Raw genomic sequence first — 57,671 nt, forward strand, 5'->3', positions numbered from 1 at the left:
TGGAAACGGATTTTGAATTCCTCTTAACTACTTGTAATCACTTAGATTTAAGAGGATTACTTTGGATATCAAGCCTCATTAAGTAGGATTTCATTATAGATATTTTACATTTATTGATCACTGAATCAGCGTAGGAAACCCATTTTAATTCCTTCCAATGACCTTTTAACTATTTGTATTTACTACCATCACTTGAAAATTCAAAGACCATGGCGTTGACTCTCATTATATTTAAATGGCGTCTATCAAACACAAAGTAACCTCACTTCTTTCAATGCTTATACGAAAGCAACATCACAACTCAAAAAAAAAATAGACATTGATTTAATCGAGTTACATCATGTTCTAGCCACAATTTAAAAAAGGAAAGGACAAGAACAATGGCTAGGCGTGAATCATATACTAAGGTCGAAAAATATAACCGAATAACTGGACTAGGAAATAGGAAAGGAGATAAACAGTATAAAGCTATCAACTGTCCTAGACCAAGCTGTGATAACTTTGTTTATTTTCCAGCTGAAACTATCAAGGATGGATTTGTTATAGAGTGTACCCGTTGTGGGTATAGTATTGAAGATGGTAAGCATACCCACATATACGATTACGACTTGATCAATACCAAAGAACACGAGTTGATAGAGTCTGGTGATTTCCTCATTTCACATCGAGATTTGGTTGAAAGAGCAAGACTCTACAAATACTGCGTTATTTGCCAGGCCCTGAAACCAAATGAGGATTTTGATAATCATGGAAGTCGAAGAACAGGGCGACAAGGAGAATGTAATCATTGCAAACAAGTTTACAACTCTATAAAGAACCAAACCCGCATTCCCGAACAGCATCGTGAAGCCTCAAGAAATAGAGAGTTCTTTAAAGTCTTAGCTGATGAAGACTCTACGAAGCTTAACAAGAAATCCTTGCTGGAAAGATATGACAATGAATGCATTGGTTGCGGCACCAAGTTTTTTGACAATAAAAACAATCAGTTAGTTGATATCCACTGGGATCACTTATTACCTTCCAAATACCTTTGGCCATTAGTTGACTGGAATACAACTCCGCTCTGTAAGAATTGTAACTTGGAGAAATCAGCAAAATGGCCGGATCAATTTTACAAGACGGACTCTCAACTACGTAAAATAGCCGCAATTTCAGGCGTAAGTTTCGATAAACTTAAATCTCCAGAGCCAATATACTACCAAGCAGCGGTAAATAAGTTAAAAAATCCAGATGAAATTTTTAATCTCTTGAATGCTTTTGGACATAGATACCAACAAGAAATCAAACGAATGGATAAAAGGATTCTCTCAGACTTAGGGTTTAGCTTTCTGAGAATAGCTGTAGATGCTGGGAAAATTTCTTCGGCTTGGTTGAAGTAGACCTAGTAACCACCGAATTAATAACCACAAGTTTTATTCAAGATCAAGGGTACATTATGAATTACACAGAAATCCAAAACAGGTTGCACAGGCGCCTTGGTGAAAACCGTGGCGATCGTGGATGGTTCGTAATCACTCGCGTCCACACTGATGCAGAATGGATTTATCAAATGACCTCTTACCTTCGCCACTTGGAGGATAATGATGGTCTGATCACTATGACAGATGGCGCTTATCAGCAACTTGGCGAAATTGGCGACTTACATTCAGATGATCCTGGTGTGCAGCTACGGCGCCATCACCTTTTAGTCATGAACAAACCTTTGCAGTTGATTGAGAAGGTTAATGGCCGATTTTGGAACAAATTAAGGTTAACTGAACTCGGCAGAGAGCTAGCAGTAACCTCAGATCCCAAATCAGTCCTTGAGCAATGCCTTAAAAATATCCAATTCGCTGTCCCACCTTCTTGCCCAGATGATCGAGCAGAAAATTACTCTGAGTTTAATGTCGCGGTCTATGATGCAATCAATCAAATCATGAGAAGTTGTGACGGACACATCGACAGAGATGAGTACGACCTATTTGTATCCCGAATCCGGTCGGAAGATGAAATTGCTGAGTGTATTGAGCTGGTTAACTTCTACCGTCAACTTAGCGCCCAAGAGCAAGCTGAGCTGATCAGCGTAATCAGAAATACGTTTACATCAGATGAAACAAAAGCATATCAAAACTGGCGTGATATGGCCCTTCACACCTTCTCGCTTTTCAGTCTAGGTAAGACCATGGTAAGAGATGATCAGACTCTACGCTTAGTCGATAACTGGCGACATGTGAGTGAAAATATATCTGTCATTGATGAAGGCGAGCAAGAAGAATCTAGTACTGAAGCTGACTTGAAGTTACCAAAGCCAGACACATCAGACTTCAGGGAGCCCCCAACTAGCCCAGAAGAAAATAATGGTGCCGCTGCAGAATCGTTCGTTGCATCCGTTTATCGTTCGGAAGGTTGGGATGTTCATTTCTACACTAATAAGAGAGGGTATGGTTTCGATCTTTGGGCATCGAAAGATGACTCTGCCGTCTATATCGAAGTAAAGAGCAGCGTTGATATAGTGAACTCTGTGACACTAACTGAAACTGAGTATAAAGCTGCTCAAAAATATCGATCTCAATACATGCTTGTGCTCGTAAACAACTCTGGAAAGCCCAATCAAAAACTCAGAATTTTAGAGGATCCTTTCGGGAAATTGGAATTTGCTGAGAGAGCCACGATGTCATACAGTGCAGTGATTCCTAGTTAGAAAACTGGCGGTTGCCTACGAAGTTAGGCAACCGCCAGTTTCATTACTTACGTAACACTAAGTACTGGTGTCCTTTGACCCCGCCCTTGTCAGCAATTCCGTGCTTCTCACAGTGTTCCACAGACTCAGTAAAGATATCTACGATGTCAAAGTACTTATCAGCATATGGCTTGAGTGACTTCGCCATGTCACATTTTTCAGAGTGACCTAGGTGAAGAACTACATAACCACCAGTCTTCAATCTCTGATGACACTGATTGAAGATGAAATCGTAAGCATCGAATGACTTCTTCTGAATGACTTCAACAAAGCTTTTGGGTTGAGTATCAAAATCTTCTCTAGTCCATCCACAAAACCAGTAGCGCATCCAGTTTGTCATGTAGAACTTGGTGCTATCGAAGAACGGAGGTGACGTAATAATAGCATCCAGTTCTTGAATTTCTTCGGGCCATTCCTCGAGAATGTCCGCTTGGAAACAGTGACCATCGATAAAGTGGTCATTAACTTCGGTGCAGAGCGACTTGTTGACTTTAGCCCACAGTTTTTCAATAACATTCTTGTAGACGAAATCGCCCTTAGGCGCATATGGCGTAATCGGGTGGCTATTCCGACTCAATGCATAAGGACGGTTACCATGCAGAATGTGCATCATACAAGACATAACGAGAGCCCAATCAGCAGACTCTGAGTCATGATTATCAATGAAGAAATCACGCGCACAAAGAATCTCCCTGAACGTATCTCCATGGAAATACTCAGGAATCGTCTTGTTAAACTTAACCTCATTAGCATCCTTGATCGATACTTCACTCGGCTGTGAGTTCGCGATGTATTGCTCTAATGCCTCAATAATCGCAGTCACGTTTTCCCGATTAGGTCGTTTTATCTTAGCATTGCTTAAGCTTGTAGCAAGCAATCCAATATCGAGACCATATGACGTGCGGCCATTTAAGGCAGCTTCAAATGGAATAGTACCTGAACCACTAAATGGGTCCAGCACTCTATCGCCAGGCTTTGAGAATGTCTCAATCAGCTTGAAGGCCAATGCTGGCTTCATCTTACCTTGGTAAGAGCAAACCGAATGCAGGGGGTTACCCCAATTACGCTTTGAGTAAGGGTGTTGCAAGTGAGGCAATGCCTCTTTGAACATATCCCATTTATGCGGAATGTCACATGCTTGTGGCTGAATGGTATCCACCATAACTCTATCAACGTTAGCCTTCTCAAGCACGATTAATGACTGAGTTAGCGGTGCTCCAGATTTAGATTTACGCTCACGCAGTTTAACGATCTCCAGCGTTCCAAAGCCTGAATCCTTAGCGATTTCGCTAAGGATGTCATGGGTTGGAACATGAATGCCGCCATATAGAGAATCACCAATATCGATAGCAGCAATACCACCAGCATTCATATGCTTAGACAAACCTTTGAACACTAACCCCATCTCCTCGAAGTAACCAGCGGCCATTTTAGAAATTCGACCGTCGTACGCGTTTGCTTCGAGCTCAGCCACTACTTCGCGAGCAGCAGGATGAATGATATTGCCTTTGTTCTTGGTTACGTCATTAATGCCGGATGTGACTACTTGATCTCGGAATCCTCGCAGGCAGGTCGCAGTAGTAATAAATCCCATATACCAAAGTTCAAGCTTGGTATTGCGGAAATAGTTAGTACCGTTCAAGTACGGTGGAGATGTAATAACGCCATCAACACTAAGAGGCTTAAGTTCATGCAACTGTTTAGCATTGTGAGCCACAAGTTGCGCTTGTGCCTCAGATGTTGGACAGCGCAGACAGTCCTCCGCTAGAAGTATTAACTGTTCCTGAACTGAAGAAATAAACTCAGGTAAACCCTTAGCAAGTTCCTTCTCAGTTTTAAAACGAACATCACCAGCACGCTTCAAACGAGAACAGATAATTAGTTTCGAAATCACTGCCACTTCAAGGGCTAAACCAAGAGCTGGATTCTTGGAAATTAATTCATCGTTAAGAGAACGAACTTTCAAAACCTTTGAAAACATATCAGCGTCAAAATAGATACTGTTCTTAAATGCCACTTCATAATGACTCTTTAATTCACCCTTCTCTAAATGCTGTATGTACAATACAGGAAGTTGACGAGACAATTTCCTGATCTCATTGGCAAGTTGTAACTTCTTCTCCTTAGGCAACGCAGCAATAGTCAACTTTGCGTTAATAACTCTCCGCATTGCAGGGTTAATTTCACTGTAAAACGTCTTTACACCTTGAAAGCCAAGAGTCAGCGGCGTTGTACCTACACCAGCAAAAGGTTCGAGAATGCTGCTAGCTTTAGGCATATAGGTATTCAGCACCGATCGGACAAACTCAGACGAGTAGCCTTCTAGATATGCATACCAGTCATGAAGAAATTCACCTTTACCACCAACATGTGTGACATCTTTCGGAGCTACTTTAAAATCTACAGTTGATGTATTTGTATTAAACAACTTGAACCTTCTCTTAGTTGATGGCAAGGAGTGGATGATAATACCTAAACATATTAAATCAAGTACAACCACTCACCAACCACTGTGTAAAAAAACAGTATCACAAACCTAATGTCTTATTGCTAAAGATTTTTACATAATTTTTATCACCTTAACGAAAGTAAAAAGTAGATTCAGTTAAGAGTAAATTAACTCGTGAGCACTTACACTTCAGTACATTACTCAGCAGATACAGTAAAAAATAGCTCGGTCAAAACAGCTTCACCAACCTGCTTAACTAACTGAGCAACCAAACCATCAAACTCATCAGTAAACCCAATTTTCGCCAAACCATACTCAGCAGAAACTTGATCCAACGACAGATTCAAAACCTCACCCTTATTCTTAGCTCGACGAGCCTTGTCATTCAGCGAGGTAACGGCTTTACCCAAATCACCACCAGAAACGAGACAAAAAAGCGCAGAATTCAATCAAGCAGTAACAAAGACCTGATCCCACTAAAGGATCAGGCTCTCTATACCGCACATACAGTCAGACCAAATCGTTCACCACCAACTATTAGGGTAAATCATATTTAAATCGGACCTCCTAGCGGAGTTATTTATATGTTTAGTTGCATACGATGAAAAACAGCACCGTTTTGAGAGTTCCCATACCCGGTATGGGTTTCTACTTTCATCAATTGCCCCACTCTCCATACCACACATCAAAATCTCAAAAATCATCGTTCTGTCCCTCCCGCTTTCTACACAACCTTTTAACTCACACACCAAACCAAGACGAAGCCACACTCATCAGAGGATGAGCTCTGTGGTATAAAGAAGGTCGCATCACCCGCCAACAATGCACTTGGTTATAAGAGAACAACGATGAACAATGAAAACAAACCTAACCATGTTGAAGCCATAGATAAAGAACTCGACGAATACTTCCAAGCAGAAACCACCGACCAAACCACAGAATCAACCAGCATCGAACTCGACCAATTCCTCACTCAAGAGCAAACCGATGAATACTCAAGTAAAGCTGTCGATGATGAGCTCGACATCTACTTCGAGAATGAACAGCAGTCACCATGGCAAGCTCTCAAAGGTGATGATGAAGCGGTTCACATTGGTATAGACAGTGAGTACGTCTACAACGCCGAGGAAAACCGAAACGACATTCTGTCCTATCAGTATTATCTAATCACAGGTGAACACCACATGAGTGATGTGGTACTTACCCCCGTTGCTGATGTTATCAAGAAATCCAGAGCTGCGAACAAAAGCCGTGAAGATGAACTTAAAGCGATTAATCGAATCAAGAAACCACGTAAGAAATTTGAAGAGTTCTTGGTTGAAGTACTCCAAACTGCAATGGGGCGCGGATTCATCACAGGATGGCCAAAGAAAATCTACATCTATGCTCACTACCTCAGAGCTGACATGGTGTCATTCGAAGCGTTCTGGGATACCAGTCAGAAAGCAAAACTGGAAGTCGTTAGAAGTACATTAACCTCCACGCGTGGCGCATACGGTATCGACCTAGACGCAGTGGGTAGAACCAAGCAAGCTTCAGAGCCCGTTCACTTTACAGACAAGAATGGAAAGAAACGTGAGAGTCGTGTCCGCTTTGTAGATACTTTACTACTCAGTCCAGGACAAAGCGGACTTGATAACGTCGGTGAACTCATCAAAATTCCTAAAGAAGTGATACCAGAGCCATATAGTAAAAGCCGTATGGATGAGCTTTTGGTCGCAGACGAGCCACTCTTCCTTCGCTATGCCCTACGAGATGCCGAAATAACAGTGAGGTATGGATTCGAGATGCAACAATTTGCCCTCGAAGACATTAAAAAATCACTCAAAGATAAAGTTCCAGAAGAACGGTTAGACAAACTTCAATTTGAACATCTACCATCAACACTGGGTAACTTCTCAGTATCAATCTTCAAAGCACTCACGGGTGATAAAGATGCATTAAACCAAGCACTCGGCATGGAGACCAAAACGATTCAATACTGGAATCAAACAAAAGGTCGTGTCATGCAGAAGAAAGAAACTGTCATCACTGCTGGTCGTCGTATCTTCGAACAATTGGCAATAGACTGCTTCCATGGAGGTAGAAACGAGTGTTACGTGTTTGGTGGTGCAAACTTAGGTGATTACAACGATTTCGATCTTGCTACAGCGTACGTCAATGCCTTAATGGACATTAAACCCGTAGACTTCGAGAAAAGCTTCACTTCAACCAATATCAATGACTATCTCGGTCATAAAATGGGGTTTGCTTACGTTAAGTTCAGCTTCAATAAAGACACTACGAAATTTCCATGCCTACCCGTTAGAACTGACCTCTATGGATTATATTATCCGCTAGAAGGTTACTCTTACTGCACCGCTCCTGAAATAGAAGTCGCATATAACATGGGATGTGATATTGAAATTCAGTTCGGAGTGATAGTTCCATGGATTGAAGATAAAGAGCCACTTTTCAAAGGCTTTACGGAACTCATCAGAGAGCAAAGACAAAAATACACGGATGAAGGCGATAAATTCAGAGAGAAGCTCTGGAAAGAAATAGGCAACACGCTATACGGTAAATTAGGGCAGGGACTTAAAGGAAAACGAGGCTTCAACTCGTTAGATGGGTTAAGCAAAAATATCCCACACTCTCCTGTTACCAATCCATATTTCGCAGCTCATGCGACAGGGTTCGTTAGAGCGGTTCTCTCAGAGCAATTAGCAGGGTTATCGATACAGGATGATAAAGGTAATCACGACGGCGTTACCGTTGTAAGTGCCACAACAGATGGGTATCTCGTAGACTGTACTGAAGAACAACTCCATGTTTCAGGAACCATTAGCCAACGGTTCAGTAAGATATGCGAGCAAACGGGTGACGGTAAGATGATTAAGCATAAGCACCATGCTAAACAAATCATCGCAATGAAAACCCGTGGACAAATCACTGGTGAATATGGCGATACCGAACCCGTCATAGCAAAAGCAGGCGTTAAGCCACCAGAATCAGCCTTATCATCGGCAAAGGATGAAAATGCTTATATGGTCGAACTGTTCTTAGACCGCTACCCCGGACAGAAGATCCCAAACAACTCATTGATTTCACCTCGTGACATGTACCTTAAAGACATGGACTTGATAGAAATCCAACGAGAAAAGACGCTCAACTTAGAGTTCGACTTTAAGCGTAAACCCGTTAATCCTCGCATGACTAAAATCCGCCACCCTAAAGGTCACATCGTCGAGCATATCTACTTCGATACCGTACCTTGGAAGAACGAGCAAGAAGGACAACAGACTCGCGCATTGTTTGATGGATGGCGACGCGATAACTGTCTTAAAAAAATGGAAGATTGGGAGAACTGGATCGACTACAGCAAAACCAAACCACTACTGAAGGGATCATACATCAAGTATGAGGAAGGCGGTTCACAGGGTGCCCTGCTAAAACTCGCGTTAAGAGCTCTATCTAAAGAAAGCTACGGACTCACCAAAACCATTAATGGTAAGAAACTTACTCTCAAACAACTTACTGAACTGTTTAACAATGCAGGATTTAGGATTGCAGATAATGCCATTAGTAATTCACGAGACACAGCCTTCCGTCCTAACGTACTCGCTGCAACCCCAAGACTAATCCCACTATTACGTTGGTTAATTGCAACGTTCCCTGACATGGAGATAGAACACTTTTTCCATAAAGACGAACTGGATGAAGTAAAAATGATGCTGAAGAACTCACGATAGTTGGTAACGATAGCGGAAAACGTGAAGAGAACCGCTTACACACAAACACATAACTGGTTGATTTTAATAAATTATATCAACATAAATGGATGTTATATCTTGATAGGGGATTAGGTTAAAGATTTCGTGATGGGATTACTGACGTAATCAGAGGGGAATTGCGTGACCTAATTACACTATCAAGATACAACATCCATCTTTTAACTTAATATTATGATTTATATACCATTATTCAGTCAGAACTAAGTTTACCTATCCTAATTTTTTGCCTCTATTCAAACTAAAAAAGGAATGGACGGTATCTACCCTCCATTCAAATGCATACAACGTGATCAGGTTCACAAAAATAACGCTAAAAATCTTGATCCAATTTGCTCTTGAAAAATCCGATACATGTCTAGCAGGCTCTTAAACCAATTCTCCCGAGTGGATTAATATCCCTTTTTAGTAACAAGCAATTCGGTAATACCCTCCTTACACGCCTTTTAAACAACGATACGCCCCCTTGTAATCCACTTTTCGTTTTTTCACTATAAAACACTCAAATCCATAAATAAGTGATTGTTTTGAAAGAATTTTTACTATTGACCAAAAACTTAAAAGGGGATTAAATGGAGCTCTTTTTTAAATATGGAACCTAGAAAAATGACTGATGTAAACAAAGCATTAGAGCACATTGAAAACCTTTTAAGCGAGTTAGCCAATACAGCAGTAAACGCGTTGTCGAACGCGGGTGCTGGTCGTGTTGTTGATAAGGAACTGTGTGAGCAAGCCCAGTACGATATTGGTGCTGCAATGCTTGAAGCTAAGCAGCTCTTTCAAGGGAACAAGAATAAGTTCGGTAAATGGCGTGATGAAAATATTATCGGTAACGGTAAACGCACAGTAGATAAGCGCACGCTTACACGTTGGACTAACTTATGTGAATTCGGAACGCTAGATGAATGCCGTAAAGTTGGATTTACCAAAGTTTACAAGTTATCGAGTAAACGCTATGCCCCTTTGCGTGAGCAAATTAAACAACACCTAGAACAAGACCCGGATGTTGAATCTGACACTATCAATGAAATGTTCAACGATTTTGCAACTCAGTTAAAAACAGAGAAGAAACAAACCAACTCCGTTGTGAATGATGACTTGGTTGACAAAGTATCGGAGCTGGAAGCTCGCCTCAAAGAGCTAGAGCAGGAGAATGCCAACCTACGTCAACAATTAGAAGGTCAACCCACTCTTGAAGCTGCGTAACTTGTTACCGAAACGACATTATGACGTTTCGGTTTTGCTATCGACTATTAAGGAACACCCATGGCAACCGAAGTAAAAAAGAACACGGTGAACTTATTCAGTGTCAAGTTACAGGTGTCAACGAGTATCTTGGCATCAATCAATATCACTGATGGAAATGTCAGTGTCAGAGCAGCGAGCGGTAAACAGCTAGCTCATTTGACTCTTAAAGATGAAGAAAGTGAGCAAAATCTCGATACGCTATTTGCTGACCTTGAGAAGCTTTGTATCCGAGACGCGAATTACTGGATAACCCTCCCAACAGGTAGTTGGGTGCGGAAAAACGCCATTCTAGGATATGAATGTCACCTTAGTGAAAAATATCAAGGACTTATCCTGAGAACTCAAGGTAACCGGATTCTTTCATTTATTCCCTGTGATGATCTAGATACACAGTTAATGATCAAACAGGAAATTCAGAAGGCTACAGCAGCATCATCACCGTCCCGTCGTTACAAACCTAACTGGGGCTTCCATCAAAGCGCAGTTTAACTGCATCTTTTACTTAACTATTGGAATATAAATTATGAACATGTCTATCTATGATTTAATCGTTAATGCTTTCACCGCTGAAGCAAATCGCACTAACCAGAACCGCCGAACTCGCCTTCGTGAGGTTCGTAAAGTTGGTCAGAATATCGAATCGAAAGGTGGCAAGATCCAACACTGGGATCAAATCCTTGATGAGCTTGAAACCGCTCTGGTGCACGACTATGACACTAAACGTGATTCTTTCGGTTACAAGGAGACAGCGAAGCGCTTGAAGCAGGTGATTAGCGAAGTCACTGGTCACTAACGTGTTACAAGTTACTCTCACTACTTAATAGTTTTTTAATAGTACGTTTTTTATCAAATAAATTGCCCAGACCTTAGCGATCATTTCATGCAAGAATTTCCATGCCCTATCTGAAAGGTGTTTGTTGACGGACGTTAGCAAGCACCTTTCGACCTTCTGCTTTCCATTCTTGAAACGACATAATTTCAGCTCGAACCCACCAATAAAAAAGAAGCAGAGTCCCAGTCCCCCCTACCTCTTCCTATGCTCGAATTAGTCTTAGACATTGACTTCAGTTCGGTTTCTACCTTTCCTTTTCGCTTGATACAGCGCTGTATCTGCTTTTTGGATAGCCATATGAAGTGTCTCTCCACTTCCAGTCCAATGTGACACGCCAATTGAAACAGTTAAATTACCTATGCTTGCAAACTGGTGCTGTTCAACATGCTTTCTTAATCTTTCAGCCTTCTCAAATGCATTTCCTACACTCATTTCAGCAAGAAAAGTTATGAACTCTTCCCCACCAGTTCGACATAAAACATCTGTCTTACGCGATTGAGATTTAATCAGATTAGAAAGCTCTTTTAGAACCTCATCTCCAACACTGTGTCCATAGGTATCATTCACTTTTTTAAAGAAATCAATATCAATAGCCATAATAGAAAGAGGTTTCTTACTTTCTTTAAACCTCTCAAGTGCTTCTTCAAAACCTCTACGATTAGTGAGTCCCGTCATGACATCAGTCAAACTATTGCAATGAAGTTTTTCTATCGTGTTAGAAACATCCGTTAGTGTCTTAAGTACTGCTGACTTCAATAAAAACGCTTCAAAAAACCAAGGTTTTATCTTTTTGAAATCAATAGGCTCAGAGTCTTCCACATTTGTTCTATTCATAGAACGAGCAAGCTGCCATAAAGGTTTAGAGATAGTGCCAGACGTTACCCAAATAAGGATAAAAGTAAAAAGGCTCAAAGGTATCGTACGTGCAAAAACAGAATGGATTTGAGACTCTAATAAGTCAAAGCTAAGAGACTTTGATTTCTCGACGACAACACCCCATCCTGTTGTTTGTACAGGTGCATACCCGGCAAGCACTTTTTCACCAAAATAGTCAACCACTTCAAGACCACCGTCTTTACCTTCAAGAGCCGAGTTAACTCCTTGATTGTCTTCAACAACCTTGCCTATCAAGGTACTGTCTGGGTGGTAGATTATCGTTTTGCTATTATCAACTACGTACAAATACGAACCATCTCTATGGCTATGATCATCAAGGAGAGATTTTAAGACATTGTTATCTTTAAGGTAGATCGTCCCCCCTAAGTACCCAAGATATTCTTTATTAGGAGAGAAAATAGGATAGGAAATGCATAACAAGTAGTTTCCTTTAGGTGAAAGGAATGGTTTGGTAATAAAAGGTTGCACTTTGTTAATGGAGTGTAAGATAGCTTCATCTTTAATTTGTATCCCCTCTGCTTTTGTTATGTTTTTTGAGGTTGAAACGATGAATCCTTCATTATCTACAAGCACTGTAGAGTTAAATAAGTTCGCCTGTTGTTGTAAGCGATTCAGTTCACGCTCTATATAGTCTTTGCTCGTGAAATGTCTTCCCAAAAGCTCAGCAGAGAACTCAACTTGTCGCATAGCAGACTCCGAAAAAACATCCGTAACTTCTGCCATCTTCTTGGCATAAGTATGGTTTGTCTCTAAAGTGTCACGGATAATATGATCGCGTTGAACCTGATAAATTGAGAAAAAAGCATTAATTAATGTTATGGAAACACTAAAAATACAGATGACAAGAATGAGCTTTCTGAGGTTCAGTGTTTCTTTATTGATTCCAAGCATGAATTTGGAGATCTCCTATGTGAGAATCCATTGTTATAGTTTATAAATTATTGCTACTTATAATCCTGACAATGGAAGCAAAATCAAGAAAAAGAAGTAGGTCTCCCTACTTCTTTTTTAATTACAGTTCAAGTTCGTCTAGAACACCTCCCATAAGGGCACCTGCGACAAACCCGATCGCTCCACCGAGAACGACGCCCTGTGGACCATAGCGGGTACCGAGTGTGGCACCGTACTTCGCGAATCGAACACCTGTTGACGCGCTAGGCTTAAACCAGCGCTGTTGATGGTTAGAGTGAAAATGTGTCTTCGCCATAATGTTTTTTCCTTTCCTATAGATACAGAAAAGGGCGATACCTTTCGATACCGCCCTTGTTGATAAGCCTAATTTAGTGATGGGACTTAATCATCGTCATCATCAGCCATGAAGTCGCCGCCGAGCCAACCATCGTCGCCCGGCTCCATATCGAAGTCCTGACTGAAGCCAGAATCTTCTGTGCCATCATCATAGTCACCTTGGTCTTCTGTCCAACCGCCCATAACGAATACTCCTTCTTAGCTGTAATCCATTGCGCCACATGTATCGCATGACCCACCCTTAGTGACCCAACCGGGACAACCTAAAGAGCGGCATGAATAGCCAGATGTCATAAGTGGCTTAATGAATGTCACTTTCATTTTTGTTTTTCCTTCAATTGACGTTGTAGTGAAACTACGTTGTGTAGTATCCCATTGCCACTGGACAGGATGTGTCCAGTACGGCAGAAATATTTTAAAACTCTGTGTAGTCATTGCCCTGCCTTATCCGATGAAAGCTATGCCAAATCTAAGTGCGTGACGGTTAGAAACATTTAAAAATGTTTTGCCCTCAACCTGTCCAAGGGAAACCGTACGCTAGTAGCATGAGCGATAAGAGTGAAAAGCTAGCTTTAAGGCTAGGTGACATATTGACGAGATTGTTTATGGGAGAAGTGCTCTCCCCTGAGCAGTTGGTCGCGGATTATCAGGTAAGCGAGAAAACCCTGAGACGCGATTTCAATGAAAGGCTAGTCAACGCTCCGATTATCCGCACCAATGAGGGTTATCGGTTAGATCCGGTAACTCGAAATAATGGTAATGCGAATATCAACAAGGTACTTCACGATACGGGGTTGTCCGCGCTACTACCGAATAACTACAAGTTCAACGGTCACACCCCCGTTCTGTTTAAGAGCCCACGCTCAGAACCCATCGAGAAGTTCGATTCACTGTTTAGACAGTTGACCGAAGTTATCACCACTCACTCTGTTATTGACCTTATCTACAATGGCAAAACGTTTGAATCTGTCCATCCCTATCGTTTGGTGAATGACCGTGGTATCTGGTTCCTCGCCGCGACGTACAGTGACCAGTTACATTCGTACCGATTACCGAATATTTCACGGATTCACCGCCGGGAAGATAAATACAAACCGAGTCAAAAGGTCCACGAGGAGATACATAAACAAGGGATGGAGTGGCTAACTCCGGATGATGCTGAAGTGCTTGTACAGGTTGATAGGGAAGTAGCTCCGCACTTTCTTGAAGGTATGATTCTTCCCCACCAGCAGCTATTGAAAGAACTGAGCGACGGTAGTTTGTTGGTTAGCAGTCGAGTATCAAGATTGAGCGATATCTTGCCTTTGTTGAAGTCTTGGATACCTCAAGTCGAGGTGCTTTCCCCTGTCAGCCTTAAGCTTGAACTGATACGCGATCTCCACGCCACATTGGATCGTTACAAGTAGTCAACACGTTTTAGACTACTGAAACCGATCAGCTTACTGAGCAATTAGATCATGATGATCCAAATGCTTTATTTGCTGTACATGAGTATCGTTTCATCACGATGCCACGTTAATAAATAACGCCCTAGTGTTCTCTCTAGAAGCACAGCTCCAAGACACCAAAGAACCACGACATAATGTCGTTTCACTGCGCCGCTAAAGCCCCTCCTAACCATCAACTTGCCACTATGTACAGATTTTGAGCTTACCTATGTGGAATAAGCGAAAGGGGTGATTTAGCGAAACCTCAAACCGATACCGCGCAAGGGAAAACTCAAAATGATGCCATTTTTCGTCGTTAATTAGCAAACACTAAAATAACTCCGGTAGGAGAAGTAATTTAATAGGGGTATAACCATGATGTCTGATGCACGAACTCTGCTCCAAATCACTCAGTCCAGTCCGTATTTTTACCTAGTTGATATCGCTAACTTGTTAAGCTTCACCGTCGTTGGCTATCTACTAGGTATGATGACTGGATAAACAGAGCCATGAATTGAACTTGTCACTATAGATCCCGGTGACAAGTTCCTTTTGTTACACCTAGCCTGTTTTAACTAGCTTCTGAAAATAGGCGAAAAATTTGAGTAAAAGTTCATTTGTGTCAATCCATTCACGAATATCGTTATAAATCTATCAGTTAGACTAGTGTTTTATAAGTGAAGCATGTTTAATCCGCGTATCGAAACCAAAACAAAATAGGTACAAAAACATGTCTATTTCATTCAATAAAACAGAGCATCTACTTAACGACTGTCAAAGTGAGAAAATTGCCAAGTGTGCGGCAGCAGCTTGGGGACATGAAGCAACAATGGGAACTCAAATGTTTTTCGCAGAGTCGGATCACTACTCGATTCAGATGGCAGAAGAGCATTTGGAAAACCCAGAAAGCCAAGAAGTTATCTTCATTGACTTTCTAGCTTACAGCGACCATGAAAAGTCACGCACATCTGCGGTTGTTTACGAGAAAGAAGACCTCGTAATGCTTTGTCATTGGTTTTCATTTGGGGATGATGAGGAAGAGTATTTTGAGCCTGGATACCCTATGACCACTTCCGGATTCTTCAGCTACCTGAACTCTCTACCAAATATAAAGAGACATGTTCACCCATCTGCACTAGATGACAAGTATCAGCTAGGGTTGTCTCTACTGGACGAACTAAGTCAGTAAGTTATACCTAATTCTGTTTGTACTGGGGGGTAAATTGGATAAGTTGTCATTTCGTATGGCAACGTTGAAAATACCCTAGTTTTCGCGCCAAACTACGAACATAAGATTAAGGTGCGCTCTTGGCGCTGATATTAAGGGAAGCCTTTACCCCTAGTTGCAGAGATAGCATCAGACAAATCATTCTCTCGGTATTTTCTATAGGCTTCCCGCCCCTTACTGCTCCCATTGCTTCGACATAGTAATGGGAGCTTTTAATAACAAAACACCAGTGTAAACCAACCAAACTCGTTAAAATTCAGACTCCCTTCCTTGGTGTTTCCACCGTCCATTGCAATCCAGCAACTTCACCCCCTCTGAATTCCGAAGGCAACGGATTGGGTAAACGTTGCTAAAACTTGCCCCAATGAAAAAGGCTTCCCATCACGCCATGATTAACATGGAACAATGGGAAGCCTTAGTTTCACTAGGAAGTGCGTCAACTATTTTATGGTACATACATGGTGCTTTCTACTTGGTTTGTTGCCGATGGACTAATCCACAGTGACTTTTATCTCATCGAACACGCCCATTTCCACGTAGCTGAGAAAGTTGGATTCCCACATCGAGTAGAACTCCATTACCTCATTACTTGTTATCGGAAGTTCCGGAACATAGGAAAAACTCGCTGTTCCAGATGAGAAGTTAAAATCCACCTCTTTAACCAGTTCGGGATAAGGACCACCGCAATACGCAAAGTCAGTGATGTAATCAAAGATCCACTGGTCGTAGAGGCGAACAAGCCTGATTTCAACAGGGTGAAATCCAGATCTACTCTCTGCATTGTAGGATGAATCTCGAAAGTTGATCACTACCGATTGGATCATGGGTGTCCATTTGCCCGATTCGCTGATCACTCGGTTTAAAGCATCTTGAAGATCGACACTGACAGGCAGTAGTAATCGCTCAACGTCAAAAGTTAAGTTCATAATAAAATCTCTTTTAGTTTGTTAGGGATGCACTCTTGGGCAGTGCTCAGTATGAAAGCCAGAATTGGCTTAGTGGGTAAGGATTGATGTGAGTTTCGAGGTTATTCAGCTTTGGGTTCAGAGTCCACTAGAGACAGGATTTCCTCTCGAATCGTCACGTAGTCTGGCGCTAGAACGTGGAGAAACACTGACTTCTCCGACTGGATGATAAGACCAAGCCCCCTGCAACAAGCAGCCATAAAACCAGCGTTGTTCGCTGACTGTCCAGAAAACACACACTTCAGCACAGAACTCTTGAACGGCTTATCACCCTGTACATCTAGTACAGCGGTGATATCTTTAAGCGGGATCCATTCCTTGCTGTGCAGACCACCACCTTCATTATCCGACATGCGGATATGAAGCTCGGCTTCCGCGTCATTTAATGCTATTTGATAGAACACGTGGTTCTCCGTTTTCGGTGATAGTTTTTTCGCTTTTCCCTCGCGCACAATATTAGCGAAATGGTCTACTGGTTGATCGTCAGTGACCGTGACTTGTTCATTGCCCTCTACGATTTCAGGTTGAACTGTTTCTTGTTGTTGGTTTGATTTACGTGCCATAGGACACCTCCTTTGAGATGGAATTGTTCAGGTTTAGTTTGATTTTAAGATTCAGCTTGGTCAGCGAGCTTGGCGACAGGGAACGTTGGACTGTTCATTGGAGCGCAGCAGTACACACCACCACCTTCCATGGTCACTATGGCGACCGCTATAAGCCAAGGACACTCATCGTCGTTTAACAACAGAACCCATTCAGGGTAGTTAGTAACAAAGCGAAGGAAGTGCAGATCTTCCTCAGATTGTTCACTCAAGGCTTCGTCGGTATCCCCTTCCTCAATCAAGTACAAGATCGTACCGACTTCACCCCAGAATGCTTTAGTGCTTTCTTCATCACCGAATGGCTCTGTCAAATGTTCGAGTAGTTTTGCTTTCACACCATCAGGCATTGGCAGTGATTGAATGTCTTCAAACTTGTTTACTGTTTTCATCGTGAATTTCCTTCTAATAATGAAAAAGCCCCTGTTTAGCTCATCGCTAAACAGGGGCTTTTCTAATGTATTTCTAAATTAACTGGTTAAACCTAACTTCTTCATTCCCAGCGTATCTCTGGCTTCGCAGTCACCATATCCGATAAACGAGAGCCAATCTCCCTCCGACGCCCTACAGTCAATTTTGAGTAGCGTCTTGTTGATGACAGGTCAGCGTGATTCAACTGCTTGGCTATGTCGTGTAACGAGACTCCTTGTGACGCCAAAAGCGACCCAACGGTATGGCGAGCACTGTGCAGGGTTAGGTTCGCTTTATCACCGGGTATGTCGGGCAGTCCCATCTTGGCTTTAATAGCCTTGAAAGCATGCCTAGGTTGCCCTACTGGTTTACCCTTTTTGCGTCCAGGAAAGAGATACGGATTATTCGCCACATGAGGCACCGACCTCAAAATATCAAGCATGTAATCACTTAGATAAATAACGTGACTACTACCGTTTTTCGTATGCGGAATAGTGAGTGTTTTTTCCTCCCAACTCACATCAGTTTTTAAACGAAGTCGAAGTTCCTTATCGCGTAATCCGGTCAAAAACAGAATAATTAGGTACGCACTAATGCTCTTATCCTCATGGTTCAGGGCGTGACCTATGAACTCCTTTAGCTGTGATTCGGACAAGTAACCAGTGCGCACGTTATCTTCTTTCAACAAGCTCACCTTGTCAGCAATGAGCGGAGCGTCCATCAACTTGTATGCTTGACGATTGATCGTTTTCAATAGAGCCAAAACGCGATTAATCGAAGCAGAAGCATACGGTTTACCCTTAATCGTAACGGCGTTTTGCATCTCCATTTGGACTTTGATGATATCGGCGGCGGTTAGGTCATGAATCGAGATATGATGTATCGATTTTGCTAAACGAAATCGTGCAACATCATCCTTCCAACTGCGTTTCTGTTTAGCCAGCGGTAGGTACACTTCATCAAAGAACCGTTCTAGAGTCATCGTCTTCTCGGTAGCCTGATTGTCACGCTCGAGCTTGGGATCAATGCCTTCAAGGATCTTCTGGCGGTACTCCTTAGCGATCTTTCTCAAGGTTACAAGATCTGTCTCAGGGTGACGGCCAAGACCAATCGCAGATTTTTTACCCGGAACCTGAGGACTAATATACCTCAGCAAAAAGCGTTTCCCTCCAGATTTACCCACTAAGCAACGCACTCCAGTAGGTAAACCACTGTCTTTCATAGCGGATAAATTGACTTCGTAATCGGTGGATTTTGCGGTTCTAGGGTTGGGTTTAAGATTGTTGAGGAAAGTGGTGGTGAGTCGTTGTGATTTGCTCATTCAAACCTCCATTAACTAGATATTCAATTAGTTAATATGTGTTTGAATTATTGTTTGTTACGGATTAAGGATAATGCACCGGAATAGTCTGGCTCCAACCTACCAGTTCTATTGTCTCAAGGTGGGTAGAACGGAGATCAAATAAGTTTCAGTATTTATGGATCTTAAATGACACGAGAATATCCCATTTCAAGCCAGAGCGCTTGTTCATCATACTCTATCAATACCTCGACAAATAGTAGCTTACTATCACGTTGTTGATCACCAAAATGGGGTCAGACTACTCTTCTCCATCAAGAAATCAATTAATGCTCTTACTCGTCGCGCTTTTTGGCTGTGTTGAGGATAAAACAGATAGAATCCAGGGTAGGACATCCAATATGTAGGAAGTACAGGTTGTAGCCGTTTCTCATCGAATTTCTCTTTAACTAATGGAGCAATGATACGGCCAATCCCCAGCCCCTTTTCTGCTGCATCAACTACGGCGTAAGTGTCATTGACTATTAAGGAGACTGGCATGTCAATCGTTATAGTCTCTTCATTTTGCTGTAGTTTTAGCGGTCGTAACTCGTTAGAGGTTGAAAACCTATATTGGATTAGACGGTGATTATATAAATCATTCGGAGTACTAGGGAGACCATATCGTTTGATGTAATCCTCTGAAGCAAACATCGCTTCTTGAGTAGAAGGTGTCAGTTGACGGGCGACCATTTCTTGATCAATCTTGTCCCCGAAACGTATTCCAATATCATACCCTTCCTTAATAATATTTAATGTCGCATCAGACACATTAATCTCAAGTTGAATATCGGGATAGCGGCGACAAAACTCAGCATAGATTGGCTGTAAAAAAAATTGAAATACAAAGCGTGGTAAAGTAATCCTGACCTTCCCTGAAGGCGCGTCTCCCAGGTCTTTAATACTCTCTAATGCATAGTCTAAGTTTGTTATGGCAGACGCTGTTCGTTGTTGTAGCAATCGCCCCGCTTCCGTCAGCTCAACACGTCGAGTACTGCGAGTAAACAATGGAAGCCCAAGATGCTCCTCTAATTGCTTCAGCGCATGGCTTACCGATGGAGCGGCCATTTCAAGTTTACGTGCAGCACTTCGAATACTGCCTTCACTCGCTATGGTCTGAAATATGGTGAGCTGACTATAAGTCGATCCTTTCATACTGATACCACGACTATCTCTACTGTTAGATGCAGACTAACAGTCTAGTACATCTTCCTAGTCTACAAAACACCAGTAACGGAACTTAGACTGTACTCGTTAGCTAATGGTTTAAGTGTTAGGAGAAAGTAATGTATATAGCATACGCAGCAAATGGTGCTGGCCAACCTCTGACAGCTGTTGAGCGAGAATTGTCTGAATTACAACAAGGTCAGGTGGTCATTGATGTTGAATATTGTGGTGTGTGCCACTCAGATTTGAGCATGCTTGATAATGAGTGGGGACTGAGCCAGTTTCCTTTGGTACCGGGGCATGAAGTGATTGGTAAAGTTTCAGCTATTGGTTCTAAGGTTCACAACATTGAAGTAGGTCAAACAGTTGGCCTAGGTTGGAATAGTGACTACTGCCATACATGTTCTGATTGCATGTCTGGTGATCACAACCTTTGTAATGATGCTGAGATCACTATGATGGGGCGTGATGGTGGATTTGCAGAAAAAGTTGTCGCTGATGCATCAGCGGTTATGCCACTACCATCGAAACTCGACCCTAAAGCCGCAGGCCCACTACTATGTGCAGGGATTACAGTATTTAACCCTCTTGTTCAGTTCAATATTAAACCGACGGATAAAGTTGCAGTCATTGGTATCGGTGGCTTGGGTCATCTAGCAATCCAGTTTATGAAAGCTTGGGGTTGTGAAGTGACTGCGTTCACTAGCTCTGAAGAAAAGAAAAAAGAAGCAATGGAGTTCGGGGCGTCTGACACAATCAACTCTCGAGATCCTGAAGATATAGCTAAAGCAGAGAATCGTTTTGATTACATCATCTCTACGGTAAGTGCAAAGCTTGATTGGAATTTATATCTTTCAACATTGAAAGCAAAAGGTCGTTTACATTTTGTTGGCGCAACAACTGAACCTCTAGATATATCAGTTATCCCAATGATATTTGGTCAAAAGACAATCTCAGCGTCTCCTGTAGGCAGCCCGGCAAATATCGAAAAAATGCTTGAATTCGCAGCTCATCACAACATTAAACCAGCAATCGAACTGTATAAGTTTGATGATATCAACGAAGCAATTGAACGAGTAAAAAGTGGTCAAGCTCGTTATCGAGTCGTACTTGAACGCTAATTAAAATTATTGAATGGCTTAAGATTATTTGAGGAAATGAATATGACAATTCCAACACTTCCAAAAGGTCAATTATTTATTAACGGTCAATGGCGTGATGCAGCTGACGGTGCTACCGCTCCGACATTCAACCCTGCCAATGAACTAGAAATCATGCGTGTTGCACAAGCCACATTAGGCGATGTAGACGCAGCTGTAGATGCAGCACATGACGCGTTTGAAAATGGAGAGTGGCGTAAAATGGGGCCACACCATAAAGCACGTGTATTAAACAAAATCGGAGATTTAATTGAAGAGAATGCGGATGAACTTGCCGCTCTCGAGTCGATGGATATGGGTAAGCCACTGGCTTTTGCTCGTCACTTCGACATTCAGTTTATTGCTGACTTATTCCACTTCTATGCAGGCGTTGCAAGTGGTCAATTGGGTGGTGCTACGCGTCAGGTTACCCCTTCGGAGAGTGGACATATGCCATTGGCGTATACTCGTAAGGAGCCACTAGGCGTAATTGCCGCAATAACGCCATTTAACTTTCCGATGATTCTATCTTGCACCAAGATTGCACCAGCACTTGCGGCAGGTAATACTTTTGTTCATAAACCAGCTTCTGCTACTCCATTGACTGCTCTTCGAATGGCTCAGCTTTTTAAAGACGCAGGATTACCAGATGGGACATTTAATGTTGTTACTGGTTCGGGTCGCACGGTAGGTAATGCTCTAGTAGAGCACCCTAAAGTGAAGAAGATTGCATTCACTGGTTCAACAGAAGTAGGAAAAGGCATTCTCAAGCAAAGCGCAGAATCACTAAAGAAAGTGACTTTGGAGTTAGGTGGGAAGTCAGCACATCTAATTTTTGAAGATGCAGACATCAAACAAGCGGCGCAACATGCGTGTATTGCGGCTTTCTTCAATAAAGGTGAGTTCTGTATGGCGGGTACTCGCTTGTTGGTTCAGCGTAGTGTGTATGATGAAGTTCTAGCAGAGCTAGTTGAAGCAACTAAAGGGCTTGTTATCGGTGACCCATTAGACATGGCTACTACATTTGGCCCACAAGTTGACGCTGCGGCTCGTGATAATTGCGCGAAATACGTTGACATTGCACTTGAAGATGGCGCTCGATTGGTAATGGGTGGTAAACCAATGACTGTTGATGGTAAAGGATATTACTTTGAACCGACAATCCTTGCTGATGTAGATAACAAGTCTCGCGTTGCTCAAGAAGAAATTTTTGGACCTGTTCTTGCGGTAATCCCATTCGATACAGAAGATGAGGCCATCGCGCTTGCAAACGACTCTGAGTACGGTTTGGCAGCAGGAGTGCAAACTCAAAATCTAGGCCGTGCACACAGAGTTGCCAACGCAATGGAAGCGGGAATGGTATGGATAAATACTTGGGGACAGTTCGATAGCGCTTTACCATTTGGCGGTTATAAAGCATCGGGTATTGGGCGTGAAATGGGGATTGAGGCCATGGAGTCTTATACACAGAATAAATCAATCTACGCATCAATTGAATAAGCCTGTCATTTAACTATCAGCAGCTCAAAGTATTTTTGAGCTGCTTTTTCTCTCTGAATAATTAAAAGTTCGGAATAAGGCAAAAGTATATGGTTAGTAAGAGTGAGTTAGAACATTTTTTTGAAACTGAGTTTCCTCAAGCGGACTTCCTGATAGAGTATGTTAGTGAAGACAAAGTAATCATCAAGAAGTTAATTGATATGCAACATCTTCGCCCTGGGAACACAATTTCAGGTCCAACCTTGATGGAAGTTGCTGATGCTGCCCTTTATGTTGCTGTCCTATCTAAAAGTAATCTCTCAAAGATGGCTTTAACATCAAATATCAACATTAACTTTTTGAAAAAACCAGATGCGAACCAAAACATTGTAGCTGAATGTAGCGTTCTAAAATTTAGCCAGAGAAATGCATACGGTGAAGTAAGGATATACTCGGAAGAAAGCAAGATATTGGTAGCGCATGCAACGGGGGCATATGTCATCCCTAGCACGCAGTAAGTTCATTTTGAGAGTGTATCAAAAATGCGAGGTAATCAATTTTAGCGTTTTTCTCACCTAAAAGAACCTAGTTAGTCTAAGTAGGATAACTAGGCTTTATCAAATTGCGAGTGACTATACCCACAGGGCACTTGTACGAACTAATCGAGACTAATCAGCGGGTATAAAAGATCGAGTATGAGTTACTACATGTATACTATTGAGTTCACATCTAGTCTTTCCAATTTCGGTAAAGATGATGAATAGCCCCATAAAATGATATTAGGTGTCCCCCCCCCTTGCCCCCTGCCTACTAAGTGCTATGTGATTAATACTTTATTATCTACCCCAACGCGCTTACTACACACACCGTAAAACCTCCTATCTCAAACCGACTTTTCGACTGTCCATCAAAACGATCAGTTGTTCCATAAAGGCAAAGCTAAAACCTCATAGCACCGTAAAGTCACCATGGTCGTACCATGGTTCTTCTCGCTCGAAACCCTTGAAGATACTGGCTTGTGCGACGGCTGCTTTTTGCATTTGTTGGATTTACTGGGATTCCCTTGCGCACAGAATCGTCATGCGATGAACCATATATGGACCATGGGAGAAATTTTAAGACGGATAAAGAGAGCCTATTGGAGCGAGAAAAGCTTCGATAACAAGGAAGGGGAAAACGAGCTAAGCTTCTGATTTCTTGAATATTTTCAAAGCTTATAAACGACGAAAGGCCGCTATAAAAGCGACCTTTCTATGTATGGTACCGGTGGGCGGACTTGAACCGCCACGCCCGAAGGCAACGGATTTTGAATCCGTCGTGTATACCAATTTCACCACACCGGCATCTTTGGGCTATTGCCCTTTGATGGTTGGCATTATACGTAAGCTTTTGACCTGCGCAAGCAGAAATACCTTAAATAACTATCGTTTGCTGATAATTTCGCCACAAAGTGTGACAAAGCTGTACTCATAAGAAACGTACGCTCCATTTTCTACTACTCTTCCAGATGAAAATGAGTATACGAAACTCTTTTTAAGTTCTATTCACTGTAATATCAGAAACATAACCATTCCCAATGCTCGACAACGCATTATGGAGCATCTCTGCGGCATCTTCTGCTTGCATGAAGTGACTCGTGTCCATCGTATTGCCGCTTGTTTTCCAGAATTCCGTATCCATTCCACCAGGATAAACCGCGATAATTTTCATAGGTTTTCCTTTTAGCTCCAAACGAACCGACTCAATTAATCCTTTGATGGCCCATTTCACTGCACAATACGTAGACTCTTGCGCTTTAGGTTGTTGCGCGGCTGTGGACATGATCATGACCACTTTTATTGGATGATCTTTGTAACGCTTTACTAACTCTCTTAGCACATGAATCGCAGAATTCAGGTTGTTATCAATCAACTTTTGAATCTCTTTCGGCTCCTGCTCTTCCAGTAAGCCAAAATAACCACTTCCCGCACTATGAATGACCATTTCAGGGGACTGTTTCACCCCATCAAAGAGCTGTTTCACATTTTGGTGCAATGAGAGGTTGCAAGCTTGATAACCAACGTTATGAGAGAGTTGTTTTGCTAGTGCGGATAGTTTTTCTGTATTTCTTCCTATTACATACGTCTCTTTGCCTTCCGCATCATAACGCTTTGCTAGTTCCGCCCCTAAGCCGCTACTTGCACCTGTAATTACAATCATGCGCTACCTCTTTTCAATCACATACTTTTAATTCATCTATCAATTAAGGTAACAGAATCGTGGTAATTCACACCTCAAGAGCACCATTCTTTGAAGCAAGCAGCTTTCTTACTTTCGTGATGCATGAAATATCAAGCAGAACGACGGGCATTTAACCTATGCTTAAGCAAGAATAACTTTCTGAATTTTCTATCGACTTTCTAGTGAGAACTGAATAGGAGCAAAGAATGACTGGGTCAAAATGGCAGTGGTTACTGAAACAGATGACACGAAAACTGTGGGTCCGGACGTCACTCTACGCATTACTAGCTGTTGCTACCGCCTTAATGTCGATTGTTTTAAACCAGTTCATTACTCTGCCCCCTGCCATCAACGTCAGCAAGGATTTGTTGAACAACATATTAAATATCCTCGCAACCTCCATGCTTGCAGTGACTACATTCTCTCTCAATATTATGGTCTCAGCGTACAGTGCCGCTAGTGCAGGGGTAACGCCGCGAGCGACAAAACTGTTGATGGAAGACAGCACAACACAAAATGCCTTAGCAACCTTTCTTGGCTCTTTTCTATTTAGTTTGGTAGGAATTATCGCGCTAGGTATTGGGGCCTATCATCAACAAGCACAAATTTATCTGTTCATCGTGACTATCGCCGTAATCGTGATGATCATACTCACTCTGCTACGTTGGATTCAGCACCTTTCCGTACTAGGAAGGGTCAGTGAAACCACTTCATACGTGGAGCAAGCCTTGTTAGATGCTATTAGAAAACGGGGCAAAGAGCGTTGGCTAGGTGCTCACCCGTGGAGCCACCCAGAACATAAACCCAGAGGAAGTAAACCTATTTTGAGCCAAGAAATTGGCTACTTACAGCATGTTGATATGCATCATCTCGATAGTATTGCTGAAGCAAACCAATGCACCATCTACCTTGAGCGACAACCGGGAAGTTTTGTGTACGTAGGTCAACCATTGGCTTGGGTTTGTGGAGAGTTGCCAGACGAAAGCGAAGTAACGGCAGCCTTCACGATTCGAACGGAGCGTTCATATGATCAGGACCCTCGCTTTGGTTTAGTCGTTATGGCGGAAATCGCCTCACGAGCACTATCTCCGGCTGTAAATGATAATGGCACCGCGATTGACGTTCTTGGGCGTTCTGTACGAGCACTTTCATTATGGGGAGACCTACTCAGTGAGCCGCCTACCAAAACTCGATACCCTAGACTATTTGTGCCCGCATTGAGCTGCCAGGATTTGTTCGATGATGTCTTTTTGCCGATAGCACACGATGGTGCAGCGCAACTCCAAATACAGATTCGCCTACAAAAGGCCTTGCTAGCTCTCTCTAGTATGCACCCTAAGTTATTTTTGTCACCAGCAATCAAGCTGTCAGAAAAAGCTTTAGAGCTTTCGTTAAGCCAACATTATACCGAAGATGAGAAACACCAACTCTCTCAGCTATCTAATCTGGTCACAGACCAAAGAGCCAATGGTTAAGAGAATCGAATTCAGTTGAAACATATTGCTGCACGGCCTCGTGTATCATGACATGTGCTGATAACGTAGGGCAGAAAAGTCACTTCGTTTATACACAATTAAAGACTCTGTGCGTTAGGTCTCTTTTCTCTTGGTGAGGGAATCTATATTCTGACGCACAATTTTTAAGGTAAGTGATGGAATAATGACAACGTCTACAACTCTTCCACCTGCTGGTCTCTTTCGTCGACTTGCAGCGTTGATTTACGACACATTGATTATTATCGCAATTGAAATGATGGCCGCTGGTATTGTTATGGCCGTTGTGTTTGCACTAAATGCAGCAGGATTGTTGAGCTATGGCGAGTACGCTGATGCCGCAGATATGCTCGGAAAGCACCCTGTATTGAGCCCTCTATTTACACTTTATCTTGCGGGTGTGTGGATATATTTCTTTGTGTTCTTCTGGACGCGAGCAGGACAAACTCTTGGGATGCGCGCTTGGAAGCTTCGAGTTCGCAATGCCAAAGACGGAGCACCAATTACGGTAACTCAAGCTCTGATTCGTATTTCGACATCTGGCTTTGGCTTGGCAAATTTGACTGTACCGATTGATCCGAAGAAACGTGGTTTCCACGACATTTGGGCCAAAACAGAGGTTGTTGTATTACCTAAGGCAAACTAACTTGTCTAGGAACACAAAAAAGGAAGGCGTAATGCCTTCCTTTACATTTGGTTCGGTAAAACTTGGTTTATTCGATGATGCTTCAGTTATAGCTTTCTTCGTAGTAGTGCAATCGCAATAGCTAAGAACACCAAACTCGGGGCCAAAGCACCAAACACTGGGGATATGCCATACACCAAGCTTAATGGGCCAAAGAACTCACTGGATATGTAAAAAGTAAACCCGGCAACCACGCCCGACAATACCCTTGCCCCCATGGTCACGCTTCTGAGTGGACCGAAAACAAAAGATAGCGCCATTAACATCATCACAGCAATTGAAAGCGGCTGAGTCAACTTACGCCAAAATGCCAACTCATAGCGAGATGCATCTTGTTCCGACGCTTTTAGGTAAGTCACATAATCATACAAACCGCTCAGTGACAGTTCTTCTGGCTTCACAGTCACCACTGCTAGCTTATCTGGTGCCAAAGAAGTGTGCCACTCCATCTGTTCGATGTCTTGCTTCGAAATTACGTTTTCATTTTCCATATCGGTAATTTGTACGTAGCGCATCAGCCAGTTGTTATCTTGTTGGTAGTCGACTTCTTCGGCGAAAATAACTTTTTGTAGATTCTTATCATCATCAAAACGCCACATATTTAAAGCATAAAGCTTGTCGTCTTCGACTTTACCTATAAAGATAAAGTCGTTTGCGTCACGAGCCCACACACCTGAGCGCACAGACACAATGCTACCACCTGATATCGCAAACGCACGTAAGTCACGGGCCATCTTCTGGGCCTCAGGAGCGCCCCATTGACCTAACGCCATAACGACAATCATGAGCGGTACGGCCGTTTTTAGTACCGATAACCCGATATCCAGCTTAGAGAAACCAGCAGCTTGCATCACCACCAACTCAGAGCTTGAAGCCAACATACCTAAGCCGATCAGGGCACCGAGTAATGCCGCCATTGGAAAGAACATTTCGATATCACGCGGCACACTGAGTAACACAAAGTACAACGCATGAGTGAGGTCGTACACACCTCGCCCTACTTTACGTAGCTGTTCTACATATTTGATGATGCCTGATAAGCCAACAAACGTCGCTAAAACCAAGGCAGTGGTAGAGATGATGGTTCTACCGATGTAAAGGTCTAAGATTTTGAACACAGCTTACGCGAGCCTCTTCTTGCGGAATTTGTCTTTTATTCGTCTAGCAGCAACGCTGTCCATCATATTCGCCATGATAGCAACAATCAGCAACATCGCATTGATTGGCCACATACCAATAGCAGCCGGGATGTCACCATCTTCTAATGCAGATTTGGTTGCACTGATCGCCAAGAAATACGCTAGGTAGATCAGAATCGCAGGCCCCATTTTGGCAAACCGTCCCTGACGCGGATTCACCGCAGACAAAGGAATAACGAGCATCGTTAAGAGTGGAATACACACAAATAACGAAATTCGCCATTGTAGCTCCGCTTGCGCCTCTGGATCTGGGTGACCTATCAAGTCAACCGTTGGGAATGCTTCCCAGTCTCGCCCTTTCTTTTTGACCTCACGTTGGCCGATAACACCTTCGTATTCATCGAATTTCGTGATCATATATTCAACGCGAGTAGGCACACCTTCATAACGCGTACCTTCTTTCATAGTGATGATCTGACGACCGTCCGAAAGCTCTTTTACCTCACCAGAAGATGAGAACATCACACTCGGTAACACCGAATCTCGAGGGCGCATCTGCGCAACAAAAACGTTGCTCAAGGTATTGTCTTTAATGTCATCGATGAACACAACCGATGAACCGTCTGGTGTACCTTGGAACTGACCTTTTTTAAGTAGGTCAACGCTGTTTTCTGACGCTACCTGCTCATAAAGCTGCTCAACGCGGTCTTGAGACCACGGCGATAGCCACAACGCATTGAAAGCCGCCACCGCTGAAGTAATCAACGCTAGGTATAAGGCCGCTTGAACCAAGAATTTATTACCAATACCTGTCGCGTTCATTACGACAATTTCGCTCTCTGCATACAGACGACCAAATGTGATCAATATGCCGATATACAGACTTAAAGGCAGCATTAACAGACCCATTGCTGGCATGTTCAAACCAACAATCGAGAAAATCAATCCAGCAGGAATATCCCCATCAGAAGCATCAGCAAGAACACTTATGAATTTCTGGCTTACAAACACCAAAAAAAGTACGAAAAAAATCGCAAATTGGCTCTTGAGTGTTTCGCGGATCAAATATCTAACAATAATCACGCTGAAATTACCTATACAAAACTTGTTTTTTTGGTCGAATCACTATAGTTTCCCGTTGAACCATTTATTTTTTTAAAAATTATAAACTAGATGTTAGTCGCTTAATCAGCTCTGCATGTAAGCCTGGAGCTAAAATTCAACAAGTAAGCGATCATTATCTAACATTTAGAGCAATTTGTCTTCAGGATGTAGGAGTACGCATGGAGTTCAGTGTAAAAAGTGGCAGTCCAGAGAAACAACGTAGCGCATGTATCGTTGTTGGTGTGTTTGAACCACGTCGCCTTTCTCCAGTAGCCGAACAACTTGATAAAATCAGTGACGGTTACATCAGTTCACTACTTCGCCGTGGTGATCTAGAGGGTAAACCTGGTCAGATGCTGCTACTGCATCAAGTACCAGGTGTTTTGTCAGAGCGCGTTTTACTTGTCGGTTGCGGCAAAGAGCGTGAACTTGGCGAGCGCCAGTACAAGGAAATCATTCAAAAGACGATCAGCACACTTAACGAGACAGGCTCAATGGAAGCGGTATGTTTCCTAACTGAACTGCATGTTAAGGGTCGTGATACATACTGGAAAGTGCGCCAGGCTGTAGAAGCGACTAAAGATGGTCTATACACATTTAATCAATTCAAGAGCGTGAAACCTGAGACTCGCCGCCCACTGCGCAAGCTTGTTTTCAACGTACCAACGCGTCGTGAATTGAACTTGGGTGAAAAAGCAATCACTCATGGTCTTGCTATCGCATCAGGTGTCAAAGCCTCAAAAGACCTTGGCAACATGCCGCCAAACGTAGCTAATCCAGCTTACCTTGCTTCTCAAGCTCGTCGTCTAGCGGACGATTACGAAACTGTAACCACCAAAATTATTGGTGAGCAAGAGATGGAAAAGCTGGGTATGACCTCTTACCTAGCAGTAGGCCGTGGTTCTAAAAACGAATCTATGATGTCTATCATCGAGTACAAAGGTAACCCTGACTCAGATGCAAAACCGATTGTGCTCGTAGGTAAAGGTCTAACCTTCGACTCAGGCGGTATCTCCCTAAAGCCGGGCGAAGGTATGGATGAGATGAAGTACGACATGTGTGGTGCGGCATCGGTATTCGGTACAATGAAAGCGCTAGCGAAGCTAAACCTACCAATCAACGTTATTGGTGTTCTAGCGGGCTGTGAAAACATGCCTGGCAGCAACGCTTACCGTCCAGGTGACATCCTAACGACCATGTCTGGTCAAACTGTAGAAGTTCTGAACACGGATGCTGAAGGCCGTCTTGTTCTTTGTGACGCACTGACTTACGTAGAGCGTTTCGAACCAGACTGCGTGGTTGACGTTGCAACGCTAACTGGTGCTTGTGTTATCGCACTAGGCCACCATATCAGCGGCGTAATCTCTAACCACAACCCTCTTTCTCATGAGCTAGTAAACGCTTCTGAGCAAGCGAGTGACCGTGCATGGCGTCTACCAATGGCAGACGAGTACCACGAACAGTTGAAAAGCCCGTTTGCGGATATGGCAAACATTGGTGGTCGCCCTGGTGGCACAATTACTGCGGGTTGCTTCTTATCTAAGTTCGCGAAGAAGTACAACTGGGCACACGTCGATATCGCAGGTACCGCGTGGAAATCAGGCGCAGCGAAAGGCTCAACGGGCCGTCCTGTCTCAATGCTTGTCCAATTCCTTTTGAACCGCAGCGGCCAAGAGACAGAAGAGTAATTTCTGAACAGAATCTAAAAGGGCCGCAAGGCCCTTTTTTATTATCCTAATTTTCTAAAATGAAAGTGGGACTTAAGATGGTCTTAGGAAGAGACCCAAGGCAAGTGAGAGAATGATGCAAACTGCAACCTTCTACATCATTAACGAAGAGAGCCCGCAAGCAACGGTGGCTGGCTTTGAAGAATACATCGTGTTTTTGGCTCAGCACTTTGCTCGCCAAGGCGCTAAAGTGTATTTAAACTGCCAAGACAAACCACACGCCGAGCAGCTCGCTGAAGCCTTTTGGCAAGTTGATGCAGACAAGTTCATGGCACATAACCTCGTAGGCGAGGGACCGAAATACGCCACCAATATTGAAATCGGCCATGAAGGTGTAAAACCTAATTGGAACCGTCAGCTGGTAATTAATTTGGCGGAAAATGAGACAACCTTTGCGAACAAGTTTGCTCAAGTGGTAGACTTCGTGCCCTGCGAAGAAAAAGCTAAACAACTCGCAAGAGAAAGATATAAAATTTACCGTCAAGCAGGTTACCAGCTGCAAACGATCGAAATTCAATATCCTTAACGGTCAATCCTTATAGTTAAGGCGATCTTGTTAAGATCCCTCACTTATAAAGATTGACTAAGATTCAACCATCAACGTATCCATTAAAAGAGCGCTATGGAAAAGACATACAACCCAACTTCAATCGAACAAGCTCTGTATCAGACTTGGGAAGAGAAAGGCTACTTTAAGCCACACGGTGACACTACTAAAGAATCATACAGCATCATGATCCCGCCACCGAACGTCACTGGTAGCCTACACATGGGCCACGCGTTCCAAGATACGATCATGGATACGCTTATCCGTTGTGAACGTATGAAGGGTAAAAACACCCTTTGGCAAGTAGGTACTGACCACGCTGGTATCGCAACTCAGATGGTTGTTGAGCGTAAGATCGCTGCAGAAGAAGGCAAAACAAAACACGATTACGGTCGTGAAGCTTTCATCGACAAAATCTGGGAATGGAAAGGCGAATCTGGCGGCACTATCACTAAGCAGCTTCGTCGTCTTGGCGCATCTGTAGACTGGGATCGTGAACGCTTCACGATGGACGATGGTCTATCTAACGCCGTTCAAGAAGTGTTCGTACGTCTATACGAAGACGATCTAATCTACCGCGGTAAGCGTCTAGTTAACTGGGATCCAAAGCTACACACAGCGATTTCAGATCTAGAAGTAGAGAACAAAGACACTAAAGGCCACATGTGGCACTTCCGCTACCCACTAGCAGATGGCGCAAAAACAGCGGATGGCAAAGACTACATCGTTGTTGCAACGACTCGTCCAGAGACCGTGCTAGGCGATACGGGTGTTGCAGTTAACCCAGAAGATCCACGTTACAAAGATCTTATCGGTAAAGAAATCATCCTTCCTATCGTTGATCGTCGCATCCCAATCGTGGGCGATGAGCACGCAGATATGGAAAAAGGTACTGGCTGTGTGAAAATCACACCTGCGCACGACTTCAACGACTACGAAGTAGGTAAGCGCCACCAGCTACCAATGATCAACATTCTGACTTTCGACGCGAACATCCGCGACTCAGCAGAAGTATTCAACACTAACGGCGAAGCAAGCGACGCTTACAGCACTGAGCTACCAGCTAAATACCACGGTATGGAGCGTTTTGCCGCTCGTAAAGCTATCGTTGCTGAATTCGACGAGCTAGGCCTACTTGAAGAAGTGAAAGATCACGATCTACAAGTTCCTTACGGCGACCGTGGTGGCGTTGTTATCGAACCAATGCTAACTGACCAATGGTACGTACGTACTGCGCCTCTAGCGAAAACCGCAGTTGAAGCAGTAGAAAACGGCGACATCCAATTCGTTCCTAAGCAATACGAAAACATGTACTTCTCTTGGATGCGTGACGTTCAAGACTGGTGTATCTCTCGTCAGCTATGGTGGGGTCACCGCATCCCAGCTTGGTACGACAACCAAGGTAATGTTTACGTAGGTCGCACTGAAGAAGAAGTTCGCAAGAACAACAACCTAGAGTCAGTCATTGAACTTCACCAAGACGAAGACGTACTGGATACGTGGTTCTCTTCTGCACTATGGACGTTCGGTACTCAAGGTTGGCCAGAGCAAACTGACGATCTGAAAGTATTCCACCCTTCAGACGTACTAGTAACTGGTTTCGACATCATCTTCTTCTGGGTTGCGCGCATGATCATGATGACCATGCACTTCGTGAAAGACGAAAACGGCAAACCACAAGTACCATTTAAGACGGTTTACGTTACTGGTCTAATCCGTGACGAAAACGGCGACAAGATGTCCAAGTCGAAAGGTAACGTACTTGACCCAATCGACATGATCGATGGTATCGACCTAGAGTCTCTCGTAGAGAAGCGTTGTGGCAACATGATGCAGCCTCAACTAGCGAAGAAGATCGAGAAGAACACTCGTAAGACGTTTGAAAACGGTATCGAAGCATACGGTACAGACGCACTGCGTTTCACTCTTGCAGCAATGGCATCAACAGGTCGCGATATCAACTGGGATATGAAGCGTCTTGAAGGTTACCGTAACTTCTGTAACAAACTATGGAACGCAAGCCGTTACGTAATGATGAACACAGAAGAGCAAGATTGTGGCTTCAACGGTGGTGAGATTGAATACTCACTAGCAGACAAATGGATCGAGTCTCAGTTTGAACTAGCAGCGAAAGCGTTCAACAACCATATCGACAACTTCCGTCTAGATATGGCTGCGAACACACTTTACGAATTCATCTGGAACCAATTCTGTGACTGGTACCTAGAGCTAACTAAACCCGTTCTATGGAAAGGTACTGAAGCGCAACAGCGTGGTACTCGCCGTACACTAATCACGGTACTTGAGAAGACGCTACGTCTAGCTCACCCTGTGATTCCTTACATCACAGAAACTATCTGGCAAAGCATCAAGCCACTAGTTGACGGTGTTGAGGGCGAGACAATCATGCTACAAACTCTGCCTCAGTTTGACGAAGCGAACTTCCACCAAGAAGCGCTAGACGACATCGAGTGGGTGAAAGCGTTCATCACTAGCATCCGCAACCTACGTGCTGAATACGACATCAACCCTGGTAAGCCGCTTGACGTTATGCTGAAAGCAGCAAATGCAGAAGATGCCTCTCGTCTAGAAGCAAGCAAGCAAGTACTGATGTCACTAGCGAAGCTAGAAGCAGTACGCGTGCTTGAAACTGGCGAACAAACTCCTGCATGTGCGACAGCACTGGTTGGTAAGTCTGAGCTGATGATCCCAATGGCAGGTCTGATCGACAAAGATGCTGAGCTTGCTCGTCTAGATGGCGAAATCAAGAAGACTCACGGCGAAATCAAGCGTATCGAAGGCAAACTGGGCAACGAAGGCTTTGTAGCGAAAGCACCTGAAGCTGTTGTTGCTAAAGAGCGTGAGAAGCTTGAAGGCTACAAAGAGACGCTAGCTAAGCTAGAAGAGCAGAAGACAACGATCGCTGCACTTTAATCGCTAAAGGCTAGAGTAAAAGAATCAAAGGGTTGGTGTGAAAGCATCAACCCTTTTTGCATTTATCACTCGGAAAGCTTTCAAAGATATTCGCTCTTCTCTCCTACTTCCACTCCTATTTAATAGTTTTTACCTATCAAACTAATCTTAACTGCCCATTAGATTTAATGATAATAATTCTCAATAATAGACCTATCGAAACAACACAACGATTGAGTAATTATCATGAAAAAGACACTAACCTTTGCAGCACTCCATTTTACTATCGCGTTTAGTGTCGCTTACGTGCTTACTGGCGACATTCTAATTGGTAGTTTAATTGCCATGATTGAGCCTTCAGTGAACACCGTAGCCTTCTACTTTCATGAAAAGGCATGGGCAAAAGTCCCAGCACTTAAAGCTCGTCAGTGGATGACCAAATTAAAAACCGCAAGCTTTGCGACCGTGCACTTCAGCGTCGCTTTTACCGTGGTTTACTTACTAACAGGTGATGCATTTGTCGGCGGCGTAATGGCGATGCTAGAGCCGAGTTTGAACACGGTGGCTTACTACTTCCACGAGAAAGTATGGATGCGTAAATCATCAGAAAAAGCTCCAGCACCGCAGTTTTGTTTACATCACCACGCTTAAACATGGAGGCTCACTACGTCTCCTAACGAGAAAAATGACATTTACCATTGACAAGGTTGCGCACCGCAATTAATTTAATTGCGATGCGCAACTTTATTTTTAGAGGTAAGTGATAATGAACGCTCGTCAACTTCGACACTACTCCCGTCAAGCCGTCCGATTGCTTGGTATGCTTGATAAACAATGCGGCGATGTCGCTCTCACTCCAGTGCAAGCGCACGCATTGGGTGAAATCCAATTGCAGCCATTGACCATCAATCAGCTGGCACAGCAGCTTAATGTCGACAAGTCCAACGCGAGCCGAACCGTTACTGGTTTGATTAAATTAGGTTTGGTCGAGAGCATCGAAAACCCAAAAGACAAACGTAGTCAACTCGTAGCGATTACAGATCAAGGCCAACAGGCGTTATCACAACTGGACCAACAGCAAAACCACTTCTTTGAACAACTGCTTACCCAACTCGATGACAGCGAGCAAGAGCAACTCAAACTTGGTCTAGAGACTTACCTAAAAGGGCTAACAAAAGTGTGTCAGTCTGAGGAATACGTTCTTCGACCTCTTACTAAAGCAGACAACCCGCAAGTCGCAGATGTGATTCGTAAAGTCTCTGCAGAATACGGCTTAACCGCAGACAAAGGTTATGGTGTGGCCGATCCAACGCTTGATGATATGTATTCGGTTTACAATCAATGCGGGGCCGCCTATTGGGTCATTGAACATCGCGGAGAGATCGTTGGTGGCGGTGGCTTTGCCCCTTTAGCGGGCGAGCCAAATGTGTGTGAACTACAAAAGATGTACTTCTTACCTCAAACACGAGGACACGGTTTAGCCAAACGCATCGTCGCATTGAGCTTACAATTGGCGAAACAATTTGGGTATCAGCAGTGCTATTTAGAGACAACTGAATGTCTGAGAGAAGCGGTAAGCTTGTATGAAAAGCTAGGCTTTGAGCATCTCGATGCCCCGCTTGGACAAACAGGGCATGATGCATGTGAAGTCGTAATGCTTAAGATGCTGTAATAGATAATATTATTAGACGTTAAAGCACAACATGGGTAACACAAAGCTCCTGGCTCAAGGCAACAGTGAAGTTTTGGTGCTGCCCATCCAACTCAACAGACAACTGGTAGAGATCACTTGGATCAGGATCAGTAAGATCGGCATACTTTGGCGCTTCGATCTGGAATAAAGCGCTCGCATGCTCCGCTCGGACATCAATAGGAATATGGTAAGTCATGCCATTGAACTTAACCGATGCCGATACTAAACCCGGCGCAAAAGTTTGGTAGTACAAATCCACCTTAAACTCACAACCACCACCGTGGTGCCAAATCTGTTCGGTAGCCACGCGGTCCAAACGCACATTGCGAATAAACTGCAGATACGGCTCTTGCCATACCCCTAAGCGCTCGTCACTCTTTTGGTATTCATGATCTGCAAGTGAACACAACTCCGGTTTATCCTCATCCAACAGAAGATCTTCTTCTTCCTCAAGGAATAGGATCTCAAAACGGTTGCGCCCCATCTGCATGAACGGGCGAATGTCTTTCTTGTAGACATTTTGAGAACCGTCACAGTCAAACAATGCTACTCCGTTCAAACGCACTTCTGCATGGTAATCCACACCACCCAACACCATTTCTACCGCTGGGAATGCCATCATGGATTCGTCCACTTCAATGTCATGCATCAGGTGCCACTCTTGCTGACGAATTGCTTCTTCTGTCAGTTCAGCAGGCAATACCTGACTCAAAGGAGCAGGGAAAGTAATGTCATCCTGTGGGATAGAAAGGTCCGTCAGTGGAGAGACTTGCCATAAACCGGCGAGTGAGAGTTGCATAAACACCTTGAGCTAGATCAATTTTCACGCATTATAGGGAGAAATCCCCTATAAACTCAATGTGAATTATTTATCGCCTCCACATTCGTCAGTTTTTCAAGGTATAAAAAAACCAGCGTTAAACGCTGGTTTTTCCAAAAGTAGTGAGCTTTGATTACTCGTCGTCTTCATCTTCTTCAGGGTAAAGCGCATCTTCGCCTTCGTAGTACGTACCCCAACCGTCATAGATGATGTCGTATTTTTCTGCCAAGTGAATCAATTTTTCAACTTGCGCATCAATCGCTTCTGCGTCTAGTGCGGACTCCATAGTCGCATCACAGCAAAGCAACTTGTTACCATCTTCATCTTCAGTTTCTTCTGCTTCAAGAACTTCAAAGCCCATCTTGAATGCTTCAACTACCGCTTTTTCTAGCGTGTCAAAATCTTCTGCAAACAGGTGGTGCTCGATTTCGTATAGCGAATCTGGATCGCTGCCATCTTCTAGCAATGCTGCAATGATATCGCGAGTCTCTTCCTTTTGAATCTCAATTAATTCTTCTACTGATAGATATTCATCTTCGTGAGACATGTTTTGGCTCCAGATTAGTTACTTGATGGAAACACAATACCCGATACTGAGTATGCTGATCCGGTGAAATATGGCATGGATTGCGATGAAAAGCCACAAACAAACATCATACCACTGCGATTCTTATCGGTTATTTGAATCTAAATATTAAACCGACCACACAAAGAAACAAAAAATTAACAAAGAATGGCATTTTTTAATATTCAGAACATCCTAATTGACACTTAATGTTGTTATTTTCTCTTTCTATGCGTGTTTATGATACTTTCTTGAATACACTCACGTGTAAAACGAAGAAGCATAACGAATAAATTCACTTTAATAATGCATAATTTAGAATAAAAATGCACGTTTTATGCACTGTGCGTGTATTCTTTCTCAACGGGAAAATTAGAATAAAAACGCACGCACTCTAATTTTAGTAAAATAGCATTTATATCTGATAACAAATTTCATAAGAATCAAAATAAAAATAAAAAACTCACAAAACCAGAAACACCAGAACATAAACAAAGCTTGATAACTTGCATCTTTCTAGGAAGCTTGTCATAACTAATGGCTGGAAAATTTGTAAGGATACAAAATGAGCAAGCTGTACGTTGGATCAGAAGTTGGTCAACTTCGACGAGTTCTATTAAATCGCCCTGAACGCGCCCTAACCCACTTAACTCCGTCAAACTGTCATGAGTTGCTATTTGATGACGTTCTTGCTGTAGAAGCGGCAGGTGAAGAGCACGATGCATTCGCACGTACGCTGCGCGAGCAAGACGTTGAAGTGCTTCTCCTCCACGATTTACTGGTCGAAACCCTCGCTGTTCCAGAAGCAAAACAATGGCTGCTGAACACTCAGATTTCTGACTTTCGTTACGGGCCAACATTTGCGCGAGACCTACGCCAATACTTTTCAGAAATGGATGATGAACATCTTGCCTGCATATTTTTAGGTGGCTTAGCTTACTCAGAGCTACCGATCTCCTCATCTTCTATGCTGCCAAAAATGAAGCGTCCTCTCGACTTTGTTATTGAGCCACTGCCTAATCACCTCTTTACTCGTGATACCTCATGTTGGGTTTATGGCGGCGTTTCTCTTAACCCGATGATGATGCCTGCACGTCAACGTGAAACAAACCACCTACGTGCGATTTATCGTTGGCACCCAATTTTTGCTGGCCAAGATTTTATCAAATACTTCGGTGACGATGATCTGCATTATGATAATGCGAATGTCGAAGGCGGTGATGTGTTGGTTATTGGTAAAGGTGCAGTTCTTATCGGTATGTCTGAGCGTACGACTGCACAAGGTGTAGAGAACCTTGCAGCGAGCCTATTTAAAGCAGGCCAAGCTACCGAGGTTATTGCAATTGATCTGCCTAAACACCGCTCATGTATGCATTTAGACACTGTGATGACCCATATGGATGTAGATACTTTCTCTGTCTACCCAGAGATCATGCGCAAAGATCTCGACACATGGCGCTTAACACCAAAAGGCAACGGTGAAATGCATGTTGAAGCCTCACATAACTATCTGCACGCGATTGAGTCCGCTCTTGGCTTAGATCAGCTGAAAATCATCACCACGGGTGGCGACAGCTATGAAGCGGAACGCGAACAATGGAATGATGCCAATAACGTTCTAACTGTAAAACCGGGCGTAGTAATTGGTTACGAACGCAACGTATACACCAACGAAAAATACGATAAAGCTGGCATCAAAGTACTGACAGTACCTGGTAACGAGCTTGGTCGTGGTCGCGGTGGCGCTCGCTGTATGAGCTGTCCAATAGAACGAGACGATATATAACTTACTCGTCTCTTTACATTAGGTGAATCAAAACTAAGGTTGATGTGAATACATCAACCTTTTTTAGCTTTATTTAAAAATAATTATTCACAATAAAAGCATTTATATGTTTTAATGAATTCTATTAATCTAATCACATGTACTAAGGGACGAGCTATGGCTTTCAATTTACGTAACCGCAACTTTTTGAAGCTATTGGACTTCTCAACCAAAGAAATCCAGTTTTTGCTCGAACTGTCTGCAGAGCTGAAAAAAGCTAAATATGCAGGAACAGAGCAGAAGAAACTTCAAGGTAAAAACATCGCACTAATCTTTGAGAAATCTTCGACTCGTACCCGATGTGCGTTTGAAGTCGCTGCCTTTGACCAAGGTGCTCAAGTCTCTTACATCGGCCCTTCTGGCTCGCAGATCGGTCATAAGGAATCGATGAAAGACACCGCTCGCGTCCTTGGTCGTATGTACGACGGGATTGAATACCGAGGCTTTGGCCAATCCATTGTTGAAGAGCTTGGTACTTATGCTGGTGTTCCAGTGTGGAATGGTTTAACGGATGAGTTCCACCCAACCCAGATCCTTGCTGACTTCCTGACCATGCAAGAGCACGGCCGTGGTAAACAGCTACATGAAATAACCTTCGCTTACCTAGGTGATGCACGCAACAACATGGGTAACTCACTTATGGTGGGCGCAGCGAAAATGGGCATGGATATTCGCCTTGTCGCGCCAAAAGCGTTCTGGCCTGAAGAAGAGCTCGTGGCAACTTGTCAAACTATCGCGCAACAAACCGGAGCAAAAATCACGTTAACAGAAAGCGTTGAGGAAGGTGTGAAAGGTTGTGACTTCCTATACACCGACGTTTGGGTGTCTATGGGTGAGTCTGCCGAGGCATGGGATGAACGTGTAGCGTTAATGACACCTTATCAAATCAATATGGACGTGATTAAGCAAACGGGTAATCCACATGTGAAATTCATGCACTGCCTTCCAGCTTTCCACAATGATGAAACCACCGTCGGCAAAGAAGTCGCTGAAAAATACGGCATGAAAGGCCTTGAAGTAACAGAAGAGGTATTTGAATCAGAATACTCCATCGTATTCGACGAAGCTGAAAACCGTATGCACACCATCAAAGCCGTGATGGTTGCGACGCTAGGAAGCTAACCAGCGCGCAAAAACAGCCGCTAAAAACCATGATGTAATCGCTTGCGCTCACGAAAGTTAAGCGTATAATGCTCGGCAATTTGTCTGAGGATTAAGAAATGACCACGCTGATTGCTGACGTAAAAACGCGATTTGCTCTCGCTAAGCGACTACGCTTACGTGGTGTTATTTTCGTTAATTCTATTGAATTTTAAAACCTCCCCATTGGGGAGGTTTTTTTATGTCCAAAATTCCTTTCGGTTATTTGGATGTAGTCATCAATGTTATAGGGAAGAAGATCATGGCGAACTCGCTTTACCAGAAGCACATCATCTCTATTCCAGAGCTTTCACGCGAAGAACTGGAACTTATCGTAGAAACAGCAGGTAGCCTTAAAAAAGCACCTCGACCAGAACTGATTAAAAACAAAGTCGTTGCAAGTTGTTTCTTTGAACCATCAACACGTACACGTTTATCGTTTGAAACAGCGATTCAGCGCATTGGTGGTGACGTGATTGGCTTTGATAATGATGGTAATACCTCTCTGGCGAAAAAAGGCGAAACACTCGCAGATTCAGTACAAGTCATCTCTTCTTACGTCGATGCCTTTGTGATGCGTCATCCACAAGAAGGCGCCGCTCGCTTGGCCTCTGAATTTTCAAATGGCGTGCCAGTGATCAACGCGGGCGACGGTGCAAACCAACACCCAACTCAAACGCTACTCGACCTATACACCATCGCGGAAACACAAGGGCGTCTAGACAACCTGAACGTCGCATTCGTAGGTGATCTAAAATATGGCCGCACAGTGCACTCACTGACTCAAGCCTTAGCAAAGTTTAACAACATCCGCTTCTTCTTTGTTGCACCAGATGCGCTGGCAATGCCAGATTACATCTGCGAAGAACTAGATGAAGCTGGCATTCAATATAGCCTACACACAGACATGGAAAGTGTGATTCCTGAACTGGATATTCTGTACATGACACGCGTACAGAAAGAACGTTTTGACGAATCGGAATACGCACATATTAAGTCGGCTTACATCCTAACAGCGGCACTACTAGAAGGCGCGCGTGAGAACTTGAAAGTGCTGCACCCACTACCACGTGTGGATGAGATCACAACTGATGTTGATAAAACGCCTCATGCTTACTTCTTCCAGCAAGCTCAAAATGGCGTGTATGCTCGCCAAGCACTGCTGGCGCTTGTTCTAAACGAAACACTGTAATCGAGGGGAAAAATCATGGCTAAAGAAACTCAATTGCAGGTAGAAGCAATCAAAAATGGTACGGTCATCGACCACATCCCTGCGCAAATCGGCATCAAAGTATTAAGACTGTTCGATATGCACAATTCATCACAACGCGTAACGATTGGACTGAACTTGCCATCATCAGCACTCGGTCATAAAGATCTACTCAAAATCGAAAATGTGTTTATCAATGAAGAGCAAGCGAGCAAGCTAGCGTTGTATGCTCCTCACGCGACCGTGAATCAAATCGAGAATTATGAAGTGGTGAAAAAGCTCGCGTTAGAGCTTCCTGAGCGCATCAATGATGTATTTGAATGCCCGAATTCAAACTGTATTTCTCATAATGAACCAGTAGAAAGCAGCTTTAGCGTGTTCGAGAAAAAACAAGAAATCCGCCTAAAGTGTAAATACTGCGAGAAAGTGTTCTCACGCGAGATCGTAACCGAGCGATAAACACGCCGCACGACTAGGCTGTGATACGTTTAAAATACCCTGCAATGTCAGGGTATTTTGCTCTTTACCTACCGAGGGTTTAGAGGCAAACTGAGAATCTTTATTCCCTACAACTGATGGAAAAAATCAAATGACGAAAGTACTTCACACTGAGTCTGCACCAGCAGCAATCGGTCCTTACGTTCAAGGCGTAGATCTAGGTAACATGGTTCTTACTTCAGGCCAAATCCCAGTAAACCCAGCGACAGGTGAAGTGTCTGCTGATATCGCAGAACAAGCTCGTCAGTCTCTAGAAAACGTAAAGGCTGTAGTTGAATCTTCAGGTCTTAAAGTATCTGATATTGTAAAGCTAACGGTTTTTGTTAAAGACCTAAATGACTTTGGCACGGTGAACGAAGTTTACGGCAAGTTCTTTGATGAGCACGGCGTAGCAAACTACCCTGCACGCTCTTGTGTAGAAGTGGCTCGCCTACCAAAAGATGTTGGCATCGAGATTGAAGCAATTGCAGTTCGCAAATAATTGTACTTGCTGACAAACATAAAAAACGGGTAGCTCAGGCTACCCGTTTTTTATTATCTTTTCGTGATGATATCGCAGTAAAACTTAAGCAGCATTACGCTGTTTGACTTCTTCATCTAACGATTCAAGCTTCTCTTTCATCTGTTCACGACAGATATTCGCTAACTCGCGAATGCCCTCTTTACCATAGCCTTCAGTGCTGATTGGAGGTAGCATTTCAACAATCACATGACCATTGTTCCAACGGTTCAGCTTAATTTTATTCGTCGAGCTACATACGATAGGAATGATTGGCACACCTGCTCCAATTGCCGCATGAAAAGCACCTGTTTTGAATGGCAGCAAACCACGCCCACGAGAACGCGTGCCTTCTGGGAACATCCACACCGAAACATCACTTTCTTTCATGCTGCTCACGACCTGATCGATAGTACCTTTTGCTTTAGAACGATTCGCTCGGTCAATCAGAATGTTACCCGTAAGCCAGTAAAGCTGGCCAAACAGTGGCATCCAAGCCAAGCTCTTTTTACCTACTGTCACAACTTTCGGAGTCACAGCCGCAGAAACAGTAAACATGTCCCAGTTGTTCTGGTGGTTAGCAATGTAAACATGTTGGCCGCGTGAATACGCATCTTCAGGGATACGCAACTCTAACTTAATCCCAAACACACGAGACATCTTGGCAAACAAACGGCCAAAAGTGAAAACGTGCTTAGGGTTTCTAGGGCTTAATAGGCAGTAACCACAACCACCAATAAACATAACAATCGCAAAGATAGCGACAGCAAATACACGTAACAGTGCAATCATTCTTGTTCTCCAGGAACCGGCTTTTGCCAGATACAGCTATTAATATCTCTCTTTCCATAAAGGGAAAATATGGTCATGAGAGTGATATAAAAAAGCCGAAACTCAGGTTTCGGCTCTCTTGATATCCAAGTTACCTGCGGTGCAGTTTAACTTGACTAGCTCACTCGCTCAATATTTGCGCCAAGTGCAGCCAGTTTATTTTCGATTTTGTCGTAACCACGGTCGATATGGTAAATACGATCAACGACGGTTTCGCCTTTAGCAATGCAACCTGCAATAACCAAACTAGCCGAAGCTCGTAGATCGGTTGCCATGACTTGCGCACCGCTGAGTGACTCAACATCACCACAGATAACCGTATTGCCTTCGATCTCAGCTTTAGCGCCCATACGCATGAGTTCTGGTACGTGCATAAAGCGGTTTTCAAAGATAGTCTCTGTGATCACGCCGCCACCTTTCGCCATCATGTTCAGAAGCGTAAATTGAGCTTGCATATCCGTCGGGAAACCAGGATGTGGCGCAGTACGTACACTTACCGCTTTTAGCTCGCGGTCGGTCATATCAACGGAGATCCAATCTTCACCCGTTTCGACAAGCGCGCCAGCTTCTTCCAGCTTGGCGAGAACCGCTTCAAGCAAATGAGCATTAGTGTTGCGACATACCACTTTACCGCCAGATACTGCTGCTGCGACAAGGAATGTTCCCGTCTCAATACGGTCAGCAACCACGTTGTGTTTACAACCGCCTAGGCGCTCAACACCTTCAATCGTAATGGTATCTGTGCCAGCGCCAGAGATTTTTGCGCCAAGCTTATTTAGGAAATCAGCGGTATCGACGATTTCAGGCTCACGCGCAGCGTTATCTAGTGTTGTTGTGCCTTCCGCCAGCGCTGCCGCACACATGATGGTGATCGTCGCGCCTACGCTGACTTTATCCATCACGATGTGCGCGCCTTTTAGACGACCATCCACTTCTGCTTTTACATAACCATCTTCTAATGTAATGGTTGCGCCAAGCTGCTCTAAACCAGAAATATGCAGATCCACAGGACGGGCACCGATGGCACAACCGCCTGGTAAAGAAACCTGACCTTGACCAAAGCGCGCCACCAAAGGACCTAAAGCCCAAATAGAAGCACGCATGGTTTTCACCAAATCATAAGGCGCGCAGTATTCTGTAATACTGCTTGGGTCAACATGAACAGAGCCATTGCGGCTTACTTTCGCGCCTAAACGCTTAAGCAGTTCCATGGTTGTATCGATATCACGAAGGTGTGGTACGTTTGCCACTTCTACTGGCTCTTCCGCCAAGATAGACGCAAATAAAATCGGCAGTGCTGCGTTTTTTGCACCTGAAATGGTCACTTCACCAACTAGTGGTTTATCTGACCCAATAACTCGAAACTTTTCCATCAATAAACCTTAAAGCGACATCAATTTCTTATCACGAGCCCACTCTTCTGGTGTGAACGCTTTGATTGATAATGCGTGAATGTCGTTACGCTGGATGTATTCCATCAGAGGAGCATAAATTAGCTGCTGCTTCTTAACGCGGCTCATTCCATCGAAACAAGCATCAACAGCAACCACTTCATAGTGGCTACCTTCACCTTTCACATGCACTTCTTGAAGGTTTAGTGCTTCTTCTAATAACTGTTGTACTTTTGCGCTATCCACAATTTACCCCTGATAATTCTGTATGTGTTTGGCCACTAAAGATTCAACATTGCTCAGTTGAAACAAAGTGCGCAGTTGCGCCGGCACGAAACTGAGCATTATATGACAGTTTTGCTTTTTTGCATGCTCTAATAAGTGGATTAACATCACCATTCCTGCAGAGTCGACGCGCTCTACCTCTTTTAGCGAGCATTCCAGCTCCGATTGAGCAGGTTGCCATTGCTGTGCATACGCCCACAATGAAGGCACTGTATCTCTATCAAGTGCCCCTGTTAGCTTAAGAATGTTTTGATCCAATTGCCACTGAGCGGGAATCTGGGCCATTATTTCTTCGCCTCGAAGCGGATCGGTTCTGCGGCCAATTTTTCTAGATCTTTAGCAACAGATAGAATACCTTCTTGACGAATTTTACTGTTCCATTCTGATTGTTTACTAGAAAGCAAACTAATGCCCTCTGCAATCATATCGAATGCTTCCCACTCACCAGACTGGTTGTCTTTACGCAGTTTAAACTCAAGTTTGATGTTTGGACGCGGAGTATCGATGATATCAACTTTAATGCTTGTAATACGCTTAGAGTCATCAATGCTAGGCTCAGGGCCAAACTCAATTTTTTGGTCAGAGTATTGCGTCAACACTTGTGCATAAGACGCAATCAGGTAAGCACGAAATGCATCGATAAACTCAAGTACATCTTCACGCTTAGCACCTTTTAAGTTTGGACCAAGAAGTTTTAACCCTGCATAGCGGTAGTTGACGTAAGGCATTAGCTCTTCTTCAACGATCACTTTAAGTAAATTTGGATCTTGTTTGATTTTCGGCTGTTCGGCTTTCAATCTTTCGAACGTGACTTCAGCTACCTGCTTCATCATCTTATAAGGTTCAGTTTTATCCACCTCTGCTGCTGTTGCTCCAAAGACGCTAAACACAGCACAAACTGAAAGTAGTAATCTCGCTAACATAGTTATTCCTTACTTGAGTCGTCTGAACCACCTACGCTGTATAGTACTTGACCAATTAAGTCTTCAAGCACAAGCGCCGATTTGGTGTCTTCGATGGTATCACCATCCACTAGCATGACTTCATCATCAAAAACGAAGCCAGGTACTAAACCAATGTATTGCTCACCAATCAGGCCAGATGTCAAAATTTGTACGCTCGACGTTTCTGGGAACTGATTGTATTTGCTATTGATAGATAGTGTTACAACTGGCAATAAGTTGTCTGGGTTAAGCGAAATACTACTTACTCGACCAATCACAACGCCCCCCACTTTTACGGGCGAACGAACTTTTAAACTGCCAATATTATCGAACTCGGCTTTGAGGGTATAAGTATCACCAGAGCCAATGCTTTTTACGTCAGCAACTTGAAAAATCATCACAAGAATCGCGCAAATTCCCGCTAATACAAAGCTGCCAACCCATAATTCAGTTTTACGTGTTTGTTGCATGATTAATTCCCAAACATCAATGCGGTCAGTACAAAGTCTAATCCTAGTACTGCTAAAGAAGAATGCACAACAGTGCGCGTAGTTGCTCGGCTGATCCCTTCCGATGTTGGAATAGCATCATAACCGTTAAATAGAGCGACCCAAGTAACCGTAATTGCAAACGCAAAACATTTGATCATACTGTTACCAATGTCTTGTCCTAGCTCAACAGAGGACTGCATCGCTGACCAAAAACTGCCGTGATCAACGCCTTTCCAGTCAACACCAACAAGCTGAGCGCCCCAAATTCCCACAGCCATGAAAATCATAGCCAGTAAAGGCATTGAGATAACCCCAGCCCAAAACCGTGGTGCAATCACTCGTTTCAATGGGTCTACCGCCATCATTTCAAGGCTAGACAGTTGTTCCGTTGCTTTCATTAGACCTATCTCTGCGGTTAACGCAGAACCGGCACGACCAGCAAACAAAAGTGCAGTAACAACGGGTCCTAATTCACGGAGTAACGAAAGCGCTACCATTTGCCCCAAACTGCCTTCTGCGCCGTAATCCACCAACACAACATAGCCTTGTAGACTCAAAACCATTCCAATGAACAGACCAGATACGACGATGATCGCCAGCGACTGAACACCAACAGAATAAAGTTGCTTAACAAGCAGAGGAAAGCTTCTGATCGGTTGTGGCTTAGAAAATAGCGCCCCAATCAACATGAAAGTCGCACGACCAAATGCTCCGCAAATAGAAAGCGTGCGTCGACCCAACGAGGCGACAAAGTGAATGAAGTTATCGACCATCAAATAAGTCCTTTTCGATACTTTGAGAAGGGAAACGAAACGGTACAGGACCGTCGGCATCACCTTGTAAGAACTGCTGGACACGAGGATCAGAGTTTTGAGTCAGCTCTTCTGGCGTACCATAGGCGATGATTTTTCCATCGGCCATCAGGTATACCCAGTCAGCAATACTCATGACTTCAGGTACGTCGTGAGAAACCACAATAGAGGTCAAACCTAACGCTTGGTTTAGATTGCTAATTAGCTCAACCAAAACGCCCATAGTGATTGGGTCTTGCCCCACAAACGGCTCATCGTACATGATCAAGTCAGGGTCAAGTGCGATTGCCCGAGCCAAAGCAGCGCGTCTTGCCATACCACCTGAAAGCTCACTCGGCATTAATTGCGCCGCGCCGCGCAGACCGACAGCTTCGAGCTTGAGTAACACCATGGTGCGAATCAAATCTTCCGATAAATCGGTATGCTCTCTCAATGGAAAGGCGACATTATCAAAAACATTCAAATCAGTGAATAAAGCCCCTGACTGGAACAACATGCTCATTTTCTTTCGAGCGTGGTAGAGTTTTTTACGCGAGAGAGAGGGAATATTGTCGCCATCAAACCAGATCTCTCCTTGCTCGGGATACAACTGACCACCAATCAAACGCAGCAGTGTTGTTTTACCAATTCCCGATGGTCCCATAATGGCCGTCACTTTGCCCTCAGGAACATGCAGATCAATATCATCAAAGATCATGCGTTCTCCCCGTGAAAAAGTGAGGTTGTTCACGGTGACTAAATCGTTGTTCGACATATCATCTCTTCTACTGTAGGAGCGTTGCAACTCACGGAATCATCAAGCAGATACTCATCGGAGTTGAATTCTACGTTTAATAAAGTAACGTCGGTACATTTATTAGGCTGCAATCATAAGCACATTGGCGTTGAATTTAAAGCACTGTTCAATTAAATAAAGTCGAGTATATCCCTGCAATTTCTCATGGTTTATGACCGAATTAGCACGAAGTGTTTAAATCCTAGACCAGAATTGCTCATTTAAATGAGTGAGATTTACATACATTTTCGTTACTAACCTTTAATTTATTCTTCGTTTATCTTCCATTTTAGGCCGCAAAAGGTCAAAATTAGCGGTTATTCATTTTACTTATTTAATACTTAGGAATTCTCATGCTCGAAGCCGTTGCGTTGCTTATAGTCGGTCTTGTTTTGCTTGTTTGGAGTGCAGATAAACTTGTTTTTGGCTCTGCAGCGATAGCCCGCAACGTCGGTATTTCCCCGCTTGTCATCGGCATGACAATCCTCGCGATGGGCTCATCCGCCCCTGAGATGATGGTATCTGCAACCGCTGCTTGGGATGGCAAAACAGATACAGCGGTGGGTAACGTATTAGGCTCAAACATAGCGAACATTGCGTTAATCCTAGGTATTACAGCGCTGATCAAGCCTTTGTCGATTAGCTCCGCCGTCATCCGCCGAGAACTTCCACTCATGATAGCCGTAACCGTACTCGCTGGTATTCTGCTTTGGAATAGCCATCTCGGTTTTTATGAGGGTGTCTTATTGTTTGTACTCTTTGGGGCATTTTTATTTGCTATGTTGCAAATCAGCCGCAAAGAGCAAAAATCAGGTGATGTTTTTCTTGATGACCAAGAGTCAGAGATCCCTGAAGGCGTCAGTAACCCTAAAGCAATCATGTGGGTGGTTATTGGCTTGATACTGCTTCCTTTGGCAGCCAGCATGCTGGTTGATAACGCGGTAATTATTGCTAAACACTTTGGTATGAGCGACCTTGTTATCGGTCTAACTATTATCGCCATTGGCACTAGCCTGCCTGAACTGGCCGCATCACTTGCGGGAGTTTTAAAGGGTGAAGACGACATGGCTGTCGGTAACATTATCGGTTCGAATGTGTTTAACATTCTGGCGGTAATGGGGATTCCTGGCATCATTAATCCATCGGTGCTCAGTGAGTACGCGATGGGACGTGACTTCTGGGTCATGTTAGGCGTTTCATTGTTACTTGTCGCGATGTGTTTGGGTAAATCACGCAGTATTAACCGTATTGAAGGTGCCATCTTGTTTGTGTGCTTCTTAGGTTACCAAGTGTACTTATTCGCAAACATGACCGCTTAATTACCACGATCAATAAGTAGAGATCTGATATGTCCAATCAATTTGATTTTCGCGCTGCTGCTAAACAAGTTCTTGATATCGAAGTTGCTGCTCTGCAAGAGCTAGATACCTACTTTGATGATCAATTTGAAAAAGCGTGTGAACTTATCCTTTCCAACAACGGCAAAGTTGTCGTTATGGGTATTGGCAAGTCAGGCCATATTGGTAACAAGATTGCCGCCACTCTGGCAAGCACTGGGACTTCGGCGTTTTTCGTTCATCCAGGCGAAGCCGCACATGGTGACTTGGGTATGATTAGCCCAGGTGACATTGTGCTGGCAATTTCTAACTCTGGTGAATCAAACGAAATTCTGTCTCTATTTCCAGTATTAAAGCGCCTGAATATTAAGATCATCAGCATGACAGGTAAGCCAGAATCAAATATGGCCAAGCTGTCTGACTTACACCTGCAAATTACGGTACCTCAAGAAGCTTGTCCGTTAGGCCTGGCGCCAACTAGCAGTACGACTGCCACATTAGTGATGGGAGATGCATTAGCCGTAGCTCTGCTTCAAGCTCGTGGTTTTTCTGCCGAAGATTTTGCCCTATCTCACCCAGGTGGTGCACTGGGGAGAAAACTGCTACTTAAGTTGTCTGATATTATGCACTTTGGAGAAGCGTTACCTAAAGTTTCTCCTGACGCATTAATTCGCGATGCCCTGCTTGAAATTTCAGAAAAGGGGTTAGGCATGACAGCCATCGTCGATGAGCACGATGCTATGCTTGGTATATTCACCGATGGTGATTTACGTCGTACCTTAGACAAGCGTATCGATATTCATACGACGGCAATTGGCGAGGTCATGACGACAAACCCAACCACAGCACACCCTGATATGCTGGCGGTTGAAGGTTTGAACTTGATGCAGAATAAAAACATTAACGCTCTGATTTTATGTAAAGACGAAAAAATTGTGGGTGCACTGAACATGCACGATTTACTAAAAGCTGGCGTGATGTAATATCAGCACAAACATTTAAATCATTTATTAGACGAATAAAGGCAATGGTCAGGGAAGTACTGAGCTAAACGATAGGCCTTCATTATATGAGTTTTACTCGCCTTATTTATTTGCTCTTGATCTTCGTTGTAGCGTGGTGCGGTTATTACCTACTAACCCCTAAAGGCAACGACGCAATTCAAGTAGCACCAGATTCTGAACTGCCCATGTTCAGTGGTTCTGGATTAGAAAATATCACCTACGGTGAAGATGGTGTCCGCAGTTACATCATTCGCTCCACTAACTTAGACCATTATGCTAAGAGTGGAGATACTATTTTTAATAACCCGACTTTGATGGTTTACCGTGAAGGAAGCGTCATTGAATGGAAGGTGACTGCCACAAGAGCAGTGTTAGATGAAGACCAAGTTTTGACTTTATATGACAAAGTCTTAATGCAAAATCTTCTGCCTGGTGCGAGTTTTGATACCATGGCAACAGACAAATTGGTCATTAATCTAACCAATCGTGATTTTAAAGCTGACCAACAAGTAATGTTGGTTGGACCACAATTTGAAACTACTGGAGGCGCAATGCAAGGTAACCTAAAACAGCATACTGCGACTCTGACAGATGAAGTTCAAGGTCGATATGAAACCGTTACACCTTAGCCTACTGGCACTGGTATTGGCGGCGCCTCAAGCGCTGGCACTCAAGTCGGATACTCAACAGCCGGTTTACATAAACTCTGACACCCAACAGGTGGATATGAAGAGTAACCAGGTTGTTTTTGAAGGCGATGTATCTCTTAAGCAAGGGAGCATCAATATCGATGCTGATAGAATCGTGGTAACTCGCGATCCTAAAACCGAAGCAATTAAACAGATTCAAGCATTTGGTAAACCTGCGAAGTTTTCTCAGCTGATGGACGATGGTAAAACACTTAGTGGTCAAGCTACGGAGCTGGATTACCGTATTTCTACAGACGAACTGACCATGAAAGGTCAAGCGCAGCTGGCGCAAGACAACAACACCATCAAAGGTTCTTCGATTCGTTACCAAATTGGTAAACAAAAGCTAGTCGCAGATAGCTCTAAGGAAGAGCGCGTTACGACCATTTTGCAACCCAATCAGATAGAGAACTAATATGGCAGTACTGAGTGCGAAAAACTTGGCGAAAAGCTACAAAAAACGCAAAGTCGTCACTGATGTTAGCTTAGAAGTTGAATCTGGTCAGATTGTTGGGCTACTCGGTCCAAACGGCGCGGGTAAAACCACCTCGTTTTACATGATTGTCGGTTTGGTACCTCGCGATGAAGGCACCATTACCATTGACGACAATGACATCAGTATTTTGCCGATGCATAGCCGTTCACGACTTGGCATTGGCTATCTTCCGCAAGAAGCGTCGATTTTCCGTAAGCTTTCAGTAGAAGATAACATCATGGCCGTACTTGAAACTCGTCAAGAAATGACGAGGGAAGAGCGCCAAGATAAACTGGAAGATTTGTTGGAAGAATTCCACATCCAGCACATCAGAACCAGTGCTGGTATGGCACTATCAGGGGGTGAGCGACGCAGGGTGGAAATCGCTCGAGCTTTAGCGGCCAACCCTCAGTTCATTTTATTGGATGAACCTTTCGCTGGTGTTGACCCAATTTCGGTTAATGACATCAAGAAAATCATTGAGCATCTGCGCGATCGTGGTCTCGGAGTGTTAATCACTGACCATAATGTACGTGAAACACTGGACGTATGTGAAAAAGCCTATATCGTGAGCCAAGGGCACCTAATTGCATCGGGAACTCCGGCAGAAGTTCTCAATAATGAACAGGTGAAACAAGTTTATCTCGGCGAACAATTCCGTCTATGATTATATTAGGAACGGTAAGATTCTGAGCATTACAAGGTAAGTAACACTGAATGAAACCTTCATTACAACTCAAGCTAGGTCAGCAGTTAGCCATGACGCCACAGTTGCAGCAAGCGATTCGCTTATTGCAATTGTCGACACTCGATCTTCAACAAGAAATCCAAGAAGCGTTGGACTCAAACCCATTATTGGAAGTTGAAGAAGGCCAAGACGAGCCTCTAGCAAACGGTGAAGATAAGTCAGCGGTCGAGGCTGCTGATAGCAACAGTGCTAGCGAACCAACAGAAATTGACGTTCCAGATAGCTCCGATGTGATAGAGAAATCAGAAATTAGCTCTGAACTTGAAATCGACACGACTTGGGATGACGTCTACAGCGCGAATACTGGTAGCACTGGCTTAGCTCTTGATGATGATATGCCCGTCTACCAAGGCGAAACCACTGAATCATTACATGATTACCTCATGTGGCAGCTTGACCTAACACCATTCAGTGAAACCGACCGCACGATTGCATTAGCGATTATTGACGCTGTTGACGACTACGGCTATTTAACTTTGTCGCCTGAAGAGATTCATGAGAGCTTCGATAATGAAGAGATAGAGTTAGACGAAGTAGAAGCCGTTCGTAAACGCATTCAACAATTCGATCCTCTTGGCGTTGCATCACGTAACTTACAAGAATGTTTGTTACTGCAATTAACGACCTTCCCGGAAGACACACCGTGGCTTGCTGAAGCCAAAATGATACTTGCGGATCACATTGATCACCTAGGCAACCGAGACTACAAGCTCGTCATCAAAGAGACTAAGCTGAAAGAAGCCGATCTTCGTGAAGTCTTAAAGCTTATCCAACAGTTAGATCCTCGTCCAGGTAGTCGCATCACTCCTGATGATACCGAGTACGTAATTCCAGACGTATCCGTTTTTAAAGACAATGGCAAATGGACCGTTTCTATAAACCCGGATAGCGTGCCAAAATTAAAAGTAAATCAACAATATGCTCAATTAGGCAAAGGTAATAGCGCGGATAGCCAGTACATCCGCAGCAATTTGCAAGAGGCAAAATGGTTAATTAAGAGCTTAGAGAGTAGAAACGAGACGCTACTCAAAGTTGCAAGATGTATTGTTGAACATCAACAAGATTTCTTCGAGTATGGTGAGGAAGCCATGAAGCCAATGGTACTCAATGATGTCGCTTTGGCTGTGGACATGCATGAATCCACGATTTCTCGTGTAACAACGCAAAAATTTATGCATACACCACGTGGTATTTTTGAATTGAAGTACTTCTTCTCTAGCCATGTTAGTACTGACAATGGCGGAGAATGTTCGTCAACAGCAATTCGTGCACTCATTAAAAAACTGGTCGCAGCAGAGAATACTGCCAAACCACTGAGTGATAGCAAGATTGCTGCTCTTCTGGCTGACCAAGGGATTCAGGTCGCAAGACGTACGATAGCCAAATATCGCGAATCCTTGGGAATTGCCCCTTCAAGTCAGCGTAAACGCCTATTATAAGGCACTAACTGAAAAGGAAAGTCTATGCAAATCAATATTCAAGGCCATCACGTTGATCTTACCGATTCAATGCAAGACTATGTAAATTCTAAGTTTCAGAAGCTCGAAAGGTTCTTCGACCATATCAATCAAGTGCATGTTGTACTAAAAGTTGAAAAAATTACTCAAATCGCGGAAGCTACGCTTCACATAAATCAAGGCGAAATCCACGCATCAGCCGATGACGAAAATATGTATGCCGCGATCGATTCGCTGGTAGATAAATTGGTTCGCCAACTTAATAAGCACAAAGAAAAACTAAACAGTCATTAATCATGCAACTGAGCGAAATACTGTCATTGGACTGCACCAAAAGTGCGGTCCACTGCACGAGTAAAAAACGCGCCCTTGAAATGATCAGCCGTATCGTGGCTGATCAAACGGGCCAAGATTCTACCGAGCTGTTCGAATGCATGCTCAATAGAGAAAAAATGGGCAGTACCGGTATCGGAAACGGTATTGCGATCCCTCACGCGAGAATGCAATCAAGCGACAAGGCCATTGCTGTCTTACTGCAATGTGATGAAGCAATCGAATTTGATGCGATTGACAATCGACCTGTCGATCTTCTTTTTGCGCTCCTTGTACCAGAAGAACAGTGCAAAGAGCACCTCAAGACTCTATCCTCTATGGCAGAACGTCTGAGCGATAAGCAAGTATTAAAACTACTGCGTAATGCTCAGAGTGATGAAGAACTTTACGACATCATGATTCACCAATAAGCAGGACTAACTCCATGCGACTAATCGTTGTTAGCGGGCACTCAGGTGCCGGTAAAAGTATTGCGCTTCGTGTACTGGAAGACTTAGGTTACTACTGTGTTGATAACCTGCCAGTTAACTTGCTGGACGCATTTGTTCATTCTGTTGCTGACAGCAAACAGAATGTTGCAGTCAGTATTGATATTCGTAATATTCCTAAAAAGCTAAAAGAACTGACGAGTACACTAGAACAGTTAAAAACTGAGCTTGATGTGACCGTGCTTTTCTTGGACGCTAATAAAGAAACGCTACTCAAACGCTACAGCGAAACACGCCGAATTCACCCGTTATCTTTAGGTGGCACCTCCCTCTCGCTCGATCAAGCCATCGAGCGTGAGAAGCAAATTTTGACGCCACTCAAAGCGCATGCAGATCTGGTCCTAAATAGTAGTGGGCAGTCTTTGCATGAATTGAGTGAAACCGTGCGTATGCGCGTTGAAGGCAGAGATCGCAAAGGGCTCGTTATGGTATTTGAGTCTTTTGGTTTTAAATACGGCCTGCCTTCCGATGCCGATTACGTATTCGACGTTCGCTTCTTACCTAACCCACATTGGGAACCAGCACTACGCCCGCTTACAGGTCTGGATGCTCCTATCGCCGCATTTTTAGAGCAACACCAATCGGTGTTAAGTTTGAAATATCAAATTGAAAGCTTTATAGAGAATTGGTTACCTCTGCTTGAGAAAAACAACCGCAGCTACCTGACCGTTGCAATCGGTTGTACTGGTGGTAAGCACCGCTCGGTCTACTTAACTCAGCAAATCGGTGAATACTTCGCCAACAAAGGACACCAAGTACAAATTCGCCATACCTCACTAGAGAAAAACGCTAAGGAATAACCGTGGAGTTAAGTCGTAAAGTATTGATTCAAAACCGCCTTGGCTTACATGCTCGTGCAGCAGTCAAACTGGTCGAACTGGCACAGAGCTTTGAAGCGGTCATCACCATCGACAATGAAGAAGACAAAACCGCCACAGCAGACAGCGTAATGGGCCTGTTAATGCTAGAGTCCGCTCAAGGGCAATACGTTACGATCCACGCAACGGGTGGGCAAGCGGAAGAAGCACTGGATGCCGTTTGCCACTTGATCGAAGATAAATTTGATGAAGGCGAGTAGTTTACTCGCTTTTTCTTACCTCCCATTATCTTTCTCTTCCCTGACCTAATAAATAAATTTGCTTAGTATCATAAGTTGTTATTAAAAGGCGCCTAGAATTAAGTTATTATTCAACGCATTGTAAATATCAGGAATTGGGAGGAATGAATGGCAGAGCAAATTGAATTCGACCAAGCTCACCAAGCCCTCCAAGAAGTCACAGAAGCGCTAGAAAATGGCCGCTTCGTCCATGTTCGTCGTCAATTACAGGACATGGAACCTGAGGATATCGCTCACCTTTTAGAAGCCTCCCCACGTAAGAGCCGTGAAGTTCTTTGGCAACTCACCGACCCTGAAGATTATGGTGAAATCCTTGACGAGCTGAACGAAGACGTCAAAGACAGCCTCGTATCCAAAATGGCACCAGAAGCGCTTGCAGAAGCGACAGAAGGCATGGATACCGATGACGTGGCTTACGTACTGCGTAGCTTGCCTGACAACCTGTCACGCGAAGTCCTGTCGCAAATGGACTCCTCTGACCGTCTACGGGTCGAAACTGCCCTATCCTACCCAGAAGACACCGCGGGTGGACTGATGAACACCGACGTCATCACAATTCGTGGTGACGTAGATGTGGACGTAGTTTTGCGTTATCTACGTATGAAAGGCGAGCTTCCAGAAGCTACGGATGCCCTGTATGTGATCGATGAAGAGAGTAAGCTCATCGGTGAACTGCCGATCACGACGCTTATTACCACTCAGCCAGACGTAAAAATCATTGATGTAATGGAAGACGCGGACGAGGCCATCACCGTCGATACTAGCGACTCAGATGTTGCGAGTCTGTTCGAACGCCGTAATTGGGTATCTGCACCTGTTGTTGATGAAAACTTGCATTTGGTCGGTCGTATCACCATCGATGACGTGGTTGACGTTATTCGTGAAGACGCGGAACACTCGATGATGAGTATGGCGGGTATGGACGATGACGAAGATACTTTCGCGCCTGTTGTAAAATCAGCTCGCAAACGCAGTATCTGGCTTGGCGCTAACGTATTAGCCGCCCTTGCTGCTGCTTCCGTTTCTAATATGTTTGAGGCCACATTAGATCAAATGGCGGCCATTGCGGTATTGATGACGATTGTTCCGTCCATGGGTGGTGTCGCTGGTAACCAAACCGTCGCACTAGTGATTCGTGGTCTTGCTCTTGGTCATATCGGTGACTCAAACAAACGCGAACTGTTAATGAAAGAAGCCTCGATCGGCTTACTCAACGGTATCATGTGGGCGCTGATTATTGGTGGTATTGTTGTTGCTTGGAAAGGTAACTGGATGCTCGGAGGAATCATTTCCGCCGCCATGCTGACCAACTTATTGGTCGCAGGTATTGCAGGAGTAACGATTCCAATCCTATTGAAAAAAATGAACATCGATCCTGCTTTAGCTGGTGGTATGGCATTAACAACGGTGACGGATGTGATTGGTTTATCTGTCTTCTTAGGGCTTGCCACAATACTGATTACCTAACAGAAAAAGCCTGATGAACACATCAGGCTTTT

59 protein-coding genes and 1 tRNA gene are annotated in these 57,671 nt (G+C 43.8%); 36 read left to right on the plus strand and 24 right to left on the minus strand.

What is annotated here, in order from left to right:
* Nucleotides 1-380: 380 nt before the first annotated feature.
* Together KI742_RS07460 and KI742_RS07465 are read left to right on the plus strand one after the other, a co-directional pair.
* Nucleotides 381-1,379 (plus strand): HNH endonuclease, encoded by a 999-nt coding sequence (locus tag KI742_RS07460; protein WP_285386137.1) that lies wholly within the window; start codon nt 381-383, stop codon nt 1,377-1,379.
* A 56-nt stretch (nt 1,380-1,435) separates the two neighbouring features.
* Nucleotides 1,436-2,680: a protein NO VEIN domain-containing protein gene (locus KI742_RS07465; protein WP_285386135.1), complete on the plus strand. Its 1,245-nt coding sequence runs from the start codon at nt 1,436-1,438 to the stop codon at nt 2,678-2,680.
* A gap of 43 nt (nt 2,681-2,723) precedes the next feature.
* On the opposite strand, the gene KI742_RS07470 is transcribed toward KI742_RS07465, so the two are convergent.
* Together KI742_RS07470 and KI742_RS07475 are read right to left on the minus strand one after the other, a co-directional pair.
* On the minus strand, nt 2,724-5,147 hold the full coding sequence (locus KI742_RS07470) for a DNA methyltransferase (protein WP_285386134.1): 2,424 nt from the start codon (nt 5,145-5,147) through the stop codon (nt 2,724-2,726).
* Between the two features lie 218 nt (nt 5,148-5,365).
* On the minus strand, nt 5,366-5,578 hold the full coding sequence (locus KI742_RS07475) for a hypothetical protein (protein WP_285386133.1): 213 nt from the start codon (nt 5,576-5,578) through the stop codon (nt 5,366-5,368).
* A 438-nt stretch (nt 5,579-6,016) separates the two neighbouring features.
* On the opposite strand from KI742_RS07475, the gene KI742_RS07480 reads away from it, so the two are divergent.
* The 4 genes from KI742_RS07480 to KI742_RS07495 all read left to right on the plus strand — a co-directional run bounded on the left by KI742_RS07480 (nt 6,017) and on the right by KI742_RS07495 (nt 10,979).
* On the plus strand, nt 6,017-8,899 hold the full coding sequence (locus tag KI742_RS07480) for a DNA polymerase (protein ID WP_285386132.1): 2,883 nt from the start codon (nt 6,017-6,019) through the stop codon (nt 8,897-8,899).
* 645 nt (nt 8,900-9,544) lie between these two features.
* Nucleotides 9,545-10,144 (plus strand): hypothetical protein, encoded by a 600-nt coding sequence (locus KI742_RS07485; protein ID WP_029863660.1) that lies wholly within the window; start codon nt 9,545-9,547, stop codon nt 10,142-10,144.
* 60 nt (nt 10,145-10,204) lie between these two features.
* On the plus strand, nt 10,205-10,675 hold the full coding sequence (locus KI742_RS07490) for a hypothetical protein (protein WP_285386130.1): 471 nt from the start codon (nt 10,205-10,207) through the stop codon (nt 10,673-10,675).
* A gap of 34 nt (nt 10,676-10,709) precedes the next feature.
* The gene (locus KI742_RS07495; protein WP_025534411.1) at nt 10,710-10,979 is read left to right on the plus strand and encodes a hypothetical protein; all 270 of its coding nucleotides are present in this window, start codon (nt 10,710-10,712) and stop codon (nt 10,977-10,979) included.
* A gap of 258 nt (nt 10,980-11,237) precedes the next feature.
* On the opposite strand, the gene KI742_RS07500 is transcribed toward KI742_RS07495, so the two are convergent.
* From KI742_RS07500 to KI742_RS07510, 3 genes are all read right to left on the minus strand, one after another.
* Complete coding sequence (locus KI742_RS07500) at nt 11,238-12,806, minus strand: sensor domain-containing diguanylate cyclase (protein ID WP_285386129.1); 1,569 nt, start codon at nt 12,804-12,806, stop codon at nt 11,238-11,240.
* Between the two features lie 121 nt (nt 12,807-12,927).
* Nucleotides 12,928-13,122: a hypothetical protein gene (locus KI742_RS07505; RefSeq protein WP_243194600.1), complete on the minus strand. Its 195-nt coding sequence runs from the start codon at nt 13,120-13,122 to the stop codon at nt 12,928-12,930.
* Between the two features lie 86 nt (nt 13,123-13,208).
* Nucleotides 13,209-13,346 (minus strand): hypothetical protein, encoded by a 138-nt coding sequence (locus KI742_RS07510; RefSeq protein ID WP_023585706.1) that lies wholly within the window; start codon nt 13,344-13,346, stop codon nt 13,209-13,211.
* Nucleotides 13,347-13,708: 362 nt separating this feature from the next.
* Between KI742_RS07510 and KI742_RS07515 the strand changes: the two genes are divergently transcribed.
* From KI742_RS07515 to KI742_RS07525, 3 genes are all read left to right on the plus strand, one after another.
* Nucleotides 13,709-14,569, plus strand: a complete 861-nt coding sequence (locus tag KI742_RS07515) for a YafY family protein (RefSeq protein ID WP_285445295.1) — start codon at nt 13,709-13,711, stop codon at nt 14,567-14,569.
* A gap of 396 nt (nt 14,570-14,965) precedes the next feature.
* Complete coding sequence (locus KI742_RS07520; RefSeq protein ID WP_256900693.1) at nt 14,966-15,091, plus strand: hypothetical protein; 126 nt, start codon at nt 14,966-14,968, stop codon at nt 15,089-15,091.
* A 229-nt stretch (nt 15,092-15,320) separates the two neighbouring features.
* Nucleotides 15,321-15,779: a hypothetical protein gene (locus tag KI742_RS07525; RefSeq protein WP_025767633.1), complete on the plus strand. Its 459-nt coding sequence runs from the start codon at nt 15,321-15,323 to the stop codon at nt 15,777-15,779.
* Nucleotides 15,780-16,309: 530 nt separating this feature from the next.
* Here the strand turns inward: KI742_RS07525 and KI742_RS07530 are convergent.
* From KI742_RS07530 to KI742_RS07550, 5 genes are all read right to left on the minus strand, one after another.
* On the minus strand, nt 16,310-16,744 hold the full coding sequence (locus KI742_RS07530) for a DUF2787 family protein (RefSeq protein ID WP_285386126.1): 435 nt from the start codon (nt 16,742-16,744) through the stop codon (nt 16,310-16,312).
* 101 nt (nt 16,745-16,845) lie between these two features.
* The gene (locus KI742_RS07535) at nt 16,846-17,346 is read right to left on the minus strand and encodes a hypothetical protein (RefSeq protein WP_285386125.1); all 501 of its coding nucleotides are present in this window, start codon (nt 17,344-17,346) and stop codon (nt 16,846-16,848) included.
* A 44-nt stretch (nt 17,347-17,390) separates the two neighbouring features.
* The gene (locus KI742_RS07540; RefSeq protein WP_285386124.1) at nt 17,391-17,774 is read right to left on the minus strand and encodes a hypothetical protein; all 384 of its coding nucleotides are present in this window, start codon (nt 17,772-17,774) and stop codon (nt 17,391-17,393) included.
* Nucleotides 17,775-17,875: 101 nt separating this feature from the next.
* Nucleotides 17,876-19,114 carry an integrase family protein gene (locus KI742_RS07545; protein WP_085570027.1) on the minus strand — a complete coding sequence of 413 codons (1,239 nt, stop codon included), beginning with the start codon at nt 19,112-19,114 and terminating at the stop codon, nt 17,876-17,878.
* A gap of 261 nt (nt 19,115-19,375) precedes the next feature.
* Nucleotides 19,376-20,287 carry a LysR family transcriptional regulator gene (locus KI742_RS07550; RefSeq protein WP_285386123.1) on the minus strand — a complete coding sequence of 304 codons (912 nt, stop codon included), beginning with the start codon at nt 20,285-20,287 and terminating at the stop codon, nt 19,376-19,378.
* Nucleotides 20,288-20,418: 131 nt separating this feature from the next.
* Here KI742_RS07550 and KI742_RS07555 point away from each other — a divergent pair, with 131 nt between their 5' ends.
* From KI742_RS07555 to KI742_RS07565, 3 genes are all read left to right on the plus strand, one after another.
* Nucleotides 20,419-21,420, plus strand: coding sequence for an NAD(P)-dependent alcohol dehydrogenase (locus KI742_RS07555; protein ID WP_285386122.1), 1,002 nt, complete (start codon nt 20,419-20,421; stop codon nt 21,418-21,420).
* Between the two features lie 42 nt (nt 21,421-21,462).
* Nucleotides 21,463-22,938, plus strand: coding sequence for an aldehyde dehydrogenase (locus KI742_RS07560; RefSeq protein WP_285386121.1), 1,476 nt, complete (start codon nt 21,463-21,465; stop codon nt 22,936-22,938).
* A gap of 89 nt (nt 22,939-23,027) precedes the next feature.
* Nucleotides 23,028-23,435, plus strand: a complete 408-nt coding sequence (locus tag KI742_RS07565; RefSeq protein ID WP_285386119.1) for a PaaI family thioesterase — start codon at nt 23,028-23,030, stop codon at nt 23,433-23,435.
* Between the two features lie 740 nt (nt 23,436-24,175).
* On the opposite strand, the gene KI742_RS07570 is transcribed toward KI742_RS07565, so the two are convergent.
* Nucleotides 24,176-24,260: transfer RNA gene (locus tag KI742_RS07570), tRNA-Leu, on the minus strand.
* A 190-nt stretch (nt 24,261-24,450) separates the two neighbouring features.
* Nucleotides 24,451-25,116 carry an SDR family NAD(P)-dependent oxidoreductase gene (locus KI742_RS07575; protein WP_053303444.1) on the minus strand — a complete coding sequence of 222 codons (666 nt, stop codon included), beginning with the start codon at nt 25,114-25,116 and terminating at the stop codon, nt 24,451-24,453.
* Nucleotides 25,117-25,343: 227 nt separating this feature from the next.
* On the opposite strand from KI742_RS07575, the gene KI742_RS07580 reads away from it, so the two are divergent.
* Both KI742_RS07580 and KI742_RS07585 read left to right on the plus strand, forming a co-directional pair.
* Nucleotides 25,344-26,612, plus strand: coding sequence for a DUF2254 domain-containing protein (locus tag KI742_RS07580; RefSeq protein ID WP_017636178.1), 1,269 nt, complete (start codon nt 25,344-25,346; stop codon nt 26,610-26,612).
* 184 nt (nt 26,613-26,796) lie between these two features.
* The gene (locus KI742_RS07585) at nt 26,797-27,276 is read left to right on the plus strand and encodes an RDD family protein (RefSeq protein WP_005381070.1); all 480 of its coding nucleotides are present in this window, start codon (nt 26,797-26,799) and stop codon (nt 27,274-27,276) included.
* 86 nt (nt 27,277-27,362) lie between these two features.
* On the opposite strand, the gene lptG is transcribed toward KI742_RS07585, so the two are convergent.
* Together lptG and lptF are read right to left on the minus strand one after the other, a co-directional pair.
* Nucleotides 27,363-28,433 (minus strand): LPS export ABC transporter permease LptG, encoded by a 1,071-nt coding sequence (gene lptG, locus KI742_RS07590; RefSeq protein WP_005381071.1) that lies wholly within the window; start codon nt 28,431-28,433, stop codon nt 27,363-27,365.
* 3 nt (nt 28,434-28,436) lie between these two features.
* A complete protein-coding gene (gene lptF / locus KI742_RS07595) occupies nt 28,437-29,537 on the minus strand; it encodes an LPS export ABC transporter permease LptF (RefSeq protein ID WP_167415467.1) in 1,101 nt (366 codons plus the stop codon).
* Nucleotides 29,538-29,737: 200 nt separating this feature from the next.
* On the opposite strand from lptF, the gene pepA reads away from it, so the two are divergent.
* The 5 genes from pepA to KI742_RS07620 all read left to right on the plus strand — a co-directional run bounded on the left by pepA (nt 29,738) and on the right by KI742_RS07620 (nt 36,417).
* A complete protein-coding gene (gene pepA / locus KI742_RS07600) occupies nt 29,738-31,246 on the plus strand; it encodes a leucyl aminopeptidase (RefSeq protein WP_005381073.1) in 1,509 nt (502 codons plus the stop codon).
* A gap of 115 nt (nt 31,247-31,361) precedes the next feature.
* On the plus strand, nt 31,362-31,811 hold the full coding sequence (locus KI742_RS07605; protein ID WP_031777270.1) for a DNA polymerase III subunit chi: 450 nt from the start codon (nt 31,362-31,364) through the stop codon (nt 31,809-31,811).
* Between the two features lie 96 nt (nt 31,812-31,907).
* Entirely contained in the window at nt 31,908-34,766 is a 2,859-nt protein-coding gene (locus KI742_RS07610) for a valine--tRNA ligase (protein ID WP_104975631.1), read from the plus strand.
* Nucleotides 34,767-34,991: 225 nt separating this feature from the next.
* Complete coding sequence (locus KI742_RS07615) at nt 34,992-35,396, plus strand: DUF2061 domain-containing protein (protein ID WP_005381078.1); 405 nt, start codon at nt 34,992-34,994, stop codon at nt 35,394-35,396.
* A 115-nt stretch (nt 35,397-35,511) separates the two neighbouring features.
* Entirely contained in the window at nt 35,512-36,417 is a 906-nt protein-coding gene (locus KI742_RS07620; RefSeq protein WP_285386118.1) for a bifunctional helix-turn-helix transcriptional regulator/GNAT family N-acetyltransferase, read from the plus strand.
* 19 nt (nt 36,418-36,436) lie between these two features.
* Here the strand turns inward: KI742_RS07620 and KI742_RS07625 are convergent, their stop codons facing one another.
* Complete coding sequence (locus KI742_RS07625) at nt 36,437-37,237, minus strand: hypothetical protein (RefSeq protein WP_104975633.1); 801 nt, start codon at nt 37,235-37,237, stop codon at nt 36,437-36,439.
* Between the two features lie 154 nt (nt 37,238-37,391).
* The gene (rraB, locus tag KI742_RS07630; protein ID WP_005381081.1) at nt 37,392-37,805 is read right to left on the minus strand and encodes a ribonuclease E inhibitor RraB; all 414 of its coding nucleotides are present in this window, start codon (nt 37,803-37,805) and stop codon (nt 37,392-37,394) included.
* 583 nt (nt 37,806-38,388) lie between these two features.
* On the opposite strand from rraB, the gene arcA reads away from it, so the two are divergent.
* The 6 genes from arcA to KI742_RS07660 all read left to right on the plus strand — a co-directional run bounded on the left by arcA (nt 38,389) and on the right by KI742_RS07660 (nt 42,977).
* Nucleotides 38,389-39,609 (plus strand): arginine deiminase, encoded by a 1,221-nt coding sequence (gene arcA / locus KI742_RS07635; RefSeq protein WP_005381082.1) that lies wholly within the window; start codon nt 38,389-38,391, stop codon nt 39,607-39,609.
* A gap of 156 nt (nt 39,610-39,765) precedes the next feature.
* Nucleotides 39,766-40,770 (plus strand): ornithine carbamoyltransferase, encoded by a 1,005-nt coding sequence (locus KI742_RS07640; protein ID WP_213871932.1) that lies wholly within the window; start codon nt 39,766-39,768, stop codon nt 40,768-40,770.
* Between the two features lie 98 nt (nt 40,771-40,868).
* A complete protein-coding gene (locus tag KI742_RS07645; protein WP_005381084.1) occupies nt 40,869-40,964 on the plus strand; it encodes a hypothetical protein in 96 nt (31 codons plus the stop codon).
* Between the two features lie 86 nt (nt 40,965-41,050).
* Nucleotides 41,051-41,980, plus strand: a complete 930-nt coding sequence (gene pyrB, locus KI742_RS07650) for an aspartate carbamoyltransferase (RefSeq protein ID WP_005381085.1) — start codon at nt 41,051-41,053, stop codon at nt 41,978-41,980.
* A 15-nt stretch (nt 41,981-41,995) separates the two neighbouring features.
* A complete protein-coding gene (gene pyrI, locus KI742_RS07655; RefSeq protein ID WP_005381086.1) occupies nt 41,996-42,457 on the plus strand; it encodes an aspartate carbamoyltransferase regulatory subunit in 462 nt (153 codons plus the stop codon).
* A gap of 130 nt (nt 42,458-42,587) precedes the next feature.
* Nucleotides 42,588-42,977, plus strand: a complete 390-nt coding sequence (locus KI742_RS07660; protein ID WP_005381087.1) for a RidA family protein — start codon at nt 42,588-42,590, stop codon at nt 42,975-42,977.
* Nucleotides 42,978-43,061: 84 nt separating this feature from the next.
* On the opposite strand, the gene KI742_RS07665 is transcribed toward KI742_RS07660, so the two are convergent.
* The 8 genes from KI742_RS07665 to mlaF form a co-directional block, all read right to left on the minus strand.
* Nucleotides 43,062-43,787 carry a 1-acylglycerol-3-phosphate O-acyltransferase gene (locus KI742_RS07665; protein WP_005381088.1) on the minus strand — a complete coding sequence of 242 codons (726 nt, stop codon included), beginning with the start codon at nt 43,785-43,787 and terminating at the stop codon, nt 43,062-43,064.
* 155 nt (nt 43,788-43,942) lie between these two features.
* Complete coding sequence (gene murA / locus KI742_RS07670; RefSeq protein ID WP_005388419.1) at nt 43,943-45,199, minus strand: UDP-N-acetylglucosamine 1-carboxyvinyltransferase; 1,257 nt, start codon at nt 45,197-45,199, stop codon at nt 43,943-43,945.
* A gap of 9 nt (nt 45,200-45,208) precedes the next feature.
* Nucleotides 45,209-45,463, minus strand: coding sequence for a BolA family iron metabolism protein IbaG (gene ibaG, locus KI742_RS07675; RefSeq protein ID WP_005381092.1), 255 nt, complete (start codon nt 45,461-45,463; stop codon nt 45,209-45,211).
* 3 nt (nt 45,464-45,466) lie between these two features.
* On the minus strand, nt 45,467-45,787 hold the full coding sequence (locus tag KI742_RS07680; RefSeq protein ID WP_167415471.1) for a lipid asymmetry maintenance protein MlaB: 321 nt from the start codon (nt 45,785-45,787) through the stop codon (nt 45,467-45,469).
* Nucleotides 45,787-46,425, minus strand: coding sequence for a phospholipid-binding protein MlaC (mlaC, locus tag KI742_RS07685; protein WP_005381098.1), 639 nt, complete (start codon nt 46,423-46,425; stop codon nt 45,787-45,789). Before mlaC ends, KI742_RS07680 begins: the two co-directional genes overlap by 1 nt.
* 2 nt (nt 46,426-46,427) lie before the next feature.
* Complete coding sequence (mlaD, locus tag KI742_RS07690) at nt 46,428-46,916, minus strand: outer membrane lipid asymmetry maintenance protein MlaD (protein WP_005381099.1); 489 nt, start codon at nt 46,914-46,916, stop codon at nt 46,428-46,430.
* Between the two features lie 2 nt (nt 46,917-46,918).
* Nucleotides 46,919-47,710 carry a lipid asymmetry maintenance ABC transporter permease subunit MlaE gene (gene mlaE / locus KI742_RS07695; RefSeq protein ID WP_005381100.1) on the minus strand — a complete coding sequence of 264 codons (792 nt, stop codon included), beginning with the start codon at nt 47,708-47,710 and terminating at the stop codon, nt 46,919-46,921.
* Nucleotides 47,700-48,503, minus strand: coding sequence for a phospholipid ABC transporter ATP-binding protein MlaF (gene mlaF / locus KI742_RS07700; RefSeq protein WP_005388422.1), 804 nt, complete (start codon nt 48,501-48,503; stop codon nt 47,700-47,702). Before mlaF ends, mlaE begins: the two co-directional genes overlap by 11 nt.
* 374 nt (nt 48,504-48,877) lie before the next feature.
* Between mlaF and KI742_RS07705 the strand changes: the two genes are divergently transcribed.
* The 11 genes from KI742_RS07705 to mgtE all read left to right on the plus strand — a co-directional run bounded on the left by KI742_RS07705 (nt 48,878) and on the right by mgtE (nt 57,639).
* A complete protein-coding gene (locus KI742_RS07705) occupies nt 48,878-49,843 on the plus strand; it encodes a calcium/sodium antiporter (RefSeq protein WP_005381102.1) in 966 nt (321 codons plus the stop codon).
* Between the two features lie 29 nt (nt 49,844-49,872).
* Nucleotides 49,873-50,844, plus strand: a complete 972-nt coding sequence (gene kdsD, locus KI742_RS07710; RefSeq protein WP_005381104.1) for an arabinose-5-phosphate isomerase KdsD — start codon at nt 49,873-49,875, stop codon at nt 50,842-50,844.
* Between the two features lie 86 nt (nt 50,845-50,930).
* Nucleotides 50,931-51,494, plus strand: coding sequence for an LPS export ABC transporter periplasmic protein LptC (gene lptC / locus KI742_RS07715; protein ID WP_005381106.1), 564 nt, complete (start codon nt 50,931-50,933; stop codon nt 51,492-51,494).
* Nucleotides 51,475-51,969 carry a lipopolysaccharide transport periplasmic protein LptA gene (lptA, locus tag KI742_RS07720; protein ID WP_005381109.1) on the plus strand — a complete coding sequence of 165 codons (495 nt, stop codon included), beginning with the start codon at nt 51,475-51,477 and terminating at the stop codon, nt 51,967-51,969. Before lptC ends, lptA begins: the two co-directional genes overlap by 20 nt.
* Before the next feature lies 1 nt (nt 51,970).
* Nucleotides 51,971-52,696, plus strand: coding sequence for an LPS export ABC transporter ATP-binding protein (lptB, locus tag KI742_RS07725; RefSeq protein WP_005381111.1), 726 nt, complete (start codon nt 51,971-51,973; stop codon nt 52,694-52,696).
* A gap of 50 nt (nt 52,697-52,746) precedes the next feature.
* Entirely contained in the window at nt 52,747-54,216 is a 1,470-nt protein-coding gene (locus tag KI742_RS07730) for an RNA polymerase factor sigma-54 (RefSeq protein WP_005381112.1), read from the plus strand.
* 24 nt (nt 54,217-54,240) lie between these two features.
* A complete protein-coding gene (hpf, locus tag KI742_RS07735) occupies nt 54,241-54,528 on the plus strand; it encodes a ribosome hibernation promoting factor (protein ID WP_005381114.1) in 288 nt (95 codons plus the stop codon).
* Between the two features lie 2 nt (nt 54,529-54,530).
* Complete coding sequence (gene ptsN, locus KI742_RS07740; RefSeq protein ID WP_005381116.1) at nt 54,531-54,977, plus strand: PTS IIA-like nitrogen regulatory protein PtsN; 447 nt, start codon at nt 54,531-54,533, stop codon at nt 54,975-54,977.
* Between the two features lie 14 nt (nt 54,978-54,991).
* A complete protein-coding gene (gene rapZ, locus KI742_RS07745; protein ID WP_005381118.1) occupies nt 54,992-55,855 on the plus strand; it encodes an RNase adapter RapZ in 864 nt (287 codons plus the stop codon).
* 2 nt (nt 55,856-55,857) lie between these two features.
* Nucleotides 55,858-56,133: an HPr family phosphocarrier protein gene (locus tag KI742_RS07750; protein WP_005381120.1), complete on the plus strand. Its 276-nt coding sequence runs from the start codon at nt 55,858-55,860 to the stop codon at nt 56,131-56,133.
* A 147-nt stretch (nt 56,134-56,280) separates the two neighbouring features.
* A complete protein-coding gene (gene mgtE / locus KI742_RS07755) occupies nt 56,281-57,639 on the plus strand; it encodes a magnesium transporter (RefSeq protein ID WP_005381121.1) in 1,359 nt (452 codons plus the stop codon).
* The last annotated feature ends 32 nt before the right edge of the window (nt 57,640-57,671 follow it).

Source organism: Vibrio sp. D417a (assembly GCF_030248595.1).
In the GTDB taxonomy this organism is placed as follows: Bacteria; Pseudomonadota; Gammaproteobacteria; order Enterobacterales; family Vibrionaceae; genus Vibrio; species Vibrio alginolyticus.

Coding starts and splice junctions, on each gene's coding strand:
- KI742_RS07625 (WP_104975633.1), bottom strand. CDS start 37,237: ATGCAACTCTCACTCGCCGGTTTATGGCAAGTCTCTCCACTGACGGAC.
- KI742_RS07610 (WP_104975631.1), top strand. CDS start 31,908: ATGGAAAAGACATACAACCCAACTTCAATCGAACAAGCTCTGTATCAG.
- KI742_RS07620 (WP_285386118.1), top strand. CDS start 35,512: ATGAACGCTCGTCAACTTCGACACTACTCCCGTCAAGCCGTCCGATTG.
- KI742_RS07645 (WP_005381084.1), top strand. CDS start 40,869: ATGACCACGCTGATTGCTGACGTAAAAACGCGATTTGCTCTCGCTAAG.
- lptA (WP_005381109.1), top strand. CDS start 51,475: ATGAAACCGTTACACCTTAGCCTACTGGCACTGGTATTGGCGGCGCCT.
- murA (WP_005388419.1), bottom strand. CDS start 45,199: ATGGAAAAGTTTCGAGTTATTGGGTCAGATAAACCACTAGTTGGTGAA.
- KI742_RS07615 (WP_005381078.1), top strand. CDS start 34,992: ATGAAAAAGACACTAACCTTTGCAGCACTCCATTTTACTATCGCGTTT.
- KI742_RS07605 (WP_031777270.1), top strand. CDS start 31,362: ATGCAAACTGCAACCTTCTACATCATTAACGAAGAGAGCCCGCAAGCA.
- rraB (WP_005381081.1), bottom strand. CDS start 37,805: ATGTCTCACGAAGATGAATATCTATCAGTAGAAGAATTAATTGAGATT.
- KI742_RS07585 (WP_005381070.1), top strand. CDS start 26,797: ATGACAACGTCTACAACTCTTCCACCTGCTGGTCTCTTTCGTCGACTT.
- mlaC (WP_005381098.1), bottom strand. CDS start 46,425: ATGTTAGCGAGATTACTACTTTCAGTTTGTGCTGTGTTTAGCGTCTTT.
- kdsD (WP_005381104.1), top strand. CDS start 49,873: ATGTCCAATCAATTTGATTTTCGCGCTGCTGCTAAACAAGTTCTTGAT.
- KI742_RS07485 (WP_029863660.1), top strand. CDS start 9,545: ATGACTGATGTAAACAAAGCATTAGAGCACATTGAAAACCTTTTAAGC.
- KI742_RS07530 (WP_285386126.1), bottom strand. CDS start 16,744: ATGAACTTAACTTTTGACGTTGAGCGATTACTACTGCCTGTCAGTGTC.
- KI742_RS07520 (WP_256900693.1), top strand. CDS start 14,966: ATGATGTCTGATGCACGAACTCTGCTCCAAATCACTCAGTCCAGTCCG.
- hpf (WP_005381114.1), top strand. CDS start 54,241: ATGCAAATCAATATTCAAGGCCATCACGTTGATCTTACCGATTCAATG.
- KI742_RS07465 (WP_285386135.1), top strand. CDS start 1,436: ATGAATTACACAGAAATCCAAAACAGGTTGCACAGGCGCCTTGGTGAA.
- rapZ (WP_005381118.1), top strand. CDS start 54,992: ATGCGACTAATCGTTGTTAGCGGGCACTCAGGTGCCGGTAAAAGTATT.
- KI742_RS07515 (WP_285445295.1), top strand. CDS start 13,709: ATGAGCGATAAGAGTGAAAAGCTAGCTTTAAGGCTAGGTGACATATTG.
- mlaD (WP_005381099.1), bottom strand. CDS start 46,916: ATGCAACAAACACGTAAAACTGAATTATGGGTTGGCAGCTTTGTATTA.
- arcA (WP_005381082.1), top strand. CDS start 38,389: ATGAGCAAGCTGTACGTTGGATCAGAAGTTGGTCAACTTCGACGAGTT.
- pyrB (WP_005381085.1), top strand. CDS start 41,051: ATGGCGAACTCGCTTTACCAGAAGCACATCATCTCTATTCCAGAGCTT.
- ptsN (WP_005381116.1), top strand. CDS start 54,531: ATGCAACTGAGCGAAATACTGTCATTGGACTGCACCAAAAGTGCGGTC.
- KI742_RS07480 (WP_285386132.1), top strand. CDS start 6,017: ATGAACAATGAAAACAAACCTAACCATGTTGAAGCCATAGATAAAGAA.
- KI742_RS07500 (WP_285386129.1), bottom strand. CDS start 12,806: ATGCTTGGAATCAATAAAGAAACACTGAACCTCAGAAAGCTCATTCTT.
- KI742_RS07510 (WP_023585706.1), bottom strand. CDS start 13,346: ATGGGCGGTTGGACAGAAGACCAAGGTGACTATGATGATGGCACAGAA.
- KI742_RS07680 (WP_167415471.1), bottom strand. CDS start 45,787: ATGGCCCAGATTCCCGCTCAGTGGCAATTGGATCAAAACATTCTTAAG.
- KI742_RS07555 (WP_285386122.1), top strand. CDS start 20,419: ATGTATATAGCATACGCAGCAAATGGTGCTGGCCAACCTCTGACAGCT.
- KI742_RS07560 (WP_285386121.1), top strand. CDS start 21,463: ATGACAATTCCAACACTTCCAAAAGGTCAATTATTTATTAACGGTCAA.
- lptC (WP_005381106.1), top strand. CDS start 50,931: ATGAGTTTTACTCGCCTTATTTATTTGCTCTTGATCTTCGTTGTAGCG.
- KI742_RS07460 (WP_285386137.1), top strand. CDS start 381: ATGGCTAGGCGTGAATCATATACTAAGGTCGAAAAATATAACCGAATA.
- KI742_RS07665 (WP_005381088.1), bottom strand. CDS start 43,787: ATGATTGCACTGTTACGTGTATTTGCTGTCGCTATCTTTGCGATTGTT.
- KI742_RS07525 (WP_025767633.1), top strand. CDS start 15,321: ATGTCTATTTCATTCAATAAAACAGAGCATCTACTTAACGACTGTCAA.
- KI742_RS07705 (WP_005381102.1), top strand. CDS start 48,878: ATGCTCGAAGCCGTTGCGTTGCTTATAGTCGGTCTTGTTTTGCTTGTT.
- KI742_RS07640 (WP_213871932.1), top strand. CDS start 39,766: ATGGCTTTCAATTTACGTAACCGCAACTTTTTGAAGCTATTGGACTTC.
- KI742_RS07495 (WP_025534411.1), top strand. CDS start 10,710: ATGAACATGTCTATCTATGATTTAATCGTTAATGCTTTCACCGCTGAA.
- KI742_RS07490 (WP_285386130.1), top strand. CDS start 10,205: ATGGCAACCGAAGTAAAAAAGAACACGGTGAACTTATTCAGTGTCAAG.
- KI742_RS07580 (WP_017636178.1), top strand. CDS start 25,344: ATGACTGGGTCAAAATGGCAGTGGTTACTGAAACAGATGACACGAAAA.
- KI742_RS07550 (WP_285386123.1), bottom strand. CDS start 20,287: ATGAAAGGATCGACTTATAGTCAGCTCACCATATTTCAGACCATAGCG.
- pepA (WP_005381073.1), top strand. CDS start 29,738: ATGGAGTTCAGTGTAAAAAGTGGCAGTCCAGAGAAACAACGTAGCGCA.
- pyrI (WP_005381086.1), top strand. CDS start 41,996: ATGGCTAAAGAAACTCAATTGCAGGTAGAAGCAATCAAAAATGGTACG.
- KI742_RS07545 (WP_085570027.1), bottom strand. CDS start 19,114: ATGAGCAAATCACAACGACTCACCACCACTTTCCTCAACAATCTTAAA.
- KI742_RS07505 (WP_243194600.1), bottom strand. CDS start 13,122: ATGGCGAAGACACATTTTCACTCTAACCATCAACAGCGCTGGTTTAAG.
- mgtE (WP_005381121.1), top strand. CDS start 56,281: ATGGCAGAGCAAATTGAATTCGACCAAGCTCACCAAGCCCTCCAAGAA.
- KI742_RS07540 (WP_285386124.1), bottom strand. CDS start 17,774: ATGAAAACAGTAAACAAGTTTGAAGACATTCAATCACTGCCAATGCCT.
- lptB (WP_005381111.1), top strand. CDS start 51,971: ATGGCAGTACTGAGTGCGAAAAACTTGGCGAAAAGCTACAAAAAACGC.
- KI742_RS07660 (WP_005381087.1), top strand. CDS start 42,588: ATGACGAAAGTACTTCACACTGAGTCTGCACCAGCAGCAATCGGTCCT.
- mlaE (WP_005381100.1), bottom strand. CDS start 47,710: ATGGTCGATAACTTCATTCACTTTGTCGCCTCGTTGGGTCGACGCACG.
- KI742_RS07565 (WP_285386119.1), top strand. CDS start 23,028: ATGGTTAGTAAGAGTGAGTTAGAACATTTTTTTGAAACTGAGTTTCCT.
- KI742_RS07575 (WP_053303444.1), bottom strand. CDS start 25,116: ATGATTGTAATTACAGGTGCAAGTAGCGGCTTAGGGGCGGAACTAGCA.
- KI742_RS07730 (WP_005381112.1), top strand. CDS start 52,747: ATGAAACCTTCATTACAACTCAAGCTAGGTCAGCAGTTAGCCATGACG.
- mlaF (WP_005388422.1), bottom strand. CDS start 48,503: ATGTCGAACAACGATTTAGTCACCGTGAACAACCTCACTTTTTCACGG.
- KI742_RS07535 (WP_285386125.1), bottom strand. CDS start 17,346: ATGGCACGTAAATCAAACCAACAACAAGAAACAGTTCAACCTGAAATC.